Raw genomic sequence first — 56,043 nt, forward strand, 5'->3', positions numbered from 1 at the left:
TTTGCTTACTTTCTTTGCAGCAGCAAAGAAAGTGAGTGCCGCCCCGCACAGGGGCAGTGCTAATAGACCGACACGAAAACGGGATCCGGCGAAATCAAAAAGCAAAACCAAAAGCAAAAGCAAAACCAAAAGCGAAGAAAATTCAAACCGCCACGTTGAGCAATCGATCCCGCATAACCCCCACATCGGACTTACTCAAAACCTCGACGACATAATTTGCATCCCGCACATAATCCGCAAACCGCCGATCCAGAATGCCTTTAGAAGCCAGCGCCTCGAGCGGCGCATTCGCCTCGACCTCGCAAGACTTCACGATCATCAACCGCTCCGCATTAAGCGAAGTAGAAAGCCACGCGGCGAGCGAATCCGAAGTGGTCTCCCAGTTCGTCATGGAATCGGGCGTCGAGCGCATCAGATCGGTCGGAACCCAAACCGCCACACGCCCATCGCGCAACGCGCGCCGAATCCTATCCTCGTTCGACGCCAGCACGAGCTCCGGCACCACGCCCTGCATCAGAATCGCGTACTGCGCCATCGCGAGCAGACACATGTTGTGAGCCGCGAGATCGTCGAAATGCCACTCCTGCTGATACTGCCGCACCGCGTCCGCGAAATCGCCGCCGCCCGGCACGATCACGACGCGCCCGCCGCCCACTTCCCATAGCCGCGTCAACCACTCGCGCAGCGCCGGGTCGTGACTCAGGCTTCCCCCGATCTTCACCACCCACATATTCCTGTCCTCGTTCGATCAAGCCGGCGGGCCACGCACCCGCATCCTTCGCTATGTTTCGCACGCTATCACGCAGCGCGCGCCGATGCATCGTTCGACAGATGCGCTTCGTTGCCTCCCGCGCCCTTCATCGCCATCGACGCCAGCAGCGCAACCGCCACGCTCGGCGCGCACGTCGATACCCATTCGGCACGCGTCGCATCGTCGCCGTCGATACCCACGAGACGCGCGAAGTCGACATAGCTGCGCGCCTCCTGCCGCGCCAGCGCCGCCGCCAGAAAGCGCCCGCAACCCGCGCCCACGATCGGCGCCGCCGCCAGCGCCGCATCCTGCGCAACGACGCGCGCCAGATTCGTCTCCAGCGCGCGCAATTGCTCGCGCCGCCAGCCCTGCGCGAAACGCCGCCACTCCGCATCGCTCGCATCGGCGGCGTCGCGGCCGATCATCCGCGCAATCCGGACGCGGCTCGCAGCCTGCGTCTTCGGCCCGTTGTCGGCGCTCGGATGCTGGTCGTGCTCGGGCCACAACTCGCCCGTCAGACGATAGACATCCGCGGTCGTCGCGAACCATTCGTTCATCACGCCGGCGTGCTCGCCGCGAAACGCGATGCGATGCGCGAGCCCGCACAACGGCGTTCGCACCACGCCCTGATACACGAGCTCGCCGCTCACGAGCCGTTCGGCGTCGCTGGTGCCGCGCGCCACGACGCGTCCGCCGACGATCGGAATGATGTCCGTCGTCGTGCTGCCGATATCGACGAGCAGCGCATCCGGCAGGCACGCCGCGACCCATTGCGCGGTCGCGAGCCAGTTCGCCGATGCGACCTTGCGCCAGTGTTCCGCGCACGCCGAGCGCGCGAGCCAGCCCGCGTCGCCGGCGAAGAACATCGTGCGCGGCCCGAGCCTTTGCGCAAGCGCGCGCGTCAACGCACGCACGCCCTCGGCGCGGTCGGCGAAGAGATCGACCATTTCGCCCGTCATCGTGACGGCGTGGCGCGCGGCCGGATCGGCGGCGGCGGGCCAGCGCTCGAACATCGCGTCGATCGCGCGTTCCAGGTGCGCCATGCCCTGCCACAACGGACACGCCCATTGCGCGACGTCGGCGAGCACGCCCGCGCGCGTCGCCATCGACACCTTGACGTGCGCGCCGCCCACGTCCCAGCCGAACACCGGCGCATCGTGCAATGTCGGTGCCGTCATGACGACGCTCCGGCGCACGCGCGCAGCAATCCGGCATCGCCGTCGAAGCCGGGCACGCGATGCGCCGCGAGCAGCTCCGCCGCGAGATTCCTGCCGCCGCGCCGGCTCAGTTCCGCATACGCGACCGTGAGACGCGGATTCACCTCGATCACGACCGGCCCGCGCTCGGGATGCCACACGACATCGATGCCGACGAAGCCGCGCAGCCCCGGAAACGCATCGGCGACGCGCAGTGCGAGCCGTTCGAGCGCGCGTCCTTGCGGCCCATGCCGGTCGATGCGGTCGACATCGACGCCATCGAACTGAACGATGCGCTCGCGCCGTTCCGATCCCGCCGCATCCGACAATCCGATGCGCTGCCGGTTGATGCTCACGAGCCGCGAGAGCCGGTCGCGGCAGATCAGCGAAAGGCTCAACGGCTCGCCGTCGACCCATTGCTGCAACACGGGATTGCGGCCCGCTTCCGCACGCGCGGCGTATTCGGCGCGCGCGGCGGCGAGGTCGTCGTAGACGTAGGTATCGAGGCCGCCCGCGCCGTCGTCGGGCTTGACGACCCAGCGCCGGCCGATTGCGGCGGCCGCGTTTTCCGGTTCGAGCGCGCGCGTCGCGGCGATGCTGCGCGCGGCGAGACACGCGGCCGTCGCGCTCTTGCTCGATGCCGCGCGGATCGCTTCCTTCGCGCAGCCGAGCCAGCGCGCCTGGCCGACGGCGTCGTAGAGCTTGAGCAGCAGTCCGTCGCACTCGGGCGCGACGATGCAGGCATAGTCATGCTCGCGCGCCACGCGGGCCACGAAGCGGATGAGCGATTCGCCCGGATGCGCGCGCACGTAGCCGCTGGCGCCGTCGAGTTGCTCGAAGCGCGAGCTTGCGACGGTCACGTCGATGCCGGGCAGCGCGCGCAGATCGGCGGCGATGGCGTCGCGCATCACGCGGCCTTCGACGATGAGCGCGGAGAGATCGGCGAGGCTGCCTGCGCCTGCCGCGTCCGGATCGATGCCGCCGCCGGTGAGATACTCGAATACAAAGATCTTGGTCAAAGGAAAGCCATCCATGCAGGTGATACCCGTTCTCGATCTGCTCGACGGCCACGCGGTGCGCGCGGTGCGCGGCGAGCGTTCGCGCTATCGGCCGATCCAGTCCTCGTTGTGCGCGACGAGCGATCCTGTTGCGATCGCCCGCGCGCTCGTCGCCGCGACCGGCGCGCGCACGTTGTACGTCGCCGATCTGGGCGCGATCCTTTCGCGCGGCGCGCACGATGCCGCGCTCGCCGCGATTTGCGATGCCCTCGGCGACGGCCTGCGCATCTGGCTCGACGCGGGCTTTACCGCGTTTCTGCCGATGCGCGCTTTCGTCGAACGCGTCTTGCGGCTGACGCGTTCAGCGGCGCCTGCCGCGATCCTGCCTGTGTTCGGCACCGAAACGCTCGTCGATGTCGGCGCGATCGCCGAGGCATCGGCTTGCGGCTTCGAGCCGATACTTTCGCTCGACTATCGCGGCGGGCGCGCGCTCGGGGCGACGCATGGCGAGAGCGGATGGTGGCCGTCGCGCGTGATCGTGATGACGCTCGATCATGTGGGCGCGTATGGCGGGCCCGATCTCGACACGTTCGCTGACGTGCGGGCGCTTGCCGGGGCGCGGGAGGTGATCGGCGCGGGTGGGATCCGCCATGCCGATGATCTCGCGCTCGCCGAGCGCAGCGGCGCTTCTGCCTGGCTCGTCGCTTCCGCTATTCACGATGGCGCCTTATCTCAGGGCGATGTGCATCGCGGGGCTTCTTTCTGACTTCCTTGGGATCGAACTCAATTTTTATGCCAACGGCTTTCGGGGCGCGTTTCAGGTGTAATCGTTTGGGAAGCAGGTGTTGCATATGGTGATTCATGGGTGACAGTGTGTTGCAATGCGGAGCAGTTTTTTTTCGCCTTTCCCGGCGGGGGTTTCGCTGGATCCCGGTTTCGCGTCGGTCTATTAGCATTGCCCCTGTGCGGGCGGTAGTCACTTTCCTTCCAGTAGTCGCCGGATCCCGGTCTCGCGTCGGTCTATTAGCGTTGCCCCTGTGCGGGGCGGCACTCACTTTCTTTGCTGCTGCAAAGAAAGTAAGCAAAGAAAGCAGCTCGTCACGGCCCGCGGTCACACGCAATTTGGGTAGTCCTCTCGTCACAGGCGGCACTCGCCTAAAGAGTGCCCTCAAACACCTAATCGGGCTTGGATCGCGCACGGTCTGCCGCCCGAATACGTTGAGCGCGCTGGTTCAGCACGAAACAGCATCGGCACAGCGCTACGCGCTGCCGCTGGGTCTGCAAGGGAAACCAAAGGGCGGCGAAGGCGGCGAGATTGAGACGTTAGTAGAGAAGCACATGCATCCCCGATTGACTGGTCGGCCGCGAAGCGGGCTGGAGCTATTTGGTGCTGAACCAGTTTGGTATGTGGTGCGATGAGACGGACCGTGCGCGAGCCAAGCCCGGTTGGGCCTATGAGGGCACTCGTTAGGCAGCCCACGAACGACGAGAGGACTACCCAAATTGCGTGTGACCGCGGGCGTATCAGTAGCTGCTTTCTTTGCTTACTTTCTTTGCAGCAGCAAAGAAAGTGAGTGCCGCCCCGCACAGGGGCAGTGCTAATAGACCGACACGAATACGGGATCCGGCGAAATCAAAAAGCGATAAGCAAAAGCGAAAAGCAAAAGCAACAAAACCGGCACAGACCTTGCTCGAAAGGTCGACCATGCCCGATACCTCCACCACGCCGAGCGCCCCGTCCGCGGCCTCAAAACCTTGGACCTGTCCGTTCTGCCCTTTACTATGCGACGACATCACGCTCGCACCCACCGCCGATCATCGCCTCGCAGCGCCGCACACCGCCTGCCCGCGTCTGGACGCCTCCCTTGCCCGCTTCGGTCCGAACGATGCAAGCCAGAAGCCCCAAATCGACGGGCAAGTCACCGACGAAAAGTCGGCGCTCTCGCGAGCCGCCGCGATCCTGTCGAACGCACATCGGCCGCTATTCGGCGGTCTCGCGACCGACGTGTCCGGCGCACGCGCGCTCTATGAACTCGCCGCGCAGTGCGGCGCGATCCTCGATCACCTTCACGGCGATACGCTCGCCGACAGCAATCGCGCACTGCAAGATCGCGGCTCGTTCTTCACGACGCTCTCCGAAGTCCGCTCGCGCGCCGATCTCATCGTCGTGTTCGCGTGCGAGCCGTCGCGACGCTATCCGCGCTTCTTCGAGCGCATCGCAAGCGAGGGCCGCGAGACAAAGGTTGTATTCATCGGATGTGACATCGATAAAGCCGCCAACGCCCAAGCCGAATCGATCCTCGCGAACGCCGATCCCTTCGACACACTCGCGCTGTGGTCCGCGCTCGTCGAAGGCGGCCGTCCGATTCCAACGCCCGAACTCGTCGCGCTGACCGAACGCATCAACGCCGCGAAGTACACGGCGGTGATCTACGAGCCATCGGCGCTGCCGACGCAACACGCCGCGCTCGCGATCGAAGCGCTGCAACGCATCGTCAAGGCGATCAATCGCACCGCGCGCGCCGGCACGCTCGCCCTCACCGGCGACGACGGCGCCGCGTCCGTCAATCAGGCGATCACATGGCTGTCGGGCTTTCCGCTGCGCACGCGCGTCGCATACGGCTTGCCGCTCGATCACGACGCGCATCGCTATCGCTCGGAAACGCTGCTGCGGCGCGGCGAAATCGACGCGCTCCTGTGGGTGTCCAGCTACGCGCCCGAGCCGCTGCCCGCGTCGCTCGATGCGAACGTGCCCGCGATCATCCTCGCGCATCCATCGACGGCCGTCCCCGCGCGCCACGCGCCGACCGTGTTCATCCCCGTCGCGACGCCGGGCATCGACAGCGGCGGGCATCTGTTTCGCGTCGATACATCGGTGGTCGCGCCGCTCGCCGCCGCGCGCGATTACGCCTTGCCGACGGTCGCATCGATCGCATCGCAACTCGCGCAGGCAAGGAGGCCCGCATGAGCGTCACGCGCCTCAAAGGCGGCACGCTTTACGATCCGGCGAATGGCGTCGATGGCGAGAAGCGCGACATCCATATGCGCGATGGCCGCATCGTCGCCGATGCCGCGAACGAAAGCATCGACCGCGATTACGATGCGAGCGGCATGATCGTGATGGCGGGCGGCATCGATCTGCATTCGCACATCGGCGGCGGAAAGACGAATCTGTCGCGGCTGCTTCTGCCCGAAGATCATCGCGACGATCCGCGTGCCGTGCCCGATCGTCCGAACGAAGGCCGATACATGCGTCTGCCATCGTGCGGCGTGTGCGCGCCCGGCACGCTTGCCACCGGTTATCGCTATGCGGAAATGGGCTACACGGCCGCGTTCGAGCCGGCGATGATCGCGTCGAACGCGCGCCACGCGCATCTGGAAATGGGCGACACGCCGATCATCGATCACGGCGCCTACGTGATGATGGGCAACGACGAGCTCTTCCTGCAGATGCTCGCTGCGAAGGAAGACTTCGAACGTCTGCGCGATTACGTCGGCTGGACCATCGATTCGAGCAAGGCGCTCGGCGTGAAGGTCGTGAATCCGGGCGGCATATCGGCATTCAAGTTCAATCAGCGTTCGCTGGATGTCGATGAAAAGCACGCGCATTACGGCATCACGCCGCGCGATGTGTTGAGCACGCTCACGCGCGCGCTCACCGAGCTGCGCGTGCCGCATCCGCTGCATGTGCACGCGAGCAATCTCGGCGTGCCGGGCAACATCGAATCGACGATCAGAACGATGGACACCGCCGATGGCCTGCCCATTCATCTGACGCATATCCAGTTCCATAGCTACGGCACGGAAGGCCCGCGCAAGTTTTCATCGGGCGCGCGCGCGATCGCCGATGCAGTGAACGCGCGGCCCAACGTGACGATCGATGTCGGCCAGATCATCTTCGGTCAGACCGTCACCGCATCCGGCGACACGATGATGCAGTTCAAGAACGCGCCGATGGCCCGACCGCGCAAATGGGTGCTCGGCGATATCGAATGCGATGCGGGCTGCGGCATCGTGCCGTTCAAGTACCGCGAACAGAGCTTCGTGAATGCGCTCCAATGGATCATCGGGCTCGAGATGTTTTTGCTCGTCGACGATCCGTGGCGGGTGTCGATGACCACCGATCATCCGAACGGCGCGCCGTTCACGAGCTATCCGCATCTGATCCGCTTGCTGATGGACAAGTCCTTTCGCGACGAACAACTCGACAAGCTGCACGCCGATGCGAAAACCGCGAGCGCGTTGAGCGAAATCACGCGCGAATTCTCGCTCTACGACATTGCGATCATCACGCGCGCCGGTCCCGCGAAACTGCTCGGCCTCACGGATCGCGGGCATCTCGGCGCAGGCGCGGCGGCGGACATTGCCGTGTATCGCGACAATGACGATCGCGAGCGCATGTTCACATCGCCTGCTTACGTGTTCAAGGACGGCGAGCTGATCGCGCGCGACGGCACGCTGCTCGCGACGCCCACCGGCGGCATCCATTACGTGCGCCCCGACTACGACCGCGCGATCGAAAAGCGCGTACGCGAATTCACGCAGGCAAACCTCGCGACGCGCTTCGAGAACATCGCGATCGGCGACGATGAAATCTGCGCATGCTGCAACGGCGGGCGGCTGTTGCCCGTCGCATGCTTCGCTTCGAACGGGAGTTGACGCATGCGTATCAACGACACGCAGATCGACAACACCTTCGCCGAAGCCTTCCCGATGAAAGCGACGCGCCTCGTCATCACCGCGCATTCGTCGACGTGGGCCCGTCACGCGGCCAATTCGCTGACAGGCTTCGCGACGTCCGTCATCGATTGCGGCTGCGAGGCCGGCATCGAACGCGATCTGTCCGGCGATGAAACGCCCGATGGCAGGCCCGGAATCGCGGTGCTGATCTTCGCGATATCGTCGAAGGAGCTCGCCAAGCAGATCGCGCGGCGCGTCGGCCAATGCGTGCTGACGTGCCCGACGACCGCCGTCTATGGCGGCATCGATCCCGCCAACACACGCGCGCCGCTCTCCGACAACGCGCCGCTCGGCGCGGGCCTGCGCTTCTTCGGCGACGGCTATCAAATATCGAAAGTGCTCGACGGCACACGCTATTGGCGCGTGCCCGTGATGGACGGCGAGTTCGTCTGCGAGGAATTCACCGCGACGGTGAAAGCGGTCGGCGGCGGCAATCTGCTGTTTCTCGCGCGCGACATCGACAGCGCGCTCAATGCGGCCGAATCCGCCGTCGCCGCGATGCATCGGCTGCCGAACGTCATCACGCCGTTTCCGGGCGGCGTCGTGCGCTCGGGATCGAAGATCGGATCGAAGTATGCGGGCGCGACGGCGTCCACGAACGATGCGTTCTGCCCGACGCTCGTCGGCCTGTCGAAGAAGAGCGAGCTGACGCCGGACATCGCGTGCGTGCTCGAAATCGTCATCGACGGCTTGACCGATGCCGATGTCGGCGCGGCGATGACCGCGGGTATCGCGGCGGCGGCGAAGCTCGGGCGCGCCGGCGGGGTGCTGCGCATTTCGGCGGGCAACTACGGCGGCAAGCTCGGGCCGTACCATTTCAAGCTGCATGAACTGTCGAAGGATATCGACGGGAGCCGCGCATGAACGCCATCACGTTGCGCGTAAAAAATGCGCCGGGCTTTCGCGTCGACGGGTCGAAATTACTGCCCGCGACGCTGGCGGAGATATCGGCGACAGAACTGCCGCGCATCACGCTGCAAGGCGCGGGCGAAACGTGCGCGCTCGGCGATCTTTTCGACATCGCGCAGGAACCAAGCGATGCGCCCGCACTCACGATAGAAGGCGATGCGCCGTGGCTCGACCGCATCGGCGCGAACATGACCGAAGGCACGCTCGCGGTGCACGGCGCTGCAGGCGATTACGCGGGCATGAAGATGTCCGGCGGCGAGTTGAACATACGAGGCGATGCGGGCGCATTCGCCGCGTGCGAGATGCAAGGCGGACGACTGTCGATTCACGGCAACGCCGGCGAGTTCGCCGCAAGTGCGCTGCCCGGCGACATGGAAGGCATGACAGGCGGCACGCTCGCGATTCACGGCAGCGCAGGCGCGCGCCTCGCGGATCGCATGCGGCGCGGCACCGTGCTGGTCGCGGGCGATGCGGGCGATTTCGCCGCGTCGCGGCTCGTCGCGGGCTCGGTCTGCATCGGCGGGAAAGTGGGCGCACACTTGGGCTACGGCATGCGGCGCGGCACGGTGTTGCTGGCAAATGCGCCATCCCGCATTCCGCCGACGTTCACCGAAGGCGGGCGCGGCTTCGACGTCTTCTGGCTGCTGTTCACGCGCATGCTCGCGCGCGAGATCGCACCCTTTTCACAGTTCGCTGGCAAGATATTGCCGCGACGCTACGCGGGCGATCTCGCCGTCGATGGACGGGGGGAATTGCTGATCGCCAATTCGTAGCAAGGAGATGAACAATGGACCGTTGGCACTTCCGGGGAGACACGCCATGAGCACCGCGCGGACATCAGCAACGTCGCGCGACGGCCGTATCGATGCCGCAAGCGAGCGTTACGCAGGCCCGATGATCGCGTTGCACTGGATAATTGCGATCGCAATCATCGCGATGCTGTGCATCGGCTTCTATATGGTCGGCCTGCCGCGCGGATTGCCGTTCAAGTCGGACCTCATCAACTTCCACAAGTCGCTCGGAATCACCGTTTTCCTGCTGGTGCTGCTCCGCATCCTGGCACGTCTGGCTTATCGCCGGCCGCCTTTGCCGCCGATGCGAACGTGGCAACGCGCCGCCGCGAGCATTACGCAGGCTCTTTTATACGTTGGCATGGTGGCGATGCCGCTCACCGGTTATCTCGGCTCGTCGTTCAACAAGTTCGGCACGAAGTTCTGGGGCATCGCGCTGCCGCAATGGGGCTGGGACGACAAATCCATGCGGCAGATCTTCTTCGGCATTCACGAGTATCTGGCGTGGATCATGGCCGCGCTCGTCATCGTGCATTTTCTCGGCGCGATGAAGCATCAGTTGATCGATCGCGACGGTCTCTTGCGGAGGATGCTGCCTTGAAGATTCGCGTGCTCGGTTCATCGGCGGGTGGCGGCTTTCCGCAATGGAACTGCAACTGCCGCAATTGCGATGGCGTGCGGCGCGGCTCCATTCTGGCGCGTGCGCGCACTCAGTCGTCCATTGCTGTTACCGATAACGGCGAGGACTGGCTGGTCGTCAACGCATCGCCGGACATTCTTGCGCAGATCGCCGCAAACCCGGAATTGCAGCCCGCGCGCCGGGTGCGCGACACCGGCATCGCTGCCGTCATCACGATGGATGCGCAGATCGATCATGTCACCGGTCTGCTGATGCTGCGCGAGCGCGGCACGCCCTTGCCGCTCTATACGACGGACGCCGTGTGGCAGGACCTCTCGACGGGCTTTCCCATCACGTCGATTCTTTCGCATTACTGTGGCGTCGAGCACAGGCGCATCGCGCTCGATGGCGCATCGTTGTCCGTGCCTGAGCTGCCGCGCGTGGGCATCGACGCATTGCCTCTGTCGAGCAAGGCGCCGCCGTATTCGCCGCATCGCGATGCGCCGGAAACAGGCGACAACATCGGCCTTATGTTCACGAATCGCGCTTCGGGCAAGCGCGCATTCTATGCGCCGGGGCTCGGCGCGCTGGAGCCGCATGTGCTCGATGCGATGCGCGAAGCAGACTTGCTGCTCGTCGATGGCACCGTCTGGACCGACGATGAAATGATTCGCCTCGGCCTCACGAAGAAGACCGGCAAGGATATGGGCCATCTCGCGCAAACCGGCGCGGGCGGCATGATCGACGTGCTCGATTCGATCGATCGCGCGGGCGTGCGCAAGGTGCTGATCCACATCAACAACACGAACCCGATCCTCATCGAGGATGGACCTGAAAGGCGCATGTTGTCGGAGCACGGCATCGAGGTCGCGCACGACGGCATGACTTTCGAGCTGTGACATTCGCACTGGAGACCGTTAGATGTTCGACCCGATGCTCAACCCGACCACAGGCCCGATCTTCACGAAAGTGACAGACGAAGGCCCCGCGTGGACGCGCGACGAATTCGAAGCGCAGTTGCGCGCGAAGGGCACGGCGTATCACATTCATCATCCGTTCAACGTGAAGATGAACAGCGGCGGCTGCTCGAAGGAACAGATACGCGGCTGGGTCGCGAACCGCTTCTACTATCAGATCAACATTCCGCTGAAGGATGCGGCGGTGATGTCGAATTGCCCCGATCGCGACACGCGCCGCCGCTGGGTGCTGCGCATTCTCGATCACGATGGCTACGACGATCAGCCCGGCGGCATCGAGGCATGGGCGCGTCTTGGCGATGCGGTCGGCCTCTCGCGCGACGATCTATGGTCGCTCAAGCTGGTGACGCCGGGCGTGCGCTTCGCCGTCGATGCCTACGTGAACTTCGCACGGCGTGCGCCGTGGCAGGAGTCGGTGTGTTCATCGCTTACGGAGATGTTCGCGCCGCAGATTCACAAGGACCGGCTCGCGACATGGCCCGAGCATTACAAGTGGATCGAGCCTGAAGGGCTTTCGTATTTCCGCTCGCGCGTGTCGCTTGCGCAGCGCGATGTCGAGCACGGTCTCGAAGTGACGCTCGCGCATTTCACGACGCGTCAGGAACAGCAACGCGCGCTCGATATCCTGCAGTTCAAGCTCGATATTCTCTGGACCATGCTCGATTCCATCGAAAAGGCTTTTCCGCAATGAGCGATACGAACCCGACTCAACGCAAGCAGGAAGCCGTCGAAGCGCCGGACGATTCGTTGCATCCGAAACTAAAACGCCTCTTCCGGCTGCAATGGGAACCTGCGCAGAACGCGCATGTGCTGCTTTATCCGGAAGGCATGGTGAAGCTCAATCAGAGCGCATCGGAGATTCTTCTGCGATGCGACGGCACGCGCGATATCCCCGCGCTCGTCGCCGATCTGGAGCAGGCGTTCAATGCGACCGGCCTCGGCGACGACGTGCGCGCGTTCATCGCCGGCGCGCGTGCGCGAGGCTGGCTGGAGTAGCGTCATGACCGACTTGTCCGAACCGATTGCGAAGCCCGAGCACGAAGACGCAACCGTCGCGCCGCCGCTCTGGCTGCTTGCCGAGCTCACGTATCGCTGTCCGCTGCATTGCGTGTTCTGCTACAACCCGGTGAATTACGCCGATCACACGCGCGAGCTGGACACCGATCAATGGATCGACGTATTGCGTCAGGCACGCGCGCTGGGCGCCGCGCAACTCGGCTTCTCCGGCGGCGAGCCGCTGTTGCGCGACGATCTCGAAACGCTCGTCGGCGAAGCGCGCAAGCTCGGCTTTTATACGAACCTCATCACATCGGGCATCGGTCTGACGGAGAAGCGCATCAGTGCGTTGCAGGACGCCGGGCTCGATCACATACAGCTTTCGTTTCAGGACTCGTCGCAGGAATTGAACGACTTCCTTTCCAGCACGAAGACCTTCGACTACAAGAAGCGCGTCGCGAATCTCATCAAGGCGCATGGCTTTCCGATGGTGCTCAATTGCGTGCTTCACCGCTATAACCTGCCGCATATCGGACGCATCATCGACATGGCGCTCGCGATGGGCGCGGAGTATCTCGAACTCGCGAACACGCAGTATTACGGCTGGGCGCACAAGAATCGCGCGCAACTCATGCCGACCAAAGAGCAGCTCGACGAAGCCGAAGCGGTGGTCGAACGCTATCGCGGCGAGATCGGCGACCGGTGCAAGATCTTCTTCGTCGTGCCGGATTACTACGAGCGCAGACCGAAGCGCTGCATGAACGGCTGGGGCTCGGTGTTTCTCGGCATCGCGCCCGATGGCGCCGCGCTGCCGTGTCATACCGCGCGGTCATTGCCGGGCCTCACGTTTCCGAACGTCACCGATATGCCGATCAAGGACATCTGGTACGAGAGCGATGCGTTCAACCGGTTTCGCGGCTTCGGCTGGATGAAGGAGCCGTGCCGCAGTTGCGACGAGAAGGCCATCGACATGGGCGGCTGCCGCTGTCAGGCGTATCTGCTGACGCAGGACCCCGCGAATGCCGATCCGGTTTGCGACAAGTCCCCGCATCACGAGCGCGTGATCGAAGTCGTGCGCGCTGCATCGGCACGGCAGGAACCGCAAGAGCAACCCATCGTCTTTCGCAACGATGCGAACTCGAAGCGCATCGCGGCCGAGGCCTCCGGTAGTGGTTCAAAAGAAGGAGAAGACAAGCCATGACTGCCGATATCTCCGTGCTGCTGGTGGACGATCACGCCGTCGTGCGTGAAGGCTACAAGCGTCTGCTCGAACTGAGTCCCGATGTGAACGTCGCGGGCGAAGCGGCGGATGCAGCCGAGGCTTATCAGAAGTTTTGCGCGCTGCAGCCGGATGTCGTCGTGATGGATCTCGCGTTGCCGGGCGCAAGCGGCATCGAGGCGATGCGGCGCATGCTGGCGCGCGAGCCGCACGCGCATGTGCTCATTTTCAGCGTGCATGAAGAAGCGATCTTCGTGCGACGCGCGCTGGATGCGGGCGCGCGCGGTTATGTGACGAAGGCGAGCGCGCCCGATGTGCTCGTCGAAGCGGTGCGTTCGGTTGCGCGGCGCGTTTCGTATCTGAGTCCCGATGTGTCGCAAGCGCTTGCATTGCGCGCGAGCATTCAGGAAGGACGGCAGTTATCCGCGCGCGAATTCGAGGTGCTGAGATTGCTCGTGCAGGGTTATACGCTGCCGAGCATCGCGGAGAAGTTAGGCTTGAGCCAGAAGACGGTTGCGAATCATCAATCGGTGATCCGCCAAAAATTCGGCGCGGATAACGGCGTGCAGTTGGCACAGATCGCGAACCGCCTGGGGCTTCACTTCGCCGATTTCGCTTCGTCGGCGGTCGCAGGCAACGGCAGCCCCGCCTGAGCCGGCACGCGCGCGCAAAACAGAAAACCCGCGCCCGGCTCGCTCACGATCTGAAACTCGCCGCCGAGCGCTTCGACGCGCTCGCGCATGCCGATCAAACCGAGTCCCTTGCGCGGCTTCGCGAGATCGACGCCCGGGCCGTCATCGGCCATCGTCACGACAATTTCTTCCGGCGCGCGCGCCAGATAAATCTCCACGCGTGAAGTCCGTGCGAACTTCGATACGTTCGTCAGCCCTTCCTGCACGAGCCGATACAGCGTGATGTTGAGCGCATCGCTCAAATTGTCGAAATCGCCGTCGACAGCGAGCGTGAACGTCACATCGGGCAAGCGCTCGCGCCAGCCATCGACGCAATGTTCGAGCGCCGTCGGCAAGCCGAATTCATCGAGGCCGATGGGACGCAGCCTGCGAATCATCCCGCCGATCTCGCGATACACATGCGTCGCGCTTTGCATCAGCGCAAGCGACAGCCGATGAATCTCCGCCTCGCGCGTAGCCGACAAATCGCGGATACGCCCCGCATCGAGCGATATCGCGTTGAGGTATTGCCCGAGCTCGTCGTGCAACTCGCGCGCGAGATGACGCCGCTCGGTCTCCTGCGCGGCGAGCGCCTGATTCGCAAGGCGACGATTCTCCGCAAGCAGATGCTCGGCCTCTTCTTCGAGCGCGCGCCGTCTGCGCACTTCCGATTGCGCCTCGCGATAACGCCGCCACGCGAACCACGCGAAACCGATCGCGAGCACAACGAGCGTCGGCGGCAATTCATCGACTTGAAACCGTTCGGCGCTGCGCGTCAGCCGATACGCGTACTCGCTGAAATCGAAACGCGCAAAGAGCGCGGCCGCGATCAGCGTCGCCGCGAGCACGCAAGCAAGGTCGCGCCACACCGGCGAGCGCGGCGCGCGGCGGTCGGCGTCTTTCGCGAAAGAGGGCAAGGATTCGGTCGGCATCGTGGAATGCATTCTACGCACGGCGTCATCGCGCCGTGCGGTGGGTGGAACGCAATTGGGAACGCTTCCCTGCGCGATCGGGAAAAGCTCCCGGTCCACGCGCGCTGTCTTATGCGACGCTTTCATCGAAAGAAACACGCTCGGCGCGTGAATCGAAATATAAAGAGGAGACGATGATGAAGAGCATGCCGCGCCTGCGCGCGCCCGCGCATCCGTTCAAACCCCGAGCGGGGCTGCGGCTCGTCTTCGGCGGCGCGTTCGCGAGCATCACTGTGGCCGCATGGGCGCAGACGCCGCCAGCCGATACGACGCCGACAACCGAACTGCCTTCGATCATCGTCGTCGGGACCACGCCGCTCGTCGGCGTCGGCACGCCGCTGGAGAAAGTGCCCGCGAACGTGCAAACGATCAAGGGCAGCGAGATCCAGGCGCAGCATTCGCCGACCGTCACGAACTATCTGGAGAAGAACGTCGCGAGCGTCGATACCAACGACGCGCAAGGCAATCCGTGGCAGACCGACATCAACTATCGCGGCTTCACTGCGTCGCCGCTGCTCGGCACGCCGCAGGGCTTGTCGGTGTTCATGGACGGCGTACGCATCAACGAGCCGTTCGGCGATGTCGTCAACTGGGATCTGATTCCGCAGGCCGCGATCCAGACGATGCAGATCATCCCCGGGTCGAATCCGACGTTCGGCCTGAACACGCTCGGCGGCGCGGTCGCGGTAACGACGAAGAACGGGCGCAGCAATCCGGGCGGCAACGTCGATGTCGGCTTCGGTTCGTTCGGACGCAAGTATGCGCAGATCGAGCAAGGCGGCGCGATCGGCGATCATCTCGACTATTACTTCACCGCGAACGTCACGAACGACAACGGCTGGGCCGATCACAACGCGAGCAAGCTGCGCCAGGCGTTCGGCAAGATCCGCTATACCGACGCCGACACGACGGTCTCCGTTTCGATGGGCGGCGCGGACAACACGCTGAACGGCTCGCAGACGATTCCGCGCTCGTTCATGGACAACTTCCGTCAGGCGTACACGTTTCCCGACACGAACGAGAATCAGGTCGGCTATGTGACGATCAACGCCGAGCACTACATCACGCCGAACGTGCAGTTGAGCGGCAACGCGTACTATCGCCACTATCGCAACAAGAACGTGAGTTCGAACGTCAACGACGATTTCGATCCGGACGGCGACGATGCCGACGAACTCACGCAAGCCTTCAACGACCAGTCGGTGATCGTGACGGACAGCTACGGCGCGAGCCTGCAACTCACCTTACTCAACAGGCTCTTCGATCACGACAATCAATTGATCGTCGGCGCGGCGGGCGACTTCGCCAATTCGCATTTCACGCAGGCCGAGCAGCCGGCCGCATTCGAAGACAACCGCGCGACGATCGCCACGGGTCCGTTCGCACCGACGACCGACGCGAAGACGCACAACTCGAATCTCGGCATCTACTTCGAGAATACGTTCTCGTTCAACGAACAATGGTCGATGACGCTCGCCGGACGCTACAACTGGGCGAAGGCGACCATCGGCGACGAGAGCGGCGTGCAGCCGCTGCTCGACGGGAATCACACGTTCTCGCGCTTCAACCCGGCCGTGGGCTTCAACTGGAATCCGACGCCGAACTTCACCGCCTACGCGACGTACAACGAAGGCATGCGCTCGCCGACCGCAATCGAACTCGCGTGCGCGGACCCCGCCGCGCCGTGCTCGTTGCCCAATGACTTCATCGCGGACCCGGATCTTAAGCCGGTGATTTCGAAGACGTTCGAAGTCGGCGCGCGCGGGCGTCTCGGCAGTCATACGCAGTGGAGCGCCGCGGCCTACAGCACGACGCTCGACGACGACATCCAGTTCGTCAGCGCGCAAGGCGCGGGCAGCACGCTCGGCTATTTTCAGAACGTCGGCAAGACGCGACGGCAAGGTTTCGAACTCGCGGGCCGCACGCAATGGGGACCGGTGGGCATCGCGGCGAGTTATAGCTATGTGAACGCGACGTATCGATCGACGTGGACGGAAAGCAGCGCGAGCAATTCGAGCGCGGACGCCGATGGCAACATCACCGTGCATTCGGGCGACCGCATTCCGGGCATTCCGGCGAATACGGTGAAGATGCGCATCGACTACAACCCGTTTGCGCACTGGAACATCGGCACGAATCTCACGTATCGCAGCAATATCTTCGCGCGTGGCGACGAAAACAATCAGGACGTCAACGGCAGCGTCGCGGGCTATTTCCTGATCGATCTCGACACGACCTACAACGTGACCAAACAGTTGCAGGTCTATGCGACCGTGAAGAACCTGCTCAACAAGCGCTATGCGAACTTCGCGATTCTCGGCGAGAACTTCTTCGACGGGCCGAATCACACGTTCAACGACGGCGCGACGGTGAACGAGCAGTTTCTCGGCGTCGGTGCGCCGCGTGGCGTGTGGGTGGGGATGCGGTACGCGTGGAAGTGATATGACGTGATAGCGCGGCTCAATCCCGATACGACTTCCACGGAATGCCGCGCGCGTTGATGCCTTGCCAAAGCGCAGCCTGACAGCGGAGCCTGTCTTCCTCGCTGCGCGGATGCGTCCTGTCCCTCGCGCGCATTCGTCGTGATCGACGTTGCAATATGCGCAATGCCACGGCGCACAAATGGAAGTGGCCGCGCAATGCGGCCATTTCACACTCGGCAACGCCTCCTTGCCGCTCAACGCCCGACGATCGACCCCGCGCTCGGCGGATAAGTGACGATGCCCCACGCCAGCGGCAGATCGCCGATCTGCTTGACTTCCTTGTAGTCCGATCCGTCGAGCACGTACACCGCGTTCGAACGTCCGCAGGCCAGCAGCAGCTTCGAGCCGTCGGGCGTGAAGCTGAAGTGCCAGCAACGCTGACCGACAGGCACATCCTTCCTATGCTCGTAGGTCGAGCCGTCGAACACTTGCAAGGTCTTGTCGCGCGATGCCGCGATCAGCAAGCGCTTGCCGGAAGGATCGAACGAAACGCCATACGGGCCCGTCTTCGTATCGACGGTCTTCACGGTCTTCAGGCTTTTGCCATCGAGCACGACGAACTTGTTCGCGTTCTCCAGCGTGACGACATACTGCTTGCCATCCGGCGACACCTTGATGCCGCGCGGACGCGAACCCTTGTCGAGGTTCACCGTGCGGACCGGCTTGCCCGTCCCGACGCGATACACCGACACCGTATCGTCGCCCTCGTTCGTCACGAGGATCAGCTTGCCGTCCGGCGAGAACTCGACGCCTTCGGTCTCGTGCCCGCTCTTGACCGTATGCGTGATCTTCATGGTCTTCAGATCGACGATGGCGATCTCGGCGGGCGGCGAATTCGCGTCGTCGTCGTCCTTCTCCGGCTGGCCCGGTTTCGGCGGGCCGCCGCTTTCACCCGGCTCGTACGTCACATACGCATAGCCGCCGAACACGCGCACGAACTCGGGATTCTTGCCGATCTTCGCGCGCCGCGTGACCTTGCCCGTCGACGTATCGATCTCCGAGAGATCGCTCGTCGCCTTGTTCGCCACGTAAAGACGCGTGCCTTCCTTGTTGAGCGACAGCCCGCGCGGGCCGTCCTTGCCGACATCCCAGGTCGTCGCGAGCGCGAGCGTGTCGAGATCGATCACGCCGACGCCGGCGTTTTCGGTCGTCACGTAGGCGGTCGGCGCGGCGGCATGGGCGACGTTCGCCGCCAATGCAAACGCAAGCGATGTCGCGATCGCCGACGCGCAGGCAATGCGCGCCGCCTTGAATCTGACTTGCATGGTCGTCTCCAGCGGTTTCGATACCGATTGTTCGAGTTCGTGAGCGCACGCGCGCGACACGGCACGGCGCGCGTGCCGGCAGCCTCAACTTAGCCCAATCGGCGCGGCCGAGGCAACGGCATCGGCCGGGAGAAATTCCCGAATTCCGCTGGACTTTTCGCGTGGCGCCAATCTAGCGCGTCGCGGATGGATCGCTTGCAAGGAGATCGACGAGCGCCTTCGCGCCGCGCTTCCACGACAGGTCGGTGTTGCCGCGTATGTCGACGGAGCGTTGAAAGAGCATCGCGCCGCTGTTCGCGTCTTCGACGCGCAGGTTCATGTTGAGGATGAGATTGCTGATCTTCTGCACCCAGCACACGCCGACGCGCGATGTACCGAGTTCCTTCGCCACACGCAGTTCGCAGCCGTTGCACGCGTTCATGTCCTGCGTGCTTTTCAGCGTCGCGATGAGATCGCTTGCCTTCGCATTGTCGGCGACGCGAAAGAGCGCGCGCTCGCGCAAGTCGTCGCGAAACGCGCCGCTCACCATCGCGAGGCGCGCGCTCTGAATGCGGTCGATTTCGGCGTCGTTGTAGGCGGCGTTATCGTCGATGAGGGTGCAGTCGAGCATCGCGATCGATTGCGGCGCGCTCTGGGCAAGCGCGCTCGTCATGACGATGGCGAGCGCAAGCGCGAGCATCGCGCGGACAGTGTGTGTCATGTTGAAGGCCCCGGCGTTGTGCTTCCCGGCAAAAGCAGATCGCATGCCTGTCATCACGACGCCGCGCGCAACGCTTCATCGGCGATGGCGAGCCGCGACGCCATCATCTTCACGACGAAGCGATGCCACTCCTGCGCGGTCAATGGATCGTCCCGCTCGATCTTGCGCAGCGCCGCGAGCGTGAGACGGCGCAGGCGCGCCGGTTCGTCGGCGACGACATCCGCGCTGCGTGGCGCATGCGTGTACACGGCCATCTCGCCGATGATCGTGCCCGGACCGAACGAGCGCAGCCGCACCGAACGGCCATCGGCGAGCGGCAGCGACACGGTCACGCGCCCTTCTTCGACGATGTAAAGCGCATCGCCCGCATCGCCTCGACGAAAGAGCGCCTCGCCCGCGCCGATATCGCATACGTCTAGGAACGCGGCCAGTCCCTGCAGCGCGCGCTCGCTGAAATGCGGCGCGAGCATCGCGCGGAAATCCCCGGCCGGCGCGCGCTGTTCGAGCGTGCGCGTCGTCGTGGCGAGCTGCTGCGCTTCGATCCATTCGAGGCCGGCGTCGAGCGTGTCGAACTCGTGGATGCCGAGCGAAAGCGCGCCCGTGCGCCCTAGCAGCGCGCGCGAGTTGCGCGGCAGAGCGGTCAGCACGAGATCCGCGCCGATCGCCGCGCACGCCTGACGCAGCTTCACGAATGCGAGCGACACGGACGCGTCCATGCCGTTGGTCCACGCGAAATCGAGCACGACATAGCGCACCGGACGCGGACCATGCGAGCGAATGCGCTCGCGGATGCGCTGCAACATCGAATTCGCCGAGCCGAAGAAAAGGAACCCTTGCAGGCAGACGCCGCAGATCTGATCGCCGCGATCGATCAGCAAGCGCGTTTCCTCGATGCTGCGCTCGACATTCGATGTGCGCGTGCGGCCGTCGAACTCCATGCGAACGCATCCCGCTCGACCATAGAGCAGCGCGAAGGTCACGCACGCCGCGACCACGCCCGCGACGACGCCCGCGATCACGCCATAGAACGCGATCACCGCGAGGATCAGCGGCACGAGCAGATACTCGTGCCACGTCAGCTTGCGATATGCGCCGACGAGCCAGTCCATCATCAGACGCAAGCCCATGTAGATCTGCATGCCGACGAGCACGGGCACCGGAAAGAGCGACACGAGATCGGGCGATGCGATCAGCAGGAAGAGGCACGCGAGCGCGGCGAACACGCCCGCCGCGCGGCTCGTCGCGCCGGCGCGCGCGTTGAGCATCGAGCGGTTATACGACTGATAGCCGACCATGCCGCCGAAAAGACCGCTCGCGATATTCGCGAGACCGGCCGCGCGCATCTCGCGATTGAGGTCGATGTCCTGGCCGGTGGCCGCGCCTAGCGCCGTCGAATTCATGATGATCGTGATCGCCGACACCGACGTGACGATGAGCGTCTCGGGCAAGTGCGCGACGATCGCGTGCCAGTCGATCTCGCCGCGCGCGAGCGACGACGGCAGATGCAACTCGGGAATGTGCAGCGCATGCGCCGGCACATGCTGAAGCAGGAGGCCCATGTCGCGCGCATCGTCGGGCGAGATGCCGGCGACGCGCAACAGCACGTAGAAGAGCGCGATGCCGATAGCGAGCGTGATCGGCAATGCGGCCGCGTGACGCCAGGTGCGCGCGAGAATCGTCGCGAGCGCGCCGACGAAAAGCGCGGGCGCCCATGCAAGCCAGTGCAGTTGCGCGAGCTTAGGCAACGTGTGCCAATCGAGCGTGACGCCGGTCAGCACGCGAAACGCGCCCGCGATCAGAAGATAGCCGGTGCCCGCGAGAAACCCGCCCATCACCGGATAGGGAAGGAATTGCAGCGAACGGCTGCGTTTCGATGAACCGATCGCGAAGAGAATGAGGCCCGTCACGAGCGAGCACAGCGCGATGGCGACGAGCACCGTCAGCAGGATGACCGTGGGCGTGCCGCCGTTCGCGCGCACGCTGCTCGCGACGCCCGCCGCGACGCCGACGAGAAACGCCGTCGCGTTGCTGTCCGGCCCGCCTATGTTCATACGCATCGAGCTCGTCACCGCGATGACGAACGCAGTCACGATGCAGCTCACGAGCGCGGTGGGCACGCCGAGTTCGGCATAGCGCGCGAGGTCGGCGCTGAAGATGAGCGTGCCGAGGCTCATCGCGTAGCACAGCATCATCAGCGTGGACACGGTGCCCGCGGTGATGTCGCCGACGAGCGCGGTCATGCGCGGCATCGCGCGGGCAAGGACAGTACGATGTGTCGTGGCTGGCTTCACCGCGCCTCCCGGATCGGGACAACGGCAGACGTATCCGCTTCAAGCAAGTGCGCCGGAAAGTATCCGCCGCGCGCGAAGACGCTGTCAATTTCCCGCGCCACACATACGCATTTCTTCTGACGCGAATGCGCTTCGCGGTGGCTTCATCGCGCCAACAGGAGTAACGTTGAATCGCGAGCGAACGCTACACCAAGGAGGCGGTCATGCCTGACGATCCCGCTCAATGGCACGTTTTCGACTACGAAGGTTTCGAGATCCACGTGCAGCCGCAACTGAAGCCCACGCCCGAACATGCGCCGCCGAGCACGATGGAGCGCTACGTGTATGTCGGATATGTGTGCAGGCCCGGCGCGAACGCGAACACGCCGGGCGAAGCGGTGCACTTCCATGCCGACGGCGACGACGCCTACACGCGCGCGCAGGACGCCGTGGACGATGCGCGGCATATCGGCAAGAGCATCGTCGATGGCACGCATCCGGATCTTTCGGTGCTGCCGCTCGTGTCGCATCAGCATCATCCAGGATGACGAACGACAGCATGGAAGAATCAAGCGACGAGGCACGCGTCGAAAGCCTGAGCGCGATCACGCTCGCGACGAACGACATGCCGCGCGCCGTGCGCTTCTATGAGGCGCTCGGTTTTCGCATCGTCCACGGCGGCGCGAACGAGGCCTTTACTTCGTTCGCGCTCGGCAGTTCGTTTCTCAATCTGACCAGCGAGACGCACGACCCGATTCGTTTCTGGGGCCGCGTCATCATCCATGTGTCCGATGTGGACGCGTTCTATCGGAAAGCAGTGGCACACGGCCTCGAGCCGCAATTCGCGCCACGCGATGCGCCCTGGAACGAGCGCTATTTCCATCTCACCGATCTGGACGGCCACGAACTCAGCTTCGCGCGCCCGCTCTGATTCGCACGACTCAGGCACGACGTTCGCTTTGAAACCAGTGACGGGTAACGTACGAATCGGCCATTTCATATGACCGATCGCGCACATACCCTCGCATCGCGTTGCAAGACGATGAGTTCAACAGCGCTACGCATCTTTCATCAACGAGCACGGCGAAAGACGCGTTCAAGCTCGCTGTTGCTATTTCGCCAAAACGGGCACGGCTCAGGATTTGAAGCGTAGAGTTCAAGTGCTTTGTCAAGAATGTGATGCGTCGCGGCAGGGGTTTCACTGATAGGGCTTCAATCATCGGCGTGTTCGGCCGTTATCCCTAACATGAAAGCCGCGTGCTGGAGACTGAAATGAAATGCGCGAACGAGCAGTCCCTTCGTTATCAGGTAGAAAAATGGCTCGCGCCGGGCAGCATGCCGGTGCATGTGAGGCAGTTCAGCCGCACGCGTGCCGACAGGCGGCGCTATGTATGCGTCGAGGCGTTGCACGGCGCGGTGTCGCGAGCGCTGTTCTTCTTCCGCCACGATGACGGGCACTGGTGCGTGTATCCGCCCGCACCGAAGCAAAGCAACATGCGCGGCGAAAGACTCGCGGCCTGAGGCGGTTCAGAAACGCAGGTTGTTGAGGAACTGGAACCACATCGCGCCGAGCGGATTCGACGCGTCGGTAGCCGCCGGTTCCTTCTCTTCTTTCTTCGCCGCGACCGGTTCTTCTTCGCGCTCTTTCTCTTTCGATTCTTCCCTGGCCTGACGCGATTCGTGCAGCGCGATCGCGCTGTCCGCGATCTGACGCGCGGTCGACTCGTCGCATTGCGCGCCGAGCAGCACGCCGAACACGACGTCACGATTATGGCCTTTCGATGCAAAGCGCATCGCGAGCGATACGCGCTGCGCATAGAGCGCCTCGCGGGCTTCACGCTCCTTCGTTTCGCGCGCTTCGCGTTCGGCTTCTTCCTGCCGCACGCGCTCTTCCCAGCGGCGCATCTCTTCCGTGTAGATGCGGTCGTAGACCTCGCGTTGCGCGGGGTCGGAGAGAATCGCGTAGGCTTCCTTGATCTCGAGGAACTTCGCGCGGGCGACGTCTTCGTTGCCCACGTTGCGATCCGGGTGGCAACGCATCGCGGCCTTGCGATACGCGCGTTTGATTTCTTCTTCGGTGGCGTGCTCGTCCACGCCGAGCGTTTCGTATAACGTTGCCATCTTGCGTTCGGTGGGTGCGGGTCGTCGAGCATCCTAACACGCGAAAAACGGGGTCTTTTCGCGCGATGCGGCATTGCAACACGAACGGCTAGCGGCCGGTGATCGCGCGTGCGGCCATGGCGCCTAACGAATCGAAGATGGCGCGCGCGGGCTTCAGATAGCGCGCGATATGCAGCCGTATGTTCACCACGCCCGCCACGAAGATGAGAAGCGTGATGAGCAGATAGTCGCGCCGCTCCGGTACGAGGTGATAACGCGTATGCAGCAGCACGAACACGATCCACACGAACGCCGGCGCATGCAGCGTCCAATGACGCTGCGCGAAATGCCACGCGATGCGGCGCACATCGCGTCGTGAAGCGCGATCGAGGCCTGCGAGTTCGGGGCGTCGGCGGAAAGAGAAAGGCATGAGGTTCAACGCACGCTTTGCGTGCGCCATCATCGCGTCATAAAGCCTTGCGAGAATCGCGCGTCATTTCGCTCCAAGCATACCCGCCCGACCCTTTCCTTACGATGGCGCTTTCACTCGACGACATCCGTCATCTCTTCGATGAACACGGTTCAATCGCCTATAGCGGCGAGCCGGTCACGCAATTGCAGCACGCGCTGCAAAGCGCGACGCTCGCCGAGCAGGCGGGCGCGAGCCGCGAGCTGATCGTCGCGGCCTTGCTGCACGATCTCGGGCACCTGCTGAATCCGCAAGGCGAGACACCGAGCGAACGCGGCATCGACGATCTGCATCAGTACTTCGCGCTGCCGTTTCTGCGTCCGCTGTTTTCCGACGCCGTGCTCGAACCGATTCGCCTGCACGTCGATGCAAAACGCTGCCTTTGTGCGATCGATGCGTCGTATCACGCGCGGCTGTCGGCGGATTCGGTGCGCAGCCTCCAATTGCAAGGCGGCATATTCGACGATGAAACCGCGCAGGCCTTTCTCGCGAAGCCTTACGCGCGCGATGCCATCGCGCTGCGCCGATGGGACGATGAAGCGAAGGACGCGCGGCGCGTCACGCCCGCGCTGCCGCATTTCATGGAAATCGTGGCGAGCGTCGCGCTGAGTTAGGCGTCGCTGCATCGAAGCACGCACGTTCGCGTATCGCGCTAGACTGTGCGCCATGCGTCCATTCCCATTCGAAAGCGACTTGCAACAAGCCTTCAGCGCGCATACGAGCGCCGCATCGTGAAAGGCGGCAACTTCCGCATCACCGCCGCCGTCGTCGCTTCGGCGCTCTTCATGCAAAACATGGACGGCACGATCGTCGCGACCGCCATCCCGGCGATGGCCCGCGATCTGAACGTCGACGCCGTTCATCTGTCCAGCGCGATCACCGCCTATCTCGTTGCGCTGACCGTCTTCATTCCCGCGAGCGGCTGGGTCGCCGACCGTTTCGGCGCGCGCCGCGTGTTCATGTGGGCGATCGCGACGTTCACGCTCGCGTCCGTCGCGTGCGCCGCGGCGATGAACCTGCCGCAACTGCTCGCCGCGCGCGTTGTGCAAGGCCTCGGCGGCGCGATGATGGTGCCTGTCGGCCGTCTGATCCTGTTTCGCGGCGTCAAACGCGAGGAACTGCTGCAAGCGACGACATGGCTCACGATGCCCGCGCTCGTCGGTCCGTTGCTCGGCCCGCCGCTCGGCGGCTTTCTCACCGACGCGCTCTCGTGGCGCAGCATCTTCTGGGTCAACGTGCCGGTCGGCGTCGCCGGTCTCTTTCTCACCTGGAAGTTATTGCCGCCTTCGCCGCCCGAAGAACGCACGCCGCCCGATCTGCGCGGCATGCTGATGTCGGGCGCGTCGCTGAGTCTGTTCATGATCGGCATCGAGAGCGCGGGGCGCGGCGTGCTGCCGGCCGGCGTGCCGTGGATTTGCGTCGCCGTCGGCCTGCTGCTCTTTCGCGCGACCGTGCTGCATTGCCGGCGCGCGCCGAATCCGGCCATCGACTTTTCGTTGCTTTCGATCCCCACGTTCCACGCCGCGACGGTCGCGGGCAGCCTGTTTCGCGCCGGCGCGGGCGCGCTGCCCTTTCTCGTGCCGCTGACGCTACAGACGGGCTTTGGCTACAGCGCGACGGCGAGCGGCCTGGTCACGTTCGCGAGCGCGCTCGGCTCGTTCTGCATGCGCCCGATGACGGCGCTCGCGCTGCGGCGCTTCTCCGTGCGGACGGTTTTATGCGCGGGCAGCGTCGTGTTCGCGGCCGTGCTGCTCGTCTGCTCGACGATGTCGCAGGCCTGGCCCGCCGCCGCGATCTTCCTGCTCCTGCTGCTCGGCGGACTCGGCCGGTCGCTGAGTTTCGCGACGATGGGCGCGCTCGCCTTCGCCGATGTGCCCAAGCCGCGCCTCGCCGCCGCGACCTCGTTCCAGGGCACCGCGCAACAGTTGATGAAGGCGGTCGGCGTGACGGTCGCCGCCGGCACGATTCAGGCGACGATGCTCGTTTCCGGCAGCGCGCATACCGAGCGCTGGCAACTGGCGTGCGGTTTCATCGTGACGGCGCTGGTCGTCCTGGCCTCGCTCCCGATGTTCGCGCGTCTCTCGGACGATGCGGGCGAAGGCATATCGGCGCCGGCTTCCAAGCGTGCCGAACGCACGTAATTCCTTCCGATCCGCGAAACAAAACATCAGATTTAAGACAAGTACATGATCCACAAGGCTTTTTTATGTGGCTATAATGCGATTCCGCTTTGATCTGGCCATCCGATGCGTCGTGTACTTGTCATCTTTGCCGCCCTTGCCCTCTCGCTGAACGGCGCGCCTGCCGCCCACGCACAGGACAATCCGCTCGCCGCCAGCAATCCGGTCGCGCAGTCCGCCGTCGCGCAAGACCCGAAGGCCGAGCAGGCAAGTCACAAGATTTCGGAAATGCTCACGCGCAAATTCGGCGTGGCGCGCCAAAAGGCGGAAACCATCGCAACGGCGGTCATGTCGTCCGCGTCGAAATATTCGCTGCCTCCGGCGCTTTTGCTCGCCATCATCTCGATCGAATCGCGCTTCAAGGAAACCGCCCGAGGGCCGAACAATGCAACGGGCCTCATGCAAGTGGTGCCGTCGGCGCACAAGAAACTGGTGCGCAACGTCGATCTGACGGATCCGGAAGACAACATCGAGACGGGCTCTGCCATCCTGCACGGGTATGTGAAGTCCGCTCAGGGCGATGTCGATGCCGCGCTGAAAAGCTACGGCGGTTCGCGCGCCTACGCCGAGAAGGTCAGCGTGCGCGCAAAGGCGTTCGAACCGGCCGCATCCGTCGATGCGGCGTCGGCGAGCGCTCAATAAGCTTTAATCTCGCGCGCCGCCGGGCGGATGCCGCAACACGTCCCGATGACGTCGCGGCGATCGCACCCGACTGCGCGCCGGCCTCGCTTCAATAGGCCTTTTTGGTGCCACTGCCGTCGGACTTCATGCCGCCCGAATTCATGTTGCCGTTGTTCGGCGCACTGCGTTGCACCGTGCCCTGATCCTGGCTCATGCCGTTGGTCGCGTCGTTGCCCATGCCGCTCTTCGCGCCGGTGCCGGTCGTGCCATCCGCCGAGCCGCCCATTCCCGTTCCGCCCATACCGACGCCGCCGCCCTTGCCGCCCGCAGCTGAACCTGCGCCGGCCGAACCGTTGCCGCCTGCGCCCATCGAACCGCCGCCGCCCGCTTGCGCATAGACGCCGCCCGACAAGCCGAGTACCAGCGCGGAAATCACCAACTTCTTCGTAGTCGCGTTCATTGCAAGTCTCCCGAGTTTGCGTATCGGTCGTCGCGTATGTCGTGCAACGACCGTGTCCGCATTAGCGCAAGGGACGTGCCGCGAGTCTCATCGCGTCAGACGATCAGTGGATCAGTAGCCGCACGGCACGTACGCATTGCGATAGTTGTCGTAGCAGTAGCCAGGCGGCTGCGCCGGCTGCGCATAAACAGGCTGTGCGTAGGCGGGCTCCGCATACGCGGGTTGCTGATAGACGGGTTGCGCGTAAGCCGGTTGAGCATTGGCGACCGATGTGACCAGCGCACCGAGCACCGCACCGCCGATCAGCGCGCCGACGATCGCACCGCCATCGCCGCCGTGGCCGCGGCCACCGCCGTGTCCGTGCGCCGAGGCTTGGCCCGCCATCGTCAGACTACCGATCATCAACAAGACAAGTGCTGTGCGTTTCATGAGCTTCTCCATTTCCCGTTTAGCCGGGTTCGTGGAAGTCATCTTAAGCAGACAGCTAAGAAATAACTGCATTACTTGGTAACCGCGCATTTCAACGATTACAAATAGGCTGATTCGTTCGGATTCCCAATCGTTAAAACCACAGTTACAAATGGAAGCGAATTCGCTACGACGTAACAGCTTTTTCAGCCGGTTCGGTAACGCAGATGCTCGCGCCCCAGCAATCCCGCCGCTTTTACCGCATGCCGTTTCATTTGCTCGCCACTGGTTACTGTTTGTCACCAGAAGAACGTCAACTGGATCGAAGCACGCGGCGTTTTCATCGTCAGCGCGGCGCACTGCGCGCCACGCGTCCTCGAATAAAAGATCAAGGGAGTTTCAAACCATGAAGAAGATCGTCGCTGCTCTCGCATCCGCCATGCTGGTCTCCACCGTATTCGCGCAAACCGCCGCCACCGACGCCGGCAAAGCGCAACTGAAGGCGAACAACGAAAAGGCCGAGGCGCAGGCGAGCGCCAACAAGAAGAAGGCCGAAGCACAGCGCGACGCCGCCAAGGCGCAGGCATCGGCGAATGAGGACAAGGCATCGGCGCAAGCCGACGCCAACAAGGAAGCCGCGAAGGTAGCGCAGGCGACCACGCCGGAACAGGCTTCCGACGCTCGCGGTGATGCCGCCAAGGCACAGGCGAAAGCCGACAAGAAAAAGCACGCTGCACAAAGCAAGGCCGACAAGAAAAAGCAGGACGCAGCGAAGGATGCCAACGTGGCACAAGCGAAGGCCGACAAGGAAAAGGTCGAAGCACAAAACGACGCGAACAAGTCGGCCGCCGATGCGAAGGTCGACGCGGCGAAGAAGTAAGGGAGGCGAGCGTCCCTCGCATTGCGCATCGGGCATTGCATATCAACAGACCGGTGCGTTCGATTCAGGCGAGCCTTCGGGCTCGCCTTTTTACTTGCCTATGTTCTCGGATCAGCGCGGCACGCGTTTCGATGGCGTCGTGCTCGGGCTCGACCTCATGCGCGATCCGCACGACGCCCCCATCGAAACGCACGGGGCGCGCTGATCAATCCACGCGCTCGATTTCATCCGCGACGGTTTCATGCTCGACGCTCGCATGATGCTCGCTCATCGGCATCGGCGATGCCTTTTTGCGCGAGCGCATCAGAAGACGCGCGCTATGCACGCCCGTCAGCACGACAGCGATCCAGATCGGCACATAAGTCCCGAGCTGGTGCGCTGAAAACGGCTCGCCGAGCAGCAGCACCGCCACGCCGACGAGCAGCACCGGTTCCACATAGCCAAGAATGCCGAATAGCGCGAGCGGCAGATGACGGCTCGCGCGCAGATACGACGCGAGCGCGATCGTGCTCAATGCGCCGAGTCCGGGAAGCAGCACGAGCCACAGATGCGGCGCGCCCGCGACCTCCGTGAACGCGCCGCGCGCGAACAGCATGAGCGCGGCGACGGGCGACATCAGCATGATCTCCACCGCGAACGACACGAGCGGGTCCGCGTTGAGCCGTCGACGCAACATGAAGTACGGCGGATAACCGAGCATCACGACGAGCGTCGGCCATGCGAACGCATGCGTGGCGATGAGCTCATGCGCAACGCCGACGGCCGCCGCCGCGACGCCTGCCCACTGGAATCCATCGAGCCGCTCGCCGTAGTGAAAGCGTCCGAGCAGCACCATCGCGAGGGGAAGCAGGAAATAGCCGAGCGATACTTCGAGCGCGCGCCCGTGCAGCGGCGCCCAGAGAAAGATCCACAACTGCAGGCCGAGCAGCGCGGCCGTGATCGCGAACATCAGCAGCAGTCGCGGCGTTTTGGCGAGCCTCGCGACGAGCGCGCATAATTGCGGCCAGCGCTTTCTCACGGCGACCAGCGCGAGCGCGCCCGGCAATGTCCACACGATACGCCACGCGAAGATGTCGAGGCCGTCGAGCGGCGCGAGCCATTTCGTGTAGCTCGACATGAGCGCGAAGAGCGCGGAAGCCGCGACGGACAGCGCGATGCCGCGCGCGAGGTCATGCTGATTCATCGGGAAGTCGCTGCGCGTTGAAGGTGAATGCAAGCCGGACACAACGTGAACTGCGCATTCTAAACGCCGCGAGCGCTTTGTTTTCGGAACGCGCTTCAAAGAAAACTGCCGCGCGCGCCCGCTTTTTGCTTCCTTCATGCTTCGCATTCGGCATGAACTCTGCCGCGTGAACATTGTCTCTTGCGGTTGTCTTTTGCCGGTCATGTTGATCGGCGACCCTTGTCGGTCCGGCGCGTTCAGCCGGCCTGTCCCTCAGTCCGAGCGGCACACCGCGCGATCATCCGCCGCTCACGTCGAAGCATCCGCTGCAACAACGCGCCGTGCCATCGTTTCCCGGTGGCACGCGAAGAAAACGCCGCATCGATGGAGACGTCATGACTCAAGCTGCCCTTTCCCCCCGCTTCAACAATGCCTTCGCAGAGGCTGTGCACACAGGACTCAGCAAGCGTCCGCAGAAAGAACTGCCGTCGATGTATCTGTATGACGAAGTGGGTTCGGCCCTCTTCGAAGTGATCACCGCGCTGCCCGAGTACGGCGTGACGCGCGCCGAAGAGCGCGTGCTGAAGGACCACGCGACGGATATCGTCGCGGCGATGCCCGGCGACATTCAGGTCGCGGAACTCGGCAGCGGCAGCGGCCGCAAGACGCGCCGCATCCTGGAAGCGCTGTGTAAGAAGCAGCCGACCGCCTATCATCCGATTGAAATTTCGCGCACCGCATTGCAGTTGTGCCGGCGCGAACTGAGCGATATCGAGCGCGTGTCGATTGTCGGACATGAACGCGACTACCTCGCCGGACTCTCCGAAGTCAGCGCCAAGCGCAAGGACGGCGAAAGACTGCTCGTGCTGTTTCTCGGCAGCACCATCGGCAATTTCGCGCGGCTTGCGGCGACGAAGTTCCTGTGCTCGATTCGCGGCATGCTGCAACCTGGCGACGCGCTTCTGCTCGGCACCGATCTCATCAAGCCGCTGCCGGTGTTGATCGCCGCGTACGACGATCCGATCGGCGTGACGGCCGCGTTCAACCTGAACATGCTCGCGCGCATCAATCGCGAACTGGGCGGCGACTTTCCGATCGACGCCTTCGAGCACGTCGCGCGCTTCAATCCGGATGCGCGCAGCGTCGAGATGCATTTGCGTGCGAAGCGCGCGCTTTCCGTACGCGTGCGCGGCGCGGATCTGCGCGTGGACTTCCGCGAAGGCGAAACGATCTGGACGGAAAGCAGCCACAAATATGCGGCCGATGAAGTCGCGCCCATCGCCGCCGATGCGGGCTTCGAATGCACGCATCAGTGGCGCGACGAGGAATGGAAGTTCGCGGAGAGCCTGCTGGTCGCGCGTTAGTGCTGCTCGAAGCGCTCGTAGCGTTTCTCGATGTGGCGCTCCTCGCTGTGAAACTCGGTGACGCGGGCATGCGGCGGCCCGCGTCGCAGCCATTCGAGCATCAGATCGACCTGATTGGCCGCGCCCTGCACGACCGCTTCGACGGAGCCGTCATCAAGATTGGCGACCCAGCCGCGCACGCCCAGCGCATGCGCCTTGCGCACCGTGTGATGCCTGAAACCGACGCCCTGCACGACGCCGCGCACACGCACGTAATAGGTTTCGATTCTCGTATCCAGATCCGGGCCCGGCATCGCGCTTACTCCTTTCCAGTGTTCATAGGCGCATTGTAGACACGCGCTTCAACTCAGGCGAAAGGGCTGCGCCATGTCGGCGTGTTCGCCCGAGCGCGGATGCGGCACGCGCGGCAACCTCACTTCGAACACCGTGCCCGTTTCGGACGTCGAGCGCACGGATACGTCGCCGCCATGCATCTGCGCGATTTCACGCGTGATGTAAAGCCCCAGCCCGAGGCCGCTCGACTCGTTCTGACGCCGGCCCGATCGATACGGCGCGAAGATCGTCGGCAGAACGTCCGCGGGAATCTCGCCGGCGTTTTGCACCGCGATGGTGATGTCCTCGGCGTTGCCGTCGAGGCGCACTTGAATCGCCGAGCCTTCGTGACCGTGCTGCAGCGCGTTGCCGATGAGATTCGAGAAGACCTGCGACAGCAGATCGCCGTCGCCCTGCAACAGCGTGTCGCCCTGACGCAGCACGAAGATGCGCCCCTTGCCGACGCGCGCCTCGTATTCATCGACGATATTCTTCGCGAGCGTCATCAACTCGACGGCGCGCGGCTGCAGCGTCACGCGCCCGCCACGCAGACGCGCAAGGTTCAGCAACTGATCCACCATCCGCACCATGCGCATGCCGCTCGACTTGATGCGCGTGCCGATGTTCGCCACGTTCTCGTCCTGCACGAAACGCGCGAGATATTCCGCCGACGCGATGACCGCGGAAAGCGGCGTGCGCAGATCGTGACCGAGCACGGCCATCAGCATTTCGTTCGCATCGAGCAGTTGCTGCACGGTCGCGAGCTGCGTCGCGAGTTGCTGCTTCTGACGCTCCATCTGAATGAAGACATCGACCTTCGAATTGAGGATGCGCGAATCGAAGGGCTTGTAGAGAAAATCCACCGCGCCCGCTTCATAGCCGCGAAACGTGCGGCTCGCGTCCTGCGCCGTCGCCGTGAGAAAGATGATCGGCACGTGCGCGGTGCGCGGGCTGCCGCGCATCAGTTCGGCGAGCTCGAAGCCGTCCATGCCCGGCATGTTGACGTCGAGGATCGCGAGCGCGACTTCGTGCTTGAGCAGCAGCTCCAGCGCGGCGGGGCCCGACTCGGCCTTCAGCACCGACAGATCCGGCCGCGCGAGCGACGCTTCGAGCGCGGTGATGTTGTTGCGAATGTCATCGACGATCAGCACGTGGATGGGTTGCGTCATCTGGTGACTCCTTGCCTTCTTTTCATGGCTGCCGGCCGATGCATTGCGACAGCCGCAACGCCATTTCATCGAGCGTCAGTACTTCATTCACCGCGTCCTCAGCGATCGCCGCGAGCGGCATCGCCGGGGCCGAGGCCGTCTCCGGGTTCTGCGCCCAGCACGCGCCGCCCGCCTCGCGGATCGCGCGCGCGCCGCGGGCGCCGTCGTCGTTCGCGCCGGAGAGCACGATGCCGAGCAGACGTTCGCCATACGCATGCGCCGCCGATTCGAACAGCACGTCCACCGATGGCCGCGAGAAGCGCACCGGCGGATCGACCGACAGCGCGATCGCCGGCGCCGCGCCGCCTTCCGCCTCGACGAGCATGTGATATCCCGGCGGCGCGAAATACACGGTGCCGGGCGCGATCTCGTCCTTGTCGAACGGCTCTTCGACGGCCAGTTCGCAGCGCGACGCGAACAATCCCGGCAAGAGGCTCGGCTGTCCTTGCCGCACATGCACGACGATCAGCACGGGCAGCACGAACGTCTTCGGCAGCGCGGGCAACAGATGATTGAGCGCCTCGACGCCGCCCGCCGATGCGCCGATCACGACTGCTCCGATGCGATGCGCGTCGAACATCGTCACACCTTCTGGTAAAGCCGCTCGCGCGCATTGAAATCCGCGAAGCGGTCTGCATAGGTGGAAAAGCGCAGGCTTTCCTTGCTGCCGAGCCCGAGAAATCCGCGCCGCACGAGCGAATCGCTGAACAGACCGAGCGCGCGATCCTGCAACGCGCGATCGAAATAGATCAGCACATTGCGGCACGACACGAGATGCGCTTCGAGAAACACGCTGTCGGTCGCGAGACTGTGATCCGCGAACACGACGCGCGACTTGAGCGTCTGCGAGAACTTCGCCGCGCCGTACGCGGCGTGATAGTAGTCCGACAGCGAACGCTTGCCGCCCGCCGCCAGATAGTTCTGACTGAAGCTCGCCATGCGTTCCAGCGGATAGATGCCGCTCTCGGCCTGACGCAGCGCTTCGGCGTTGATGTCGGTCGCGTAGAACACGGTGCGATCCGCGATCTTCTCTTCGGCGAAGAGCACGGCGAGCGACCACAATTCCTCGCCGGTGCTGCATCCCGCGACCCAGACCTTGATCGACGGATACGTCTGCAGAATCGGCACGACCTGCTCGCGAATCGCGCGAAAGTAGTGCGGATCGCGGAACATCTCGCTCACCTGCACCGTGAGGTACTGGAACAGCCGCGCGAACAGCGCCGGATCGCGCAGAATCCGCTCCTGCAAATGCGAGAGCGTCGGCAGGCCGAGATCGTTCACGGCTTGCGCGAGGCGTCTTCTCAGCGAACTCATCGAGTAATGCCGGAAGTCGTGCTGATAGCGCAGGTAGATCGCTTCCAGAATCAGCTTCAGTTCGATGTCGAACGTCGCTTCTTCGTCGTGACTGCCGTCGTTCGCCATGTTCATCGCTGCCGCAACCAAACCCGACATAAAGACACGAGCTTATCCACGTCGATGGGTTTCGATATGTAATCGTCCGCACCTGCCTCGAGACATTTCTCGCGATCGCTCGGCATCGCTTTCGCCGTCAGCGCGATGATCGGCAGACGCGCGTGCTCCGTGCGCTTGCGGATTTCGGTCATCGCGGTCAGGCCGTCCATTTCGGGCATCATGATGTCCATCAGCACGAGGTCGATATCGCTGCGGCGCGCGAGCGCTTCGAGCGCTTCGCGTCCGTTGCGCGCGATTTCGAGCGTGGCGCCGAGCGGCTCGATCACGCGCGACAGCGCGAAGATGTTGCGCACGTCGTCTTCGACGAGCAGGATCGTGCGGCCTTCGAACACGTCGTCGCGCTGACGCGCCGCGCGCAGCATGCGCTGCTGCTCCGGCGGCAGCGCGCTTTCCACGCTATGCAGGAACAGCGTCACTTCGTCGAGCAGACGCTCCGGCGATTTCGCTCCCTTGATGATGATCGATTTCGAATAGCGGCGCAGGCGCTGCTCTTCTTCCTGCGACAGCAGGCGTCCCGTATAGACGATGACCGGCGGCGACGCGTGCCCGCCGCTCGTCGACACGCGTTCGAGCAGTTCGTAACCGGAGCCGTCGGGCAGCGCGAGATCCATCACGACGCAATCGAACGGCACGCGCTGCATCTCCTCGATGGCCTCCGCGATCGATCCTGCCTCGACGATGCCCACCGTGTCGCTCGCGAGCAGCGCGTGAATGCTCTGACGCAACGCCGGATCGTCCTCGACGACGAGCACGCGGCGCATGCCCTGCGACGAGCGCGCTTCGAGCTTGCGGATCGCGTGCGCCAGTTCTTCGCGCGCGCTCGGCTTCAGCGTGTAGCCGATCGCGCCGAGATGCAGCGCGACATCGGCGTGATCGGTCGCGGAGACGATGTGAATCGGAATGTGACGCGTGAGCGGATCGTGCTTGAGCCATTCGAGCACGGTGAGGCCCGACTGATCCGGCAGGCCGATATCGAGCAGAATGCCGTTCGGCTGCAGCGAACGCGCGAGCTCGACGCCTTGCGTGGCGGTCGCCGCGTGCACGCAGTCGAAATCGAGTTCGTGCGCGAGATCGTAGAGGATGCGCGCGAACGGCTGATCGTCCTCGATGACGAGAATCACGCGATCCGGACGCTTGCGGTCGGCGCGGTCGTCGGCGATGCCGAGCGGCTCCGGACTGACCATGGGCGCCGGCATCGGCTGTACCGGCGCAGGCGCAGGCGCAGGCGCTGGCGCAGGTGCAGGCGCGGGCGCGGGCGCGGCCATGGGCTGCGCTTCCCGCATGTGACCGATCGTATCGAGCTTCGCGGTGACGGTGCCTTCGTGCGCCGCGATCGGCAGCGTCACCGAAAACACGCTGCCCTGCCCCAGTTCGCTCGACACGGACACCGATCCGCCGAGCAGTCGCGAAAACTCGCGCGAAATCGACAATCCGAGGCCGCTGCCGCCGTATTTGCGGCTCGTGGTGCCGTCGGCTTGCTGGAACGCCTGGAAGATCATCTCTTGCTTGTCGCGCGCGATGCCGATGCCCGTGTCGCGCACATCGAAACGCAGCGCGTTGTCGCCGGCGCGCTCGACCGCGACCGTCACGCGGCCGCGCTCGGTGAACTTGAATGCGTTCGACAGCAGATTGCGCAGCACCTGCAAGAGCCGCTGGCTGTCGGTGACGAAGTATTGCGGCACGTTCTCGCCGTGCGCGGTGACGAATTCGACGCCCTTGTTCGCCGCGATGGGCGCGAACGATTGCTGCAACGTCTGCAGGATCGCATCGACGGATGTGTGCGCGAACTGCACGTCCATCTGTCCGGCCTCGACCTTGGACAAATCGAGAATGTCGTTGATGAGCGAAAGCAGATCGCTGTTCGACGAATGGATCGTCGCGGCGAAGCGCACCTGTTCCTCGGTCAGGTTGCCTTGCTTGTTGTCCTGCAAGAGTTTCGCGAGGATCAGCGAACTGTTGAGCGGCGTGCGCAGTTCGTGCGACATGTTCGCGAGGAACTCCGACTTGTACTGGCTCGCGCGCTCCATTTCCAGCGCGTTCGCGGTCAGTTCCTGCTGCGCCTGCATCAGCTCGGACTTTTGCCGCTCCAGATGTTGCGTGTGCTCTTCGAGCTGCACGTTGGTCTGTTCGAGCTCGGCCTGCTGCTGTTCGAGACGCGCCTGCGAATCCTGCAGCGCGCGGCCGCGCTCCTCCAGTTCCTCGTTCGACACGCGCAACTCTTCCTGCTGGACCTGCAATTCCTCGCTCTGGCGCTGCGTTTCTTCGAGCAGTTCGACGAGACGCGCGCGATACCGCGACGAACGCAGCGCCATGCCGATCGGTTCCGAGGCCATGTCGAGCAGCGCGCGGGTATCGTCGAAACGGCCTTCGTTGCCGACGAAGCCGAGTTCGATCGCGCCCACGACGTCGCCATCGGCGAGAAGCGGCGCGATCACGACGCGCGACGCCGCCGCCGATCCCAGCGCCGAACCGGCCTTCAGATAGTGCGCGGACGCGTCGCGCAATTCGAGCACGCGCGCCTCTTCGACTGCCTGTCCGACGAGTCCCTGGCCGCGCGGTATCCTCGCTGGCGCGCTGGCATCGTCCGGCAGCGCCCACGACGCGACCCGCACGAGCGCATCGCCTTCGAGCGCGTAGACGACGCCGACTTTTGCATTCACGTACGGAATGATCGAACGCAGGATGCTCACGCCGATCGAAGCCGGAGACTGCTCGCCGCGCAATTTCTGCGCGAGTTGCACGATGCCCTGTTGCAGCCAGGTCGTGCGTTGTACGGCGAGCCGCGATTTGATATACAGATGCGCCACCGCTGCGAGCGCGAGCATGACGACGATGCCCATTGCGCGGTTGATCTGCAGCACGTCGCGGCTCGTGTTCGGATCGGTGGCGGCGAGTGCGTATCCTGCGAGCGTCAGCACGGTCGAGACGCCCGCCGTGACGATCGGCACGGCGGGGCGGTCGGCCCAGACGCAGAGCACGACGGGCAGCACGTAGAACACCCAGATCGCGATGCGGATCGGCGTGAGCACGTCGATGCAGAACACCACGGCGAGCGTGATTGCGATTGCGAGGTAAATCCAGGCGCTTAGGTTTCGAGTGTCTTGAGGCATCGCTTACCGGTTGTGTCCATGTTTTGCGCGGTCCTCGCGGCCGCGGCAGGCGAGGACCATAGCATGAGCCGCAAGCCCTTGTCACATCGGGCTTTGCAGCCTTTTTTCGGCGCGGCAATCGTTACAATCGAGGCCGCGCGGACGTTTTCAACGAGGTAAGAATGACTGATTTTTCCGGCTCTCGCGTGCTCGTCACGGGTGCTTCGGGGTTCGTCGGTTCCGCGGTCGCGCGGCTCGCCATCGAACGCGGTTTCGACGTGCGCGTGCTCGTGCGCAAGACCAGCCCGCGCAAGAACGTCGAATCGCTGGACGCGGAGATCGTCGTCGGCGACATGCGCGACGAAGCGTCCATGCGCGCCGCGCTCAAGGGCTGCCGCTTCCTGTTTCACGTAGCCGCCGATTACCGCATCTGGGCGCCGGATCCGGCCGAAATCGAACGCGCGAATCTCGAAGGCACCGAAGCGACGATGCGCGCGGCGCTGTCCGAAGGTGTCGAGCGCATCGTTTATACCAGCAGCGTCGCGACGCTCAAGGTGACGAGCTCGGGCGCGATCGTCGACGAGACGAAGCCGTCGGATGCGCAGAGCACCATCGGCGCATACAAGCGCAGCAAGGTGCTCGCGGAGCGCGCGGTCGAGCGCATGGTCGCGCAGAACGCGCTGCCGGCGGTGATCGTGAATCCGTCGACGCCGATCGGCCCGCGCGACGTGCGCCCGACACCGACCGGGCGCATCATCGTCGAAGCGGCGACCGGCAAGATCCCCGCGTTCGTCGATACGGGCCTCAATCTCGTGCACGTCGACGATGTCGCGAACGGGCACTTTCTCGCGCTCGAACGCGGCAAGATCGGCGAGCGATATATCCTGGGCGGCGAGAATCTGCCCTTGCAGCAGATGTTGGCGGACATCGCCGGATTCGTCGGGCGCAAGCCGCCGACCATCAAGCTGCCGCGCGGGCCGCTTTATCCGCTCGCGATCGGCGCGGAGCTGTTCGCGAAAGTGAGCGGAAAGGAGCCGTTCGTGACCGTCGACGCGCTGCGCATGTCGAAGAACAAGATGTACTTCACGTCGGCGAAGGCGGAACGCGAGCTGGGCTACGCCGCGCGGCCGTACGCGCAAGGTCTGAAGGACGCGCTGGACTGGTTCCGGGAGAACGGGTATCTCGCTGGATGAAGCGCCAAATCATTTCGTGAAACGTTCCGGCCATCGCGACGCGGCCGGAAGACAGCAACTCTTGTATAAGACTCGAAAAAAATTAAGTCATTGAATTCGCAAGAAAAACGCCCGTTTTGGCCAATTTCGCAAGCCGAAATTCACACGCGCGCCCTGCAAAATCAGGCAGAATAGCGGTTTGTTGCCGGAGGGGTGACGAGGCCGGCGGTTTTTTCCAACCTGTTTTCGGATGTCGAGACAAGCGATGAGTAATCAGCAACCCACCATCATCTACACCCTGACCGACGAAGCTCCGCTGCTCGCGACCAGCGCCTTTCTGCCGATCATCCGTGCCTTCACCGCGCCGGCGGGCGTCAACGTCGAGACGAGCGACATCTCCGTCGCGGCCCGCATCCTCGGCGAATTCCCCGAATTCCTGACCGACGAGCAAAAGGTCCCCGACAACCTCGCGAAGCTCGGCGAACTCACGCAGGACGCCGACACCAACATCATCAAGCTGCCGAACATCAGCGCGTCGCTGCATCAGCTGACGAGCGCGATCAAGGAACTGCAAAGCAAGGGCTACAAGCTGCCCGACTATCCCGAAGAGCCGAAGAACGACGAAGAAAAGGCCATCCGCGCGCGCTATGGCAAGTGCCTCGGCTCGGCCGTGAACCCGGTGCTGCGCGAAGGCAACTCGGACCGCCGCGCGCCGCTCGCCGTGAAGAACTACGCGAAGAAGCATCCGCACAGCATGGGCGAGTGGAGCATGGCGTCGCGCACGCACGTCGCGCACATGAAACACGGCGACTTCTATCACGGCGAAAAGTCCATCACGAACGATAAAGCCCGCGAAGTGCGCATGGAACTCGTGACGAAGCGCGGCGAAACCATCGTGCTGAAGCCGAAGGTCAAGCTGCAGGAAGGCGAGATCGTCGACAGCATGTTCATGAGCAAGAAGGCGCTCGTCGAGTTCTACGAAGACCAGATGCAGGATGCGTTCGACACGGGCGTCATGCTGTCGCTGCACGTCAAGGCGACCATGATGAAGGTCTCGCACCCGATCGTCTTCGGCCACGCCGTGAAGGTGTTCTACAAGGACGCGTTCGCCAAGCACGGCAAGCTCTTCGAAGAGCTGGGCATCAACGTGAACAACGGTCTCGTCGATCTGTACACGAAGATCGAAGCACTGCCGGAATCGCAACGCGATGAAGTCATCCGCGACATGCACGCGTGCCACGAGAAGCGCCCGGCGCTCGCCATGGTCGATTCGGCCAAGGGCATCTCGAACCTGCACGCGCCGAACGACGTGATCGTCGACGCATCCATGCCCGCGATGATCCGCGCGGGCGGCAAGATGTGGGGCGCCGACGGCCGTCCGCAAGACACGAAGTGCCTGATTCCGGAAAGCACGTTCGCGCGCATCTATCAGGAAATCATCAACTTCTGCAAGACCAACGGCGCGTTCGATCCGAAGACGATGGGCACGGTGCCGAACGTCGGCCTGATGGCGCAAAAGGCGGAAGAGTACGGCTCGCACGACAAGACGTTCGAGATCGCGGAAGACGGCACCGCGCGCATCGTCGACAACGCGACGGGCGAAGTCCTCGAAGGGCTGACGCAGGAAGTCGAGAAGGGCGACATCTGGCGCATGTGCCTCGTGAAGGACGCGCCGATCCGCGACTGGGTGAAGCTCGCCGTCACGCGCGTGAAGAACTCGGGCACGCCGGCCGTGTTCTGGCTCGACCCGTATCGTCCGCACGAAGCCGAACTCATCAAGAAGGTCGAGACGTACCTGAAGGATTACGACACGACCGGCCTCGACATCCAGATCATGTCGCAAGTGCGCGCGATGCGTTACACGCTCGAACGCGTGATCCGCGGCATGGACACGATCTCGGTCACGGGCAACATCCTGCGCGATTACCTCACCGACCTGTTCCCGATCATGGAACTCGGCACGAGCGCGAAGATGCTTTCCATCGTTCCGCTGATGGCGGGCGGCGGCCTGTACGAAACGGGCGCGGGCGGCTCGGCGCCGAAGCATGTTCAGCAGCTCGTGCAGGAAAACCATCTGCGCTGGGACTCGCTCGGCGAATTCCTCGCGCTGGCGGTGTCGCTGGAAGAGCTCGGCATCAAGAACGACAACGCGCGTGCGAAGCTCGTCGCGAAGGCGCTCGATTCGGCCACCGGCAAGCTGCTCGACAACAACAAGAGCCCGTCGCCGAAGACCGGCCAGCTCGACAATCGCGGCAGCCAGTTCTATCTCGCGATGTACTGGGCGCAGGAACTCGCGTCGCAGTCGGAAGACAAGGCGCTCGCCGAGCAGTTCGCGCCGCTCGCAAAGACGCTGGCCGAGAACGAGCAGAAGATCGTCGATGAACTCGCCGCCGTGCAGGGCAATGCGGTGGATATCGGCGGCTACTACAAGCCGGACGAGAAGAAGCTCGAAGCCGTGATGCGTCCGAGCAAGACGTTCAATGCCGCGCTCGAACAGGTGCGCGCGAAGTAAGCTGGGCTGGAGCGCGTTCTTTCGCGCTTCGGTGATGAAACCGGCATCGCCTTCGGGCATGCCGGTTTTTTTTGCGCGCGCCGCATCCAACGATCTTTACAGACGCCGGTTCGCCTCTGCATACACTGTCCGCCCCGACAGGAAACCTCATGCAGAACGATCTCATCCAGCGCGCCAGTCGAGCTTATGCGGAGCACGCGTTTGGCATCGCCGTCGAATTGGCCGATGAAGCCGTCGCCGAGAATCCGCGCAACGCCGATGCGCTTCATCTGCGCGGCCTGATCGCGCTGGCGCTGCGCAAGCCGGAAGACGCGCGAACGTGGCTCGCACGCGCCATCGAACTTTCCGCGCATCCGGGCTTTTGCAACTCGCTTTGCGTGACGCAGCTGCACCTGCGCGACTTCCCGGCCGCGGCGCAAAGCGCGCGCCTCGGACTGCGCATCGCCGATGAGCGCTTTCCGGATTACGGCGACATCGCCCTGCTTTGGTTCAACCTCGGACTTGCGCTGCAACTCGACGAGCAGATGGAAGCGGCGGCGCAGAGTTATCGGCGAGCGCTCGGGCATCGGCCGGATCACGCGGCATCGCATAACAATCTGGGCGCGGTACTCAACCGTCTGGGCGATCTCGACACGGCAATCGAGCATACGAAAGCCGCCATCGCGCTCGATCCGGACAACCTCGAAGCGCACAGCAATCTCGGCCATGCGCTGCTCGCGGCGGGACGCTACGACGAAGCGTGGCCGCATTTCGAGCACCGTTGGGCAAGCTTTCAGACGGACGGTCAGACGCTCGGCGCACGCGCGCCCGAGTTGCCGATTCCGCTCTGGCGCGGCGGCCCGCTTCCCGCCGGCGCGAGCCTGCTCGTGCTGCACGAACAAGGCTTCGGCGATGCGCTGCAATTCTGCCGCTACCTGCCGATGGCGCTGGAACGCTTCGCGCGCGTCGGCTATGTCTGTCCGGCGCCGCTGCGGCGGCTCTTCGAAGAATCGCTGTGCGCGCGCTGGCCGAACATCGTTCTCGTCGACGGAGACGCCGTCGATCTGTCCATGTGGACGCACCATTGCCCGCTGATGTCCTTGCCGATGTGTTTCGGCACGCGCATCGGCAATATTCCCGCGCCGACGCCCTATCTGCGCGCCGATCCCCAACGCGCGCGTTTCTGGGCGGAACGAATCGGCGAGCGCTCGATGCCGGCGGTCGGTCTCGTCTGGGCGGGCGGCCACACGCATTCGCGCGGCGACAAACGGCGCAGCATCGCGCCGGAAACGCTCGCGCCGCTGCTTTCGTATCGCGGCGTGCGATGGATCAGCCTGCAAAAGGCCGAGCACGCCGACAAGCAACTGCCGCCCGCGTTCGCCGGCCAGATCGCCGACTGGATGGACGGCGTCGGCGACTTCGCGGACACGGCCGCGCTCATCGACGGACTCGATCTCGTGATCGCGGTCGATACGTCGGTCGCGCATCTCGCCGCCGCGATGGGCAAGCGCGTCTGGCTGCTGAATCGCTTCGCGGGCTGCTGGCGGTGGCTGCGCGATCGCGACGACACGCCGTGGTATCCGGACATGCGCCTCTTCACGCAGACGAAGCGCGGCGACTGGACCGACGTGCTGACGCGCGTGCGCGCCGAACTCGAAAACCTCGGCGAGCGCGTCGTCTGACACACGGTTGCGTGCATTTCGTTACAAGGTGTGGCGGTATCGGAGAAGTCCAGCGGGTAGAATCGGGGCCTCACTGCTAGCACGCACGTTACAGACACACTCGCATGAATCTACAAGACCAGCTCGGCGCGCTGGAGTCGAGCCTCGATACGCTCCTTCAGACCGCTGCCGCATCTGCGCGCTCATCCGCCGGCTCGCCTGCCGCTCCGCCCGCCGTATCGGACGAACCGCCCGCTTTGCGCGATGTGCGCGAACCGGTCGATGCCGACGCGCCCGCCGAACCGCCCGCGCTGAACGAGCCCCCGACGCTCGTCGTGTCGCGCCCGGAGCGCGATGCGGTCGAAATGACGATCGCGGGCAAGACGGTGAAGCTGAGCCCGGAAGGTGTGTCGGAACTGATCGAGGAATTGTCGAACGTGCGCGCGTCGATGTCGCCGGATCAGCCTGCGGGCATTGCACCGGGATGGCGCTTCGCCGCCACGAAGAATCCCGTGATGGCGACGCAGAAATACGCGAACGGCGACCGCCTGCTGGTCTTGCGCCACGCCGGGCACGGCTGGGTGCCGTTCACGTTCTCGCCGAACATGGTCATCGAGCTGTATGCCATGTTGACGAAGAAGTGAGAAGCCGCGTTTACGAACCTTCCTGCGTCGGCGCCTGCACGCGCGCCTTCCATTGCCCGCCCTTCCCGCTCCAGTACCGCACGGCCGAGCCGATCGTCGCGCTGACGTAGAACAACGCGACGAGCGGCAGGAGCGGCGCCCACAACAGCGATCTGCGGTAGTAGCGCAGCATCGGACCATAGGCGATGCACATCAGCGCCCACGCGGCGCATGCGGGCCACGCGCTCGCGCCGTATGCCAGCGCGAGCACCGGCGGCGCGAGATAGATCACCGCCATACCGAGCACGGTGCCGGCAAGCAGCAGAGGCGAATAGCGCAATTGCGTGAACGCCGTGCGCGCGATCATGTTCCAGATGTCCCGCCAGCTATCGTACGGACGCAGCGACACGCTGTGCTCGGCGAGATCGAGGCGGATCGGGCGCGCGTCGTTGCGGCCCGCGCGATGCTTGATGCGCGCGGCGAGACTGCAATCGTCGATCAGTTCCTGCCGGATGGATTCGATCCCGCCCGCCTCCACGAGCGCCGAACGGCGCACCAGCATGCAGCCGCCTGCCGCGCCGGCGGTCGCCTTCTTCGCGTCGTTGACCCATTCGAACGGATAAAGCTTCGCGAAGAAGAAGACGAACGCCGGAATCAGCGCCTTTTCCCAAAGGGAATCGCAGCGCAGACGGACCATCAGCGAGACCAGATCGCGGTCTTCGAGAATCGTGCGCGCGACGAGTTGCGTGGCGGCATCGGCCGGATGGTGGATGTCCGCGTCCGTGAGCAGCAGGAATTCCGCGGGCAGGCCGAGCTTGTCGATCGCGCCGATGCCCTGCGACTGCGCCCACACCTTGCCCGACCAGCCCGGCGGCAGCGGCTGCGCGGTCAGGATCGTCAGACGGTCTTCGAGGCCGAGATCGCGGGCGGCGGCGAGCGCGACGTTCGCGGTGCCGTCGGTGCTGTGGTCATCGACGACGATCACATGGAACGCGCCCGCATAGTCCTGCTTGAGCAGCGAGCCAACCGCGCGGCCGATGACGTCGGCTTCGTTGCGCGCAGGCACGACGGCGACGAGCGCGGGCCATGCGCCGCGGCGCGCGATCTCGGCGTTGCCGACAGCGTGGATCGTCGTATCGGATAGCGCCGGCGCGGGTTGCGCGCGCCAGAATCCGCCGCGGGCGAACAGCAGCACGATCCAGATCAAGAAAGACAGCCAGGCGATCAATAGCATGAGTAAACGATTAGCTTGAAAACAGTGGCGCAGCCGATGCGCGCGATGGACCCGGCGTTGCGCGAAAAATACACCGGGGAAACAGCGCGGCGAGCCGGTCCGCGAGGCCGCGCGGCAAGGGCGCGTGGCGCGGATCTCGCCGCCATGCGGTCCGAAGCGTCCGACAGTTTACTGGGTTCTCAAAATCGCCGTATTTGCGTGTGCCGAAGCGCGTCGCGAAGTGAAGCGGGCATTGAGCACCCAAAAAGGGAACGCGTTAGAATACGCGGTCAACTTCGGCGCGCAGACCGACCCCACCGTGTCTTTTTTTCCGGTCTGCTTTCCCCGGCCTTCCTGACGCTTCCGAGCGTCGTTCGTGGCCAGGTCTTCGGGAAAGTGCGAGCTTCGCGCCGGCTAACCCGAGACCCGCGCCAGTCGGAGTTCGTTCGAATATGCGTATCATCCTTGCTCAACCCCGCGGCTTTTGTGCGGGCGTGGTCCGTGCGATCGAAATCGTCGATCGGGCCCTCGAACGGCATGGCGCACCGGTTTATGTGCGTCACGAGATCGTTCATAACCGTCATGTGGTCGACAACCTGCGTAGCAAGGGCGCAAAGTTCGTCGAAGAACTCGATGAAGTGCCGCACGGCGCGGTCGCGATTTTCAGCGCGCACGGCGTCGCGCAGAGCGTCGAGAAAGATGCGCGGACGCGCGGGCTCGACGTGCTCGACGCGACCTGCCCGCTCGTCACCAAGGTTCATGTGCAGGGCCGCCAGTATGTATCGCAGGGGCGCACGCTCATTCTGATCGGCCATGCGGGTCATCCGGAAGTCGAAGGCACGATCGGGCAGATTCCCGGCGTCGTCGTGCTGGTGCAGAGTGAAGCCGAAGTCGCGACAATGACGCTCGCGCCCGATACGCCCGTCGCCTATGTCACGCAGACGACGCTTTCCGTGGACGACACGCGCGGCATCATCGATGCCTTGCAGCGCCGCTTCACGGATATCGTCGGCCCGGACACGCGCGACATCTGCTACGCGACTCAGAATCGCCAGGCCGCCGTGCGCGAGCTGAGCACGCAAGTCGATGTGCTGCTCGTGGTCGGCGCCACCAACAGTTCCAATTCGAACCGCCTGCGGGAAATCGGCGCCGAGAGCGGCGTTCCGAGCTATCTCGTCGCGGACGGTTCGGAGATCAAGCCGGAATGGTTTGCCGACGTGCAAACGGTCGGCATCACCGCGGGCGCTTCGGCGCCCGAGGAAATGGTCAAACATGTGATCGATGCCCTGCGCGCGTTCGGACACGTCGAAGTCACGACGATGAACGGCCGCGAGGAAAAGGTCGAATTCAAACTCCCCGCGAAGCTCACTCAGCCGGTCGCCGCCGTTGCGGCAGCCGCGGTTCGCGAAGAATAAGGAGAGGACACAATTGTCTATCCCGATGCTCCAGAAGGCCCGCGTTGGCGCCTATATCTTCAAGCAACACCTGACGGGCACCAAGCGTTACCCGCTCGCGCTGATGCTGGAACCGCTGTTCCGCTGCAATCTCGCCTGTAACGGCTGCGGCAAGATCGACTATCCGGATCCGATCCTGAACCAGCGTCTGTCGCTGCAGGAATGCCTCGAAGCCGTCGACGAATGCGGCGCGCCGGTCGTGTCGATCGCGGGCGGCGAGCCGCTGCTGCACAAGGAAATGCCGCAGATCGTGAAGGGCATCATGGCGCGCAAGAAGTTCGTGTATCTCTGCACGAACGCGCTCCTGATGGAAAAGAAGATGGACGATTACGAGCCGAGCCCGTACTTCGTCTGGTCCGTGCATCTCGACGGCGATCGCGAGGCGCACGATCACTCGGTTTCGCAGCCGGGCACGTACGACAAGGCTGTCGCGGCCATCAAGGAAGCGAAGCGCCGCGGGTTCCGCGTGAACATCAACTGCACGCTGTTCAACGATGCGGAGCCGGAACGCGTCGCGAAGTTCTTCGACACGCTCGGTCCGATCGGCGTGGACGGCATCACGGTTTCGCCGGGCTATGCCTACGAGCGCGCTCCGGATCAGCAGCACTTCCTGAATCGCGAAAAGACGAAGAACCTGTTCCGCGAAATCTTCAAGCGCGGCAACAACGGCAAGAACTGGTCGTTCAGCCAGTCGACGCTGTTCCTCGATTTCCTCGCGGGCAACCAGACGTATCAATGCACGCCGTGGGGCAACCCGGCGCGCACGGTGTTCGGCTGGCAGAAGCCGTGCTATCTGGTCGGCGAAGGTTACGTGAAGACCTTCAAGGAACTGATGGAAACCACCGACTGGGACAAGTACGGCACGGGCAAGTACGAGAAGTGCGCGGACTGCATGGTCCACTGCGGCTTCGAGGCGACCGCCGTGATGGACACGGTGGCGCATCCGCTGAAGGCCGCGAAGATCGCGCTGTCGGGCCCGCGCACGACGGGCGCGTTCGCGAAGGATCTGCCGATCGACAAGCAGCGTCCGGCCGAGTACGTGTTCTCGAAGCACGTCGAGATCAAGCTGGAAGAGATCGGCCGCGCGCAGAAGAACAAGGGCGCCAAGACGGCGGCGGCGGTGAATTGAGCTTCGGTTGAACGGAGCGTGGAAAGGGCGAATGGCTTGGGTCATTCGCCCTTTTTGTTTTCTCTGCTACCGAATCGTCGTGACGTGTTCGTAGCTTCGAATCTGCCGGTCCTTGGTCACCAGCGGAGCGGATAGCGAACGCGCCGTCGCGACTATCATGCGGTCGGCTGGATCGCTATGGAACTCACCGGGAAGCTTGGCCGACGCAAGCGCGATATGACGGTCGATGGGTGCGGACATCGCACCTCGCGCAGCGCCCAAAAAAAACGCGACGGCTCTCACCGTCGCGTTATCTTCAATCACCACCCAGCAGCATCAACTCAGCAGCACTTCCCCGCTCCCGACCCGTACCTCGCCTCCTGCCGCTCGCGGAAGAACTCCGCGTAGCTCATCACCGGCTTGTCGGGATGCGTCGTCTGCATGTGCGTGACATACGCGTCGTAATCGGGCATCCCGACCATCAGACGCATCGTCTGGCCGAGATACCGTCCTGCCTGCCGAAGATCGCTGAACATCGCTCGACTCCTTAGTGGCCCGCGCGCACCGCGGTGGAAGCGCCGGAAGGCATCGCTTCGAACGGCGTTTCGCGCACGGTCGGCTTCGCTTCGCGACGCGCCCGCAGCACGGCCAGCACGCCATATACCGCGATGCTCAACACCACGAAGATGAACAGGCCGGCAAGCGCCGCATCGACGTAATCGTTGAAGATGATGCGCTGCATTTCCGCGAGCGACTTCGCCGGCGCCATCACCTTGCCCGCGTCGTAGGCGTCCTTCAGCTTGCCGGCGTGCGCGAGGAAGCCGACCTTCGGATTCGCATCGAAAATCTTCTGCCAGCCGGCCGTCAACGTGCAGATGAGCAGCCACGCAGTCGGCACGAGCGTGACCCACGCATAGCGTTCGCGCTTCATCTTGAACAGCACCACGGTGCCGAGCATCAGCGCGATGCCCGCGAGCATCTGATTCGAGATGCCGAAGAGCGGCCACAGCGTGTTGATGCCGCCGAACGGATCGACCACGCCCTGATACAGGAAGTAGCCCCACGCGGCGACGCACAGGCCCGTCGCGACGAGGTTGGCCGGCAGCGATTCCGTGCGGCGCAGCGCCGGGTGGAACGTGCCGAGCAAGTCTTGCAGCATGAAGCGGCCGGCGCGCGTGCCCGCATCGACGGCGGTGAGGATGAACAGCGCCTCGAACAGAATGGCGAAGTGATACCAGAACGCCATCATCGCCGGGCCGCCGATCACCTGATGAAGAATGTGCGCCATGCCGACCGCGAGCGTCGGCGCGCCGCCGGCACGCGCGACGATGGTCGTCTCGCCGACCGCCTTCGCCGTCGACGTCAGCATGTCGGGCGTCAGCACGAAGCCCCAGCCCGAGACGGTCTGCGCGACCGCTTCGGGCGTCGAGCCGAGCAGCGCGGCCGGGCTGTTCATCGCGAAGTAGACGCCCGGTTCGATCACGCACGCGGCGACGAGCGCCATGATCGCGACGAACGATTCCATCAGCATCGCGCCGTAGCCGATGAAGCGCATGTTGACTTCGTTGTCGATCATCTTGGGCGTCGTGCCCGACGAGATCAGCGCGTGGAAGCCCGACACCGCGCCGCATGCGATCGTGATGAAGAGGAACGGGAACAGATTGCCCGACCACACGGGACCCGTGCCATCGACGAACTTCGTGAAGGCCGGCATCTTCAGTTCGGGCGCGACGATGAGAATCCCGATCGCGAGGCCGAGGATCGTGCCGATCTTGAGGAACGTCGACAGATAATCGCGCGGCGCGAGCAGCAGCCATACCGGCAGCACCGACGCCACGAAACCGTAGCCGATCAGAATCCACACGAGCTGCACGCCGGTGAACGTGAAGTACGGCGCGAGCGTCGCGGATTCGGCGACTTGTCCGCCGTACACGATCGCGAGCATCAGACCGACGAAGCCGATGATCGACACCTCGCCGATGCGTCCCGGGCGAATGTAGCGCGTATAGACACCCATGAAGAGCGCGATCGGAATCGTCGCGGCAACCGTGAACGTGCCCCACGGCGAATTCGTCAGCGCCTTCACGACGATCAGCGCGAGCACCGCGAGAATGATCACCATGATGAGGAACGCGCCGAACAGCGCGATCACGCCGGGCACGGTGCCGAGTTCCATCTTGATGAGATCGCCGAGCGAGCGGCCATCGCGGCGCGTCGAGATGAACAGGACGACGAAGTCCTGCACCGCGCCCGCGAACACCACGCCCGCGAGAATCCACAGCATGCCGGGCGTGTAGCCCATCTGCGCCGCCAGCACCGGGCCGACGAGCGGACCCGCGCCCGCGATCGCCGCGAAGTGATGGCCGAACAGCACGTACTTGTTGGTCGGCACGTAGTCGAGACCGTCGTTGTGACGAACGGCCGGCGTCATGCGCAGGCCGTCGAGCTGCAGCACTTTCGTCGCGATGAAGCGTGAGTAGAAGCGGTAAGCGATGAGATAGACGCAGACCGCCGCGATGACGATCCATAGTGCGCTGATCCGCTCGCTGTGCGCGAGCGCGATGGTGCCGAATGCGAACGCGCCCAGTAGCGCGAGCGCGATCCAGACCAGGAATCCGGAAGCCCGATTCATGGCGTCTCCTTAGTTATTGACCCTTCCGGGCCGATGATTGCGCCGTGATAGCGCATTGGGCGGTAGTATTCGCTTTCGCCCGGGCGCTTACAAGCGCATAACTACTTATGCGCGCTACGTGGCTTCACGTAGCGGAAAACCCTGTGTTTCCAGCAAGCGGCGCGCCGCGGCTTCGAATGTGAACACCCTGTATCGATGAATCTCAAGGCAAAGATCTTCCTGCTCGCGATCGTGCCGTTCGCGCTTGCGATCGGCGGCATCACCTACGGCGTGCGCCAGCAGGCGCAAGCGCTCGCAGCAGCGCAGCACGACACGACGCAGGCCGCGTACCTGTCGAGCAAGGAGATCGAACTGCGCCATTACGTCGAGATTGCGACGAGCGCGATCGCGCCTTATTACGACGCACCCGCCGACGATCCGCGCAGCGACGACGAACGCCGCCGCCTCGCGCTCGATGCGCTTCAACGTCTCGACTTCGGGCAGGACGGCTACTTTTTCGTCTACACGATGCGCGGCACGTCGCTGATGCATCCGCGCCAGCCGGATCTCGTCGGACGCGATCTCTGGCTCATGCGCGATCCGAACGGCGCGCTGACCATCCAGGAGCTGATTCAACAGGCGTCGAAAGGCGGCGGCTATGTGCGCTACGTGTGGCGACGTCCGTCGACCGGACTGATCGCGCCGAAGCTCGGCTATGTCGTGCCGCTCGAACGCTGGGGCTGGATGATGGGCACGGGCATCTATCTGGAAGATGTCGAGACGACGCTCGCGCGCATCGATTCGCAAGCAGCCGGGAATATCCGCCGCACGCTCATGTGGATCGGCGCGATCGCGCTTTTCGGGCTCGCGATCATCGCGGTGTGCGGCGCGGTGCTCAACATCAGCGAGCACCGCAGCGCGGACGCGAAGTTGAAGCGCCTCGCGCGGCAAGTCGTCGATTCGCAGGAACAGGAACGCGCGCGGCTATCGCGCGAATTGCACGACGGCATCAGCCAGATGCTCGTCTCCGTGAAGCTGCTGCTCGAATCGGCGCTGGCGCGTTTCGAACGGAGCGCGGCGCGCGAACCGACCGCCGAAGCCGCGCTCGCGACGAGCCTCGGACGCCTTTCCGGCACGCTGCGCGAAGTGCGCCGCATCTCGCACGCGCTGCGTCCCGCGATGCTCGACGATCTCGGCCTCGCCGCCGCGCTCGAACAGCTCGCGCGCGAATTCGACGGACAGGACGGCCCCGAAGTGCGCTTCGAAGCGACCGCCGAGGGCAAGCCTTGTGCACCGCAACGCGCGACGCTGCCCGATCCCGTCAATACCGTGCTCTTCCGCATCGCGCAGGAAGCGCTGACCAACGTCGCGCGGCACGCGCAGGCTTCGCGCGCGGCGGTCACGCTCGATATCGCGACGCACGCCGTCACGCTCGACATCACCGACAACGGCCGCGGCTTCGACGCGCACGACGCGTTTTCCGATCCGGCGAGCGGCATCGGCCTGCGCAACATGCGCGAGCGGCTCGACACGCTCGGCGGCACGCTCGCGATCGACTCGCAGCCGGGCCGCACGTCGATCGTGGCGCGCGTACCGCTGCCGCTCGCCGCACCGAATCTTCAAGGACATACCGATGAGCGCTGAAATCGCCCGCATCATTCTGGTCGACGACCATCCGCTCGTGCGCGACGGCTTGCGCGCGCGGCTCGACTCCGTGCCGCATCTGCGCGTGATCGGCGAGGCCGGCAACGCGAAGGAAGCGCTCGCGCTCGCCGCCGACGAAGCGAATCCGCCCGATCTCGCGCTAATGGACGTCGGCATGGCCGGCATGAGCGGAATCGAACTCGCGGCGCTGTTCCACGAGCGGCATCCGGGTATCCGCGTGCTGATGCTGTCGATGCACGACAACGTGGAATACGTGAAGCAGGCGGTGCGCGCGGGCGCGAGCGGCTACGTGCTGAAGGATTCGCCCGCCGCCGAGATCATTCAGGCGATCGGCGCGGTGCTCGCCGGCAAGACGTTTTTCAGCGCCGGGCTGGCCGCGCGCATGATCCAGGCACAGTCGATGCAGACGCCGCTCGAACGCCTGACGCCGCGCGAACTCGACATTCTGGATGCGCTCGCCGAAGGCTTATCGAGCAAGCAGATTGCGCAGCAGCATGGGCTGTCGGTGCGGACGGTGGAAACGCATCGACAGAACATGAAGCGCAAACTGGATATCGACGGACAGGCCGAACTCATCAAATTCGCGGTGGAGCACCGCCGCACCTGAATCCCGGCCCGGCCTGACAGAGAGCGATCAGCCCGCGGAACGGGCGTTATGCTCGGAAAGGAACTTGATGAGACCGTCGACGCCGCCCTTTTGCAGCTGACCGACGAATTGTTGCTGATAGACCTGGATGAGCCATGCGCCCATCATGTCGATGTCGTAGATTTTCCAGCCCTGCGGTGTCTTCTGCAGGCGATAGCGCACCGGATTGTCGCCGCCCGTGGAAATGACATGTGATTCGACGACGGTGTCCTTCGCGTTGGCGTCGACGTTGGGCGCGTCGAACTTGAAGGTCACGTCCTGATCGCGGAGCTGCGCGAGCGATGCCGCGTAGGTGCGGACCAGCAGCGTCTGGAACTGGTCGTAAAGCTGCTTCTGCTGCTCGGGCGTGGCGGTCGCCCACGCCTTGCCGACCGCGATGCGCGTCGTGCGCTGGAAGTCGGTGGCGGGCAGGAAACGCGTCTCGACGAGTTGCGTGATCTTCGCCATGTCGCCGCCGCGCGCTTGCGGGTCGGCCTTCATGGCCTTGACCGTGCCTTCGACGGCATTCTTGACGACGGCATCGGGACTCGTTTGTGCGAATGCCTCGCCTGTGAAAGACATCGAGGCAAGGAGGAAAGCGAAGCAAATAGACAGATAGCGTTTCATGGCACCCGTTCTCTAATCAGGTTTGGTGGCGCGGGTAGTGCGGCCTTCGGACGTTGCAGGAGCGGCCAGGCGGCTGCGAGTCAGTATATCGACACCTTGCCAGCGTAACAGTTCAAGGACGGACCGTTCAGTGCTCCCGGTATACTTGCGCGGCATCATGCGATTCACGCGCTCGCGCGCGCAAAAATAACAGGCACTCCAGGTAACGTCTTCATGCTGACGTCCAACATTACTCGCTTCGTCACCCTCGCCATTCGCCGGCCGGCGTGGATTATCGCCGTTTCGCTGCTGCTCGGCGTGCTGTCCACGATTTATGTCGTCCATCACTTCAAGATCAGCACCGACGTCAGCCAACTGATCGAGACGGAGCCGGAGTGGGCCGCGCGCAGCAAGGCCATCGAGGAAGCGTTTCCGCAGCGCGGCGCGGCATTGCTGATCGTCGTTCAGGCGCCCGCGCAGGAATTCGCCGATGCCGCCGCAAGCGCGCTCGCCGCCGCGCTCGCGAAAGAGCCGGAGCGCTTCAGGTCGGTGTCGCAACCGGCGGGCGGCGAGTTCTTCGAGCACAACGGACTGCTTTATCTCCCGACGGAGGAGGTCGAGCAGGTCACGAAACAGCTCGTGCAGGCGCGTCCGCTCATCAATACGCTCGCGCACGACCCGACGCTCACCGGCCTCGCGCAGACGCTCAACACCACGCTCAACCTGCCGCTGACGCTCGGACAGGTCAATCTCGGCCAGATGGCCGGCTTGCTCGGCAAGAGCGCGACCGTGCTCGATCGCGTGCTGGCGAATCAGCCGGCGGCGTTCTCATGGCGCGGCCTCGCGGATTCGTCGCCGAACGATGCGCCCGGGCGCGCGTTTGTCACCGTGTTGCCGGAGTTGAACTTCAACGCGCTGAAGGCGGCGGCGGGCACCTCGGAAGAGATTCGCGCGAAGGCGGCGGAACTCGGCATCGACAAGAAGTACGGCGCGACGCTGCATCTGACGGGCGCGCAGCCGCTCGCCGACGAAGAGTTCGCGTCCGTGCAGGACGGCGCCGTGCTCAACGGCGTGCTGACCTTCCTCGTCGTGCTGATGATCCTCTGGGTCGCGCTGCGTTCCAAGCGCATGATCCTCGCGGTGTTCATCACCCTCTTCGTCGGGCTCGCGATCACGGCGGCGCTCGGACTCATGATGGTCCACGCGCTCAACATGATCTCGGTCGCGTTCATGGTGCTCTTCGTCGGACTCGGCGTGGACTTCGGCATCCAGTTCGGCGTGAAGTATCGCGAAGAGCGCTACAAGCACAAGCGGCTCGATGTGTCGCTCGCGGAAACCGCGCGCCATGTCGCGGTGCCGCTCACGCTCGCCGCCGCCGCGACCGCCGCGAGCTTCTTCTCGTTTCTGCCGACCGCGTATCGCGGCGTGTCGGAGCTGGGGCTGATCGCGGGCGTCGGCATGTTCGTCGCGTATGCCACCAACATGACGCTGCTGCCCGCGCTCATCAAGGTGTTCGCGCCGCCGGGCGAAGCGCAATCGCCGGGCTTTCCGATTCTTGCGCCCGTCGACGAGTTCCTCGACAGGCATCGCAAGCCGGTGCTGATTGGCACGCTCGTCATCGTGATCGGCGCGCTGCCGCTGCTCTTCAATCTGCGATTCGACTTCAATCCGCTGCATCTGAAGGATCCGCACACCGAGTCGATGGCGACGCTCATCTCGCTGCAGGACTCGCCGGAAGGCGCGGTGAACGACGTCGCCGTGCTCGCGCCCTCGCTCGCCGATGCGGATGCCATCGCCGCGAAGCTGAAGAAGCTGCCGGAAGTCGGCAGCGCCACGACGCTCTCGTCGCTCATTCCCGGCGATCAGCCGAAGAAGCTCGAACTGATCAAGGCCGCCGCCGATCAGCTTTTGCCCGCGCTCGATCAGCAGACGGCCTCGCCCGTGACGGACGCCGTGCGCGTGGCGGCGTTGAAGCGCGTATCGAGCCAGCTCTCGCTCGCCGCCGACGAGCATCCCGGTCCGGGCGATAAGGAAGCGAAGCATCTGTCCGAAACGCTCGCGAAGCTGGCGCAAGCCGACGCCGCGACGCGCGATCGCGCCGAGCATGCGATGGCCGAGCCGCTGCGTATCGCGCTCGCGCAATTGCGCGCGCTGCTCACGCCGGCGGAGATCACGCGCGAAACGCTGCCGCCGCACATGGTCGCGTCGTTCGTGACGCCGAACGGCCAGGCGCTCGTCGATGTCGCGCCGAAGATTCCGCCTGGCGTCGATCCCAACGACGACGCGCTGCTCGCGCACTTCGCCGATGCCGTGCAGAAAGCCGAGCCGAACGCGATCGGCGGGCCGATCTCCGTGCGTCATTCGGCGGAAACGATCATCAAAGCGTTCGAGCAGGCGGCGCTCTATTCGCTGATCGCGATCGCGGTGCTGCTGTGGATCGCGCTGCGCCGTTTTGGCGACGTTCTGAGAACTTTGGTACCGTTGCTCGTTTCCGCGATCGTCACGCTGGAATTGTGCGTCGTCTTCAGGATGCCGCTCAACTTCGCGAACATCATCGCGTTGCCGCTCATGCTGGGCGTCGGCGTCGCCTTCAAGATCTATTTCGTGATGGCGTGGCGTTCCGGCCAGACCCGGCTGCTTCAGTCCAGTCTCACGCATGCCGTTATGTTCAGTGCGGCCACGACCGCGACCGCATTCGGCAGCCTGTGGTTTTCCCATCATCCGGGCACGTCCAGCATGGGACGGCTGCTGGCGCTGTCGCTCTTTTGCACGCTGATCGGCGCGGTGGTCTTTCAGCCGGTATTGATGGGCAAGCCGCGCAAGGTGCGCGCGGCGGCGCGCGCGAAGCTCAGGGCGGCGCAACGACATGACAACCTAAGAGGAATTGAAGAATGAAGTCGGGATCGACGGCTTTGACCGCTCGTGCTGTGCGTAAATTGGGCTTGAGTCTCGCGATTGTGGGCGCGCTCGCGACGACGGGATGCGCGACCGGCACGGATCGCAATCCGAAGGATCCGCTCGAACCGATGAACCGCAAGATCTTCACGTTCAACGACACGCTCGATACCTATGTCGCCAAGCCGGTCGCGCAGTTCTACGTCGATTACACGCCGAGCCCGTTCCGCACGGCCGTCAGCAACTTCTTCTCGAATCTCGGCGATTTCTCCAACTTCGCGAACAACCTGCTGCAGTTGAAGATCACCGATGCGACGCAAGATCTGATGCGTATCGCGATGAACTCGGTATTCGGCATCGGCGGTCTGATCGATATCGCATCGCCGGCGGGTCTGCCGAAGCATCATCAGGATTTCGGGCTGACGCTCGGGCACTACGGCATGCCATCGGGACCGTATTTGGTGCTGCCGCTGCTCGGCCCGAGCTCGTTCCGCGACTCGACGACGTGGCTCGTCGACTGGCGCGTGAATCCGTTGAGCTATTCCGATGCGGAGATTCGCTGGCCGCTCTTCGGCCTGAACTTCGTGAGCGCGCGGGCCGACCTGATCGGCGCGACCGATCTGCTTTCCGCTGCCGC

The 56,043-nt window shown here is 64.0% G+C and carries 52 protein-coding genes and 1 pseudogene (1 of these 53 only partly in view); 30 read left to right on the forward strand and 23 right to left on the reverse strand.

All coding sequences use genetic code 11. The features are described 5' to 3' along the window. Positions 1-142: 142 nt before the first annotated feature. The 3 genes from NCS02_RS19890 to NCS02_RS19900 all read right to left on the reverse strand — a co-directional run bounded on the left by NCS02_RS19890 (position 143) and on the right by NCS02_RS19900 (position 2,966). Positions 143-730, reverse strand: coding sequence for an amino acid kinase family protein (locus NCS02_RS19890; RefSeq protein WP_250436157.1), 588 nt, complete (start codon positions 728-730; stop codon positions 143-145). A gap of 68 nt (positions 731-798) precedes the next feature. Continuing rightward, positions 799-1,929 (reverse strand): hydantoinase/oxoprolinase family protein, encoded by a 1,131-nt coding sequence (locus tag NCS02_RS19895; protein WP_250503160.1) that lies wholly within the window; start codon positions 1,927-1,929, stop codon positions 799-801. Continuing rightward, complete coding sequence (locus NCS02_RS19900; RefSeq protein WP_250503161.1) at positions 1,926-2,966, reverse strand: ATP-grasp domain-containing protein; 1,041 nt, start codon at positions 2,964-2,966, stop codon at positions 1,926-1,928. Before NCS02_RS19900 ends, NCS02_RS19895 begins: the two co-directional genes overlap by 4 nt. A gap of 13 nt (positions 2,967-2,979) precedes the next feature. Here NCS02_RS19900 and NCS02_RS19905 point away from each other — a divergent pair, with 13 nt between their 5' ends. Beyond that, positions 2,980-3,711: a HisA/HisF-related TIM barrel protein gene (locus tag NCS02_RS19905; RefSeq protein WP_250503162.1), complete on the forward strand. Its 732-nt coding sequence runs from the start codon at positions 2,980-2,982 to the stop codon at positions 3,709-3,711. Positions 3,712-4,469: 758 nt separating this feature from the next. Here NCS02_RS19905 and NCS02_RS19910 read toward each other — a convergent pair. Beyond that, on the reverse strand, positions 4,470-4,652 hold the full coding sequence (locus tag NCS02_RS19910; protein ID WP_250523266.1) for a hypothetical protein: 183 nt from the start codon (positions 4,650-4,652) through the stop codon (positions 4,470-4,472). Here NCS02_RS19910 and NCS02_RS19915 point away from each other — a divergent pair. Genes NCS02_RS19915 through NCS02_RS19960 form a run of 10 tightly spaced genes read left to right on the forward strand, consistent with a single transcriptional unit; the run spans position 4,651 to position 13,849 of the window. Continuing rightward, positions 4,651-5,913, forward strand: coding sequence for a molybdopterin-binding domain-containing protein (locus NCS02_RS19915; RefSeq protein WP_250503164.1), 1,263 nt, complete (start codon positions 4,651-4,653; stop codon positions 5,911-5,913). The genes NCS02_RS19910 and NCS02_RS19915 overlap by 2 nt on opposite strands. Next, a complete protein-coding gene (locus NCS02_RS19920) occupies positions 5,910-7,604 on the forward strand; it encodes a formylmethanofuran dehydrogenase subunit A (RefSeq protein ID WP_250503165.1) in 1,695 nt (564 codons plus the stop codon). Before NCS02_RS19915 ends, NCS02_RS19920 begins: the two co-directional genes overlap by 4 nt. 3 nt (positions 7,605-7,607) lie before the next feature. Next, a complete protein-coding gene (gene fhcD / locus NCS02_RS19925) occupies positions 7,608-8,549 on the forward strand; it encodes a formylmethanofuran--tetrahydromethanopterin N-formyltransferase (RefSeq protein WP_250503166.1) in 942 nt (313 codons plus the stop codon). Continuing rightward, a complete protein-coding gene (locus NCS02_RS19930; RefSeq protein WP_008354323.1) occupies positions 8,546-9,367 on the forward strand; it encodes a formylmethanofuran dehydrogenase subunit C in 822 nt (273 codons plus the stop codon). Before fhcD ends, NCS02_RS19930 begins: the two co-directional genes overlap by 4 nt. Positions 9,368-9,413: 46 nt before the next feature. Next, a complete protein-coding gene (locus tag NCS02_RS19935; protein ID WP_008354322.1) occupies positions 9,414-9,986 on the forward strand; it encodes a cytochrome b in 573 nt (190 codons plus the stop codon). After that, the gene (pqqB, locus tag NCS02_RS19940) at positions 9,983-10,903 is read left to right on the forward strand and encodes a pyrroloquinoline quinone biosynthesis protein PqqB (RefSeq protein WP_008354321.1); all 921 of its coding nucleotides are present in this window, start codon (positions 9,983-9,985) and stop codon (positions 10,901-10,903) included. The genes NCS02_RS19935 and pqqB overlap by 4 nt, the downstream gene beginning before the upstream one ends. Positions 10,904-10,925: 22 nt before the next feature. Then, the gene (gene pqqC / locus NCS02_RS19945) at positions 10,926-11,672 is read left to right on the forward strand and encodes a pyrroloquinoline-quinone synthase PqqC (RefSeq protein WP_008354320.1); all 747 of its coding nucleotides are present in this window, start codon (positions 10,926-10,928) and stop codon (positions 11,670-11,672) included. After that, on the forward strand, positions 11,669-11,977 hold the full coding sequence (gene pqqD, locus NCS02_RS19950; protein WP_008354319.1) for a pyrroloquinoline quinone biosynthesis peptide chaperone PqqD: 309 nt from the start codon (positions 11,669-11,671) through the stop codon (positions 11,975-11,977). The genes pqqC and pqqD overlap by 4 nt, the downstream gene beginning before the upstream one ends. Before the next feature lie 4 nt (positions 11,978-11,981). Beyond that, entirely contained in the window at positions 11,982-13,178 is a 1,197-nt protein-coding gene (pqqE, locus tag NCS02_RS19955) for a pyrroloquinoline quinone biosynthesis protein PqqE (protein ID WP_175982317.1), read from the forward strand. After that, on the forward strand, positions 13,175-13,849 hold the full coding sequence (locus NCS02_RS19960; protein ID WP_175982318.1) for a response regulator: 675 nt from the start codon (positions 13,175-13,177) through the stop codon (positions 13,847-13,849). The genes pqqE and NCS02_RS19960 overlap by 4 nt, the downstream gene beginning before the upstream one ends. On the opposite strand, the gene NCS02_RS19965 is transcribed toward NCS02_RS19960, so the two are convergent. Beyond that, positions 13,795-14,799 carry an ATP-binding protein gene (locus NCS02_RS19965; RefSeq protein ID WP_175982319.1) on the reverse strand — a complete coding sequence of 335 codons (1,005 nt, stop codon included), beginning with the start codon at positions 14,797-14,799 and terminating at the stop codon, positions 13,795-13,797. The genes NCS02_RS19960 and NCS02_RS19965 overlap by 55 nt on opposite strands. A 176-nt stretch (positions 14,800-14,975) precedes the next feature. On the opposite strand from NCS02_RS19965, the gene NCS02_RS19970 reads away from it, so the two are divergent. Continuing rightward, on the forward strand, positions 14,976-17,279 hold the full coding sequence (locus NCS02_RS19970) for a TonB-dependent receptor (RefSeq protein WP_250523267.1): 2,304 nt from the start codon (positions 14,976-14,978) through the stop codon (positions 17,277-17,279). A gap of 236 nt (positions 17,280-17,515) precedes the next feature. On the opposite strand, the gene NCS02_RS19975 is transcribed toward NCS02_RS19970, so the two are convergent. The 3 genes from NCS02_RS19975 to NCS02_RS19985 form a co-directional block, all read right to left on the reverse strand. Next, on the reverse strand, positions 17,516-18,586 hold the full coding sequence (locus tag NCS02_RS19975; protein WP_033535973.1) for a beta-propeller fold lactonase family protein: 1,071 nt from the start codon (positions 18,584-18,586) through the stop codon (positions 17,516-17,518). A 172-nt stretch (positions 18,587-18,758) separates the two neighbouring features. Next, positions 18,759-19,286 carry a DUF3280 domain-containing protein gene (locus tag NCS02_RS19980; RefSeq protein ID WP_250481956.1) on the reverse strand — a complete coding sequence of 176 codons (528 nt, stop codon included), beginning with the start codon at positions 19,284-19,286 and terminating at the stop codon, positions 18,759-18,761. Between the two features lie 53 nt (positions 19,287-19,339). Continuing rightward, on the reverse strand, positions 19,340-21,535 hold the full coding sequence (locus NCS02_RS19985; RefSeq protein ID WP_250519952.1) for a SulP family inorganic anion transporter: 2,196 nt from the start codon (positions 21,533-21,535) through the stop codon (positions 19,340-19,342). A 245-nt stretch (positions 21,536-21,780) separates the two neighbouring features. Here NCS02_RS19985 and NCS02_RS19990 point away from each other — a divergent pair, with 245 nt between their 5' ends. The 3 genes from NCS02_RS19990 to NCS02_RS20000 all read left to right on the forward strand — a co-directional run bounded on the left by NCS02_RS19990 (position 21,781) and on the right by NCS02_RS20000 (position 23,077). Beyond that, positions 21,781-22,104: a hypothetical protein gene (locus NCS02_RS19990; RefSeq protein ID WP_175982322.1), complete on the forward strand. Its 324-nt coding sequence runs from the start codon at positions 21,781-21,783 to the stop codon at positions 22,102-22,104. An 11-nt stretch (positions 22,105-22,115) separates the two neighbouring features. Continuing rightward, positions 22,116-22,487 carry a VOC family protein gene (locus NCS02_RS19995; protein WP_250503167.1) on the forward strand — a complete coding sequence of 124 codons (372 nt, stop codon included), beginning with the start codon at positions 22,116-22,118 and terminating at the stop codon, positions 22,485-22,487. Between the two features lie 341 nt (positions 22,488-22,828). After that, on the forward strand, positions 22,829-23,077 hold the full coding sequence (locus NCS02_RS20000; RefSeq protein ID WP_008354307.1) for a hypothetical protein: 249 nt from the start codon (positions 22,829-22,831) through the stop codon (positions 23,075-23,077). A 6-nt stretch (positions 23,078-23,083) separates the two neighbouring features. Here NCS02_RS20000 and NCS02_RS20005 read toward each other — a convergent pair whose 3' ends face one another. Further along, positions 23,084-23,677, reverse strand: a complete 594-nt coding sequence (locus NCS02_RS20005; RefSeq protein WP_250503168.1) for a J domain-containing protein — start codon at positions 23,675-23,677, stop codon at positions 23,084-23,086. An 88-nt stretch (positions 23,678-23,765) separates the two neighbouring features. After that, on the reverse strand, positions 23,766-24,086 hold the full coding sequence (locus NCS02_RS20010) for a hypothetical protein (RefSeq protein WP_239295348.1): 321 nt from the start codon (positions 24,084-24,086) through the stop codon (positions 23,766-23,768). Between the two features lie 104 nt (positions 24,087-24,190). Between NCS02_RS20010 and NCS02_RS20015 the strand changes: the two genes are divergently transcribed. The 3 genes from NCS02_RS20015 (at position 24,191) to NCS02_RS20025 (ending at position 26,947) form a co-directional block, all read left to right on the forward strand. Beyond that, positions 24,191-24,739 carry a phosphonate degradation HD-domain oxygenase gene (locus tag NCS02_RS20015; protein WP_250503169.1) on the forward strand — a complete coding sequence of 183 codons (549 nt, stop codon included), beginning with the start codon at positions 24,191-24,193 and terminating at the stop codon, positions 24,737-24,739. Positions 24,740-24,856: 117 nt separating this feature from the next. Beyond that, a complete protein-coding gene (locus tag NCS02_RS20020) occupies positions 24,857-26,266 on the forward strand; it encodes a DHA2 family efflux MFS transporter permease subunit (protein ID WP_033535971.1) in 1,410 nt (469 codons plus the stop codon). Positions 26,267-26,371: 105 nt separating this feature from the next. Further along, positions 26,372-26,947, forward strand: coding sequence for a transglycosylase SLT domain-containing protein (locus NCS02_RS20025; RefSeq protein ID WP_008354302.1), 576 nt, complete (start codon positions 26,372-26,374; stop codon positions 26,945-26,947). A gap of 88 nt (positions 26,948-27,035) precedes the next feature. Here the strand turns inward: NCS02_RS20025 and NCS02_RS20030 are convergent, their stop codons facing one another. Both NCS02_RS20030 and NCS02_RS20035 read right to left on the reverse strand, forming a co-directional pair. Then, positions 27,036-27,386 (reverse strand): hypothetical protein, encoded by a 351-nt coding sequence (locus tag NCS02_RS20030; protein WP_175982327.1) that lies wholly within the window; start codon positions 27,384-27,386, stop codon positions 27,036-27,038. 111 nt (positions 27,387-27,497) lie between these two features. Then, positions 27,498-27,815 (reverse strand): hypothetical protein, encoded by a 318-nt coding sequence (locus NCS02_RS20035; protein ID WP_033535970.1) that lies wholly within the window; start codon positions 27,813-27,815, stop codon positions 27,498-27,500. A gap of 151 nt (positions 27,816-27,966) precedes the next feature. Here NCS02_RS20035 and NCS02_RS20040 point away from each other — a divergent pair, with 151 nt between their 5' ends. Then, positions 27,967-28,674 (forward strand): hypothetical protein, encoded by a 708-nt coding sequence (locus NCS02_RS20040; RefSeq protein ID WP_250503170.1) that lies wholly within the window; start codon positions 27,967-27,969, stop codon positions 28,672-28,674. A gap of 205 nt (positions 28,675-28,879) precedes the next feature. Here NCS02_RS20040 and rarD read toward each other — a convergent pair whose 3' ends face one another. After that, positions 28,880-29,857: an EamA family transporter RarD gene (gene rarD, locus NCS02_RS20045; RefSeq protein ID WP_250523268.1), complete on the reverse strand. Its 978-nt coding sequence runs from the start codon at positions 29,855-29,857 to the stop codon at positions 28,880-28,882. 374 nt (positions 29,858-30,231) lie between these two features. Between rarD and egtD the strand changes: the two genes are divergently transcribed. After that, entirely contained in the window at positions 30,232-31,200 is a 969-nt protein-coding gene (gene egtD / locus NCS02_RS20050) for an L-histidine N(alpha)-methyltransferase (RefSeq protein ID WP_250503172.1), read from the forward strand. On the opposite strand, the gene NCS02_RS20055 is transcribed toward egtD, so the two are convergent. The 5 genes from NCS02_RS20055 to NCS02_RS20075 are packed head-to-tail and all read right to left on the reverse strand — an operon-like array spanning position 31,197 to position 37,303. Then, positions 31,197-31,493 (reverse strand): acylphosphatase, encoded by a 297-nt coding sequence (locus NCS02_RS20055; RefSeq protein WP_008354295.1) that lies wholly within the window; start codon positions 31,491-31,493, stop codon positions 31,197-31,199. The two genes, egtD and NCS02_RS20055, sit on opposite strands and share 4 nt — an antisense overlap. 48 nt (positions 31,494-31,541) lie before the next feature. Further along, complete coding sequence (locus NCS02_RS20060; RefSeq protein ID WP_175982330.1) at positions 31,542-32,681, reverse strand: hybrid sensor histidine kinase/response regulator; 1,140 nt, start codon at positions 32,679-32,681, stop codon at positions 31,542-31,544. 22 nt (positions 32,682-32,703) lie between these two features. Then, on the reverse strand, positions 32,704-33,300 hold the full coding sequence (locus tag NCS02_RS20065; protein WP_008354293.1) for a chemotaxis protein CheB: 597 nt from the start codon (positions 33,298-33,300) through the stop codon (positions 32,704-32,706). 2 nt (positions 33,301-33,302) lie between these two features. Then, positions 33,303-34,148, reverse strand: a complete 846-nt coding sequence (locus NCS02_RS20070; protein WP_008354292.1) for a CheR family methyltransferase — start codon at positions 34,146-34,148, stop codon at positions 33,303-33,305. Beyond that, complete coding sequence (locus tag NCS02_RS20075; RefSeq protein ID WP_250503173.1) at positions 34,145-37,303, reverse strand: response regulator; 3,159 nt, start codon at positions 37,301-37,303, stop codon at positions 34,145-34,147. Before NCS02_RS20075 ends, NCS02_RS20070 begins: the two co-directional genes overlap by 4 nt. A gap of 161 nt (positions 37,304-37,464) precedes the next feature. Between NCS02_RS20075 and hpnA the strand changes: the two genes are divergently transcribed. The 4 genes from hpnA to NCS02_RS20095 all read left to right on the forward strand — a co-directional run bounded on the left by hpnA (position 37,465) and on the right by NCS02_RS20095 (position 43,250). Beyond that, positions 37,465-38,475 carry a hopanoid-associated sugar epimerase gene (gene hpnA, locus NCS02_RS20080; protein ID WP_250503174.1) on the forward strand — a complete coding sequence of 337 codons (1,011 nt, stop codon included), beginning with the start codon at positions 37,465-37,467 and terminating at the stop codon, positions 38,473-38,475. A gap of 244 nt (positions 38,476-38,719) precedes the next feature. After that, on the forward strand, positions 38,720-40,966 hold the full coding sequence (locus NCS02_RS20085; protein WP_008354288.1) for an NADP-dependent isocitrate dehydrogenase: 2,247 nt from the start codon (positions 38,720-38,722) through the stop codon (positions 40,964-40,966). 149 nt (positions 40,967-41,115) lie between these two features. Next, entirely contained in the window at positions 41,116-42,627 is a 1,512-nt protein-coding gene (locus NCS02_RS20090; RefSeq protein WP_250519949.1) for a tetratricopeptide repeat-containing glycosyltransferase family protein, read from the forward strand. Positions 42,628-42,731: 104 nt separating this feature from the next. Then, on the forward strand, positions 42,732-43,250 hold the full coding sequence (locus NCS02_RS20095) for a hypothetical protein (protein ID WP_008354286.1): 519 nt from the start codon (positions 42,732-42,734) through the stop codon (positions 43,248-43,250). A 10-nt stretch (positions 43,251-43,260) separates the two neighbouring features. Here NCS02_RS20095 and NCS02_RS20100 read toward each other — a convergent pair whose 3' ends face one another. After that, positions 43,261-44,463, reverse strand: a complete 1,203-nt coding sequence (locus tag NCS02_RS20100; RefSeq protein ID WP_008354285.1) for a glycosyltransferase — start codon at positions 44,461-44,463, stop codon at positions 43,261-43,263. Between the two features lie 431 nt (positions 44,464-44,894). Here NCS02_RS20100 and ispH point away from each other — a divergent pair, with 431 nt between their 5' ends. Together ispH and hpnH are read left to right on the forward strand one after the other, a co-directional pair. Next, a complete protein-coding gene (ispH, locus tag NCS02_RS20105) occupies positions 44,895-45,857 on the forward strand; it encodes a 4-hydroxy-3-methylbut-2-enyl diphosphate reductase (RefSeq protein ID WP_008354283.1) in 963 nt (320 codons plus the stop codon). Positions 45,858-45,870: 13 nt separating this feature from the next. After that, positions 45,871-47,025 (forward strand): adenosyl-hopene transferase HpnH, encoded by a 1,155-nt coding sequence (gene hpnH / locus NCS02_RS20110; RefSeq protein ID WP_008354282.1) that lies wholly within the window; start codon positions 45,871-45,873, stop codon positions 47,023-47,025. 66 nt (positions 47,026-47,091) lie between these two features. Here the strand turns inward: hpnH and NCS02_RS20115 are convergent. The 3 genes and pseudogenes from NCS02_RS20115 to NCS02_RS20125 form a co-directional block, all read right to left on the reverse strand. Then, positions 47,092-47,250, reverse strand: a pseudogene (locus tag NCS02_RS20115) (PIN domain-containing protein); the annotation flags it as partial. 95 nt (positions 47,251-47,345) lie between these two features. After that, on the reverse strand, positions 47,346-47,540 hold the full coding sequence (locus tag NCS02_RS20120; RefSeq protein WP_008354281.1) for a YbdD/YjiX family protein: 195 nt from the start codon (positions 47,538-47,540) through the stop codon (positions 47,346-47,348). An 11-nt stretch (positions 47,541-47,551) separates the two neighbouring features. Then, positions 47,552-49,636 carry a carbon starvation CstA family protein gene (locus NCS02_RS20125; RefSeq protein ID WP_250503176.1) on the reverse strand — a complete coding sequence of 695 codons (2,085 nt, stop codon included), beginning with the start codon at positions 49,634-49,636 and terminating at the stop codon, positions 47,552-47,554. A 195-nt stretch (positions 49,637-49,831) separates the two neighbouring features. Between NCS02_RS20125 and NCS02_RS20130 the strand changes: the two genes are divergently transcribed. Next, the gene (locus NCS02_RS20130; protein ID WP_250436190.1) at positions 49,832-51,259 is read left to right on the forward strand and encodes a cache domain-containing protein; all 1,428 of its coding nucleotides are present in this window, start codon (positions 49,832-49,834) and stop codon (positions 51,257-51,259) included. Next, entirely contained in the window at positions 51,249-51,887 is a 639-nt protein-coding gene (locus tag NCS02_RS20135) for a response regulator (RefSeq protein WP_008354278.1), read from the forward strand. The genes NCS02_RS20130 and NCS02_RS20135 overlap by 11 nt, the downstream gene beginning before the upstream one ends. A 27-nt stretch (positions 51,888-51,914) precedes the next feature. Here the strand turns inward: NCS02_RS20135 and NCS02_RS20140 are convergent, their stop codons facing one another. Continuing rightward, entirely contained in the window at positions 51,915-52,532 is a 618-nt protein-coding gene (locus NCS02_RS20140; protein WP_175982336.1) for an MlaC/ttg2D family ABC transporter substrate-binding protein, read from the reverse strand. A gap of 213 nt (positions 52,533-52,745) precedes the next feature. Here NCS02_RS20140 and hpnN point away from each other — a divergent pair, with 213 nt between their 5' ends. Together hpnN and NCS02_RS20150 are read left to right on the forward strand one after the other, a co-directional pair. Continuing rightward, on the forward strand, positions 52,746-55,406 hold the full coding sequence (gene hpnN / locus NCS02_RS20145; RefSeq protein WP_250457959.1) for a hopanoid transporter HpnN: 2,661 nt from the start codon (positions 52,746-52,748) through the stop codon (positions 55,404-55,406). Then, positions 55,403-56,043, forward strand: partial view of an MlaA family lipoprotein gene (locus tag NCS02_RS20150; protein ID WP_250503177.1) — the 5' portion only. It continues 334 nt past the right edge of the window; only the first 641 of its 975 coding nucleotides appear in the window; it begins with the start codon at positions 55,403-55,405; the stop codon falls past the right edge of the window. The genes hpnN and NCS02_RS20150 overlap by 4 nt, the downstream gene beginning before the upstream one ends.

Origin of the sequence: Caballeronia sp. NCF2 (assembly GCF_023631205.1) — a bacterium.
Taxonomy (GTDB): Bacteria; Pseudomonadota; Gammaproteobacteria; order Burkholderiales; family Burkholderiaceae; genus Caballeronia; species Caballeronia zhejiangensis.

What these genes read in the sequence shown, in the direction of transcription:
- NCS02_RS20095 (WP_008354286.1), top strand. Translation starts at nt 42,732, where the DNA reads ATGAATCTACAAGACCAGCTCGGCGCGCTGGAGTCGAGCCTCGATACG.
- NCS02_RS20000 (WP_008354307.1), top strand. Translation starts at nt 22,829, where the DNA reads ATGAAATGCGCGAACGAGCAGTCCCTTCGTTATCAGGTAGAAAAATGG.
- NCS02_RS20060 (WP_175982330.1), bottom strand. Translation starts at nt 32,681, where the DNA reads ATGACGCAACCCATCCACGTGCTGATCGTCGATGACATTCGCAACAAC.
- NCS02_RS20010 (WP_239295348.1), bottom strand. Translation starts at nt 24,086, where the DNA reads ATGCCTTTCTCTTTCCGCCGACGCCCCGAACTCGCAGGCCTCGATCGC.
- NCS02_RS19930 (WP_008354323.1), top strand. Translation starts at nt 8,546, where the DNA reads ATGAACGCCATCACGTTGCGCGTAAAAAATGCGCCGGGCTTTCGCGTC.
- NCS02_RS19970 (WP_250523267.1), top strand. Translation starts at nt 14,976, where the DNA reads ATGAAGAGCATGCCGCGCCTGCGCGCGCCCGCGCATCCGTTCAAACCC.
- NCS02_RS20140 (WP_175982336.1), bottom strand. Translation starts at nt 52,532, where the DNA reads ATGAAACGCTATCTGTCTATTTGCTTCGCTTTCCTCCTTGCCTCGATG.
- NCS02_RS20135 (WP_008354278.1), top strand. Translation starts at nt 51,249, where the DNA reads ATGAGCGCTGAAATCGCCCGCATCATTCTGGTCGACGACCATCCGCTC.
- NCS02_RS19975 (WP_033535973.1), bottom strand. Translation starts at nt 18,586, where the DNA reads ATGCAAGTCAGATTCAAGGCGGCGCGCATTGCCTGCGCGTCGGCGATC.
- NCS02_RS19905 (WP_250503162.1), top strand. Translation starts at nt 2,980, where the DNA reads ATGCAGGTGATACCCGTTCTCGATCTGCTCGACGGCCACGCGGTGCGC.
- NCS02_RS19895 (WP_250503160.1), bottom strand. Translation starts at nt 1,929, where the DNA reads ATGACGGCACCGACATTGCACGATGCGCCGGTGTTCGGCTGGGACGTG.
- NCS02_RS20100 (WP_008354285.1), bottom strand. Translation starts at nt 44,463, where the DNA reads ATGCTATTGATCGCCTGGCTGTCTTTCTTGATCTGGATCGTGCTGCTG.
- NCS02_RS19985 (WP_250519952.1), bottom strand. Translation starts at nt 21,535, where the DNA reads ATGCCGCGCATGACCGCGCTCGTCGGCGACATCACCGCGGGCACCGTG.
- NCS02_RS20030 (WP_175982327.1), bottom strand. Translation starts at nt 27,386, where the DNA reads ATGAACGCGACTACGAAGAAGTTGGTGATTTCCGCGCTGGTACTCGGC.
- NCS02_RS19990 (WP_175982322.1), top strand. Translation starts at nt 21,781, where the DNA reads ATGCCTGACGATCCCGCTCAATGGCACGTTTTCGACTACGAAGGTTTC.
- NCS02_RS19920 (WP_250503165.1), top strand. Translation starts at nt 5,910, where the DNA reads ATGAGCGTCACGCGCCTCAAAGGCGGCACGCTTTACGATCCGGCGAAT.
- rarD (WP_250523268.1), bottom strand. Translation starts at nt 29,857, where the DNA reads ATGAATCAGCATGACCTCGCGCGCGGCATCGCGCTGTCCGTCGCGGCT.
- NCS02_RS19910 (WP_250523266.1), bottom strand. Translation starts at nt 4,652, where the DNA reads ATGGTCGACCTTTCGAGCAAGGTCTGTGCCGGTTTTGTTGCTTTTGCT.
- NCS02_RS20015 (WP_250503169.1), top strand. Translation starts at nt 24,191, where the DNA reads ATGGCGCTTTCACTCGACGACATCCGTCATCTCTTCGATGAACACGGT.
- pqqC (WP_008354320.1), top strand. Translation starts at nt 10,926, where the DNA reads ATGTTCGACCCGATGCTCAACCCGACCACAGGCCCGATCTTCACGAAA.
- NCS02_RS20055 (WP_008354295.1), bottom strand. Translation starts at nt 31,493, where the DNA reads ATGCCGGGCCCGGATCTGGATACGAGAATCGAAACCTATTACGTGCGT.
- NCS02_RS20085 (WP_008354288.1), top strand. Translation starts at nt 38,720, where the DNA reads ATGAGTAATCAGCAACCCACCATCATCTACACCCTGACCGACGAAGCT.
- NCS02_RS20065 (WP_008354293.1), bottom strand. Translation starts at nt 33,300, where the DNA reads ATGTTCGACGCGCATCGCATCGGAGCAGTCGTGATCGGCGCATCGGCG.
- NCS02_RS20005 (WP_250503168.1), bottom strand. Translation starts at nt 23,677, where the DNA reads ATGGCAACGTTATACGAAACGCTCGGCGTGGACGAGCACGCCACCGAA.
- NCS02_RS20125 (WP_250503176.1), bottom strand. Translation starts at nt 49,636, where the DNA reads ATGAATCGGGCTTCCGGATTCCTGGTCTGGATCGCGCTCGCGCTACTG.
- NCS02_RS20075 (WP_250503173.1), bottom strand. Translation starts at nt 37,303, where the DNA reads ATGCCTCAAGACACTCGAAACCTAAGCGCCTGGATTTACCTCGCAATC.
- NCS02_RS20070 (WP_008354292.1), bottom strand. Translation starts at nt 34,148, where the DNA reads ATGAACATGGCGAACGACGGCAGTCACGACGAAGAAGCGACGTTCGAC.
- NCS02_RS19980 (WP_250481956.1), bottom strand. Translation starts at nt 19,286, where the DNA reads ATGACACACACTGTCCGCGCGATGCTCGCGCTTGCGCTCGCCATCGTC.
- NCS02_RS19890 (WP_250436157.1), bottom strand. Translation starts at nt 730, where the DNA reads ATGTGGGTGGTGAAGATCGGGGGAAGCCTGAGTCACGACCCGGCGCTG.
- NCS02_RS20120 (WP_008354281.1), bottom strand. Translation starts at nt 47,540, where the DNA reads ATGTTCAGCGATCTTCGGCAGGCAGGACGGTATCTCGGCCAGACGATG.
- NCS02_RS20090 (WP_250519949.1), top strand. Translation starts at nt 41,116, where the DNA reads ATGCAGAACGATCTCATCCAGCGCGCCAGTCGAGCTTATGCGGAGCAC.
- NCS02_RS20040 (WP_250503170.1), top strand. Translation starts at nt 27,967, where the DNA reads ATGGAAGCGAATTCGCTACGACGTAACAGCTTTTTCAGCCGGTTCGGT.
- NCS02_RS19935 (WP_008354322.1), top strand. Translation starts at nt 9,414, where the DNA reads ATGAGCACCGCGCGGACATCAGCAACGTCGCGCGACGGCCGTATCGAT.
- ispH (WP_008354283.1), top strand. Translation starts at nt 44,895, where the DNA reads ATGCGTATCATCCTTGCTCAACCCCGCGGCTTTTGTGCGGGCGTGGTC.
- hpnA (WP_250503174.1), top strand. Translation starts at nt 37,465, where the DNA reads ATGACTGATTTTTCCGGCTCTCGCGTGCTCGTCACGGGTGCTTCGGGG.
- NCS02_RS19915 (WP_250503164.1), top strand. Translation starts at nt 4,651, where the DNA reads ATGCCCGATACCTCCACCACGCCGAGCGCCCCGTCCGCGGCCTCAAAA.
- pqqD (WP_008354319.1), top strand. Translation starts at nt 11,669, where the DNA reads ATGAGCGATACGAACCCGACTCAACGCAAGCAGGAAGCCGTCGAAGCG.
- NCS02_RS20130 (WP_250436190.1), top strand. Translation starts at nt 49,832, where the DNA reads ATGAATCTCAAGGCAAAGATCTTCCTGCTCGCGATCGTGCCGTTCGCG.
- NCS02_RS19995 (WP_250503167.1), top strand. Translation starts at nt 22,116, where the DNA reads ATGGAAGAATCAAGCGACGAGGCACGCGTCGAAAGCCTGAGCGCGATC.
- hpnN (WP_250457959.1), top strand. Translation starts at nt 52,746, where the DNA reads ATGCTGACGTCCAACATTACTCGCTTCGTCACCCTCGCCATTCGCCGG.
- NCS02_RS19965 (WP_175982319.1), bottom strand. Translation starts at nt 14,799, where the DNA reads ATGCCGACCGAATCCTTGCCCTCTTTCGCGAAAGACGCCGACCGCCGC.
- NCS02_RS20035 (WP_033535970.1), bottom strand. Translation starts at nt 27,815, where the DNA reads ATGAAACGCACAGCACTTGTCTTGTTGATGATCGGTAGTCTGACGATG.
- NCS02_RS20025 (WP_008354302.1), top strand. Translation starts at nt 26,372, where the DNA reads ATGCGTCGTGTACTTGTCATCTTTGCCGCCCTTGCCCTCTCGCTGAAC.
- egtD (WP_250503172.1), top strand. Translation starts at nt 30,232, where the DNA reads ATGACTCAAGCTGCCCTTTCCCCCCGCTTCAACAATGCCTTCGCAGAG.
- fhcD (WP_250503166.1), top strand. Translation starts at nt 7,608, where the DNA reads ATGCGTATCAACGACACGCAGATCGACAACACCTTCGCCGAAGCCTTC.
- pqqE (WP_175982317.1), top strand. Translation starts at nt 11,982, where the DNA reads ATGACCGACTTGTCCGAACCGATTGCGAAGCCCGAGCACGAAGACGCA.
- NCS02_RS19960 (WP_175982318.1), top strand. Translation starts at nt 13,175, where the DNA reads ATGACTGCCGATATCTCCGTGCTGCTGGTGGACGATCACGCCGTCGTG.